Below are 54,800 nucleotides of genomic sequence, written 5' to 3'. Positions count from 1 at the left end.
GCGGGCCCACTCCATGAAGCCCCGGCGCCAGGGCAGCGACACCAGCCAGCGGCCCGCTCTACCGGCGATATTGAAACGACGAACAGTGAGTCGAGGCACGCGACCTTCCGGCTGACGGGAAATGGGGCGGCGACTCTAGGGGCTTCCATGCGCCCCGGTAAGTCATCAGAAACGTGAATGACTGTTACGTAAAAATCCACAATAAATAGCGTTTACAGCCGTGGATGAGTTCATGCCACACTAAAAAACGTCCCACCTGGAGAGCATCGATGGACATCCTGCAGAACATGCGCATCTTCCGCTGCGTTGCCGAAGTCGGCAGTTTTACTGGCGCGGCAGTGCAGTTGAATAGCAACACCACCCATATTTCGCGCTCCATTTCCAACCTTGAAACCCACCTGCGAACCCGCCTGTTCAACCGCACCACACGCCGTACCGCACTGACCGAATCCGGCAAACGCTACCTGTTGCGTTGCGAGCAAATCCTGCGCTCCGTCGAGGAAGCGGAGCTGGAAGCCGGCGACGCCCACACACGCCCTACCGGCCAGTTGAAAGTGCACTCGATGACAGGCATCGGCCAGCACTACGTGGTGGACGCCATCGCACGCTACCGCAAGAACTACCCCGACGTGACGTTCAACCTGAGCATGAGCAACCGCACGCCGAACCTGGTCAACGAAGGGTTCGACGTGTCGATTGTGTTGGCCATTGACCTGCCCGATTCCAGCCACGTTTCACAGAAACTGGGCACGACCTACAGCATCGTCTGCGCCTCACCGTCCTACATAAAAAACCATGGTGCCGCGCAAACGCCGCAAGACCTGCTCAGCCACGCCTGCCTGCGGCTGGTCAGCCCGGTGATCCCGCTGGAAGACTGGACGTTCGACGGCCCCCGTGGCCAGGAGAGCGTCACCATCAGCAGCTCGCCGTTCCTGGTGGACTCGGTCGACGCCATGAAGACCGCCATCAGCAACGACATGGGCGTGGGCATCCTGCCGGTGCATGCGGCAATCAAGGGGCTGCGCAGCGGCACTCTGGTGCGAGTCCTGCCCGAGTACCGCCTGGAAGAACTGAGCCTGTACGCCATCTACCCTTCCCGGCACTACCTGGATGCAAAAATCAAAACCTGGGTGGAGTACCTGCGCAGTTCACTCCCGGAAGTGCTGGCCGACCATAAGGCTGTGCTGAAGATTCGCGACCGGGTCAGCTACGGCTGATCATCGCTGATAGTGCTGATTCAGCCATCCGAGTGCCCACCGGCGGGCACTGGCGTCGGCCTCCATGACGCCATACAGGTCCGTCACCGCCACCACCGGCTCCTTGTCCAGCACATGCCGGATGCACTCGGCGATCTGCATGAAGCCGATGCGTCCGTCCAGAAAGGCCTGCACCGCGACTTCATTGGCCGCATTGAGCGATGCCGGTGCCGTGCCGCCCACATCCGCCACCTCGCGCGCCAGGGCCAGGCAAGGAAAGCGCTTCTCGTCCGGTACTTCGAAATCCAGCCGGGCCACCTTGAACAAATCCAGTGGTTCAACCCCTGAATCGATCCGTTGCGGCCAGGCCAGGGCATGGCTGATGGGCGTGCGCATGTCCGGGTTCCCCAACTGCGCGAGCATTGAGCCGTCGACGTAATCCACCAGCGAATGGACGACGCTTTGCGGATGGATCACTACCTCGACCTGGGACGGCCTGGCGCCGAATAACCAACAGGCCTCGATCAGTTCGAGTCCCTTGTTCATCAGGGTTGCCGAGTCCACCGAAATCTTGCGGCCCATGGACCATTTCGGGTGAGCGCAGGCTTGGTCCGGCGTTACGTTGTGCAGTTGCGCCATCGGCGTTTGGCGAAACGGCCCGCCGGAGCCAGTCAACAGAATGCGCCGCACGCCCGCGTGGGCCAGGCCGTGTTGAGCATGGGACGGCAGGCACTGAAAGATTGCGTTGTGCTCGCTGTCCAGCGGTAACAGCACCGCCCCACTGCTGCGCACCGCCTGCATGAACAACGCACCGGACATCACCAGTGCCTCTTTGTTGGCCAGGAGGATTTTCTTGCCGGCCTCGACGGCGGCCATCGTTGCATTCAAGCCCGCCGCACCGACGATAGCGGCCACCACCGTGTCCACATCCCGGTGACCGGCGACGAATTTCAGACCGCTTTCGCCGCCCACTACCTGAGTCTGAGAGCCCTCCTCCAACAGTTGCTTCTGCAGCGTCGCCACGGCTTGCGGCGTGGGCACCACGGCGTAGTCCGGACGGTGCAACAAGCATTGTTTTTTCAACAGCTCCAGTTGGGTGAACCCGCTGAGGGCGAAGACTTTATAGCGCTCGGGGTGACGCGCGATAACGTCCAATACGTTGACGCCCACCGAACCGGTAGCGCCCAGCACGCTGATGGCTTGCAAGCGTTGACGGGTGGCGATCACCTGGCGAATGACTTTTTTGCGCGGAATAAGCGACATGACGTAATGAGCCTGACGTAGAGAAAACAGCCGCCATTAACCAAGGAAAGTGCCAGCGCCGTCATCGCGATAACGCCAACAACTATCGCAAAAAAGCCAAGCCTTCGATCAGCTCGAAAACGGGCCTTGGTCATAACGACTACAGCACGTCATAAGGACTACATAACACTCGTGTCATATCGACTACAAAAAATATATCCAACTGATTTATAGGAACTTTTCATATGGCATGAATCCTGATCAGTGCTGCGCGCCCCTTTGGCAATCTATAAAGAGAACCCCATGAACAATGACTTCAACCACCGCCTTGCCGTAGTGACCGGTGCCAGTTCAGGTATCGGCCTGGCTGTCACCTGCAAGCTGCTTGAACAAGGTGCGCAAGTGGTCGCCATGTCGCGACAGATTGGCGAATTGGGCGCATTGGCGGAGCGTTTTGGCGAGCAGCTCTACTGGCTGGCGGGGGATGTCACCCAGGCTGCCGACCAGGCACGCCTGGCGCAGTTGACGGCGTCCATCGGAGCGGTGGATTACCTCGTGCCCAATGCCGGGATCGCACAACTGGCCGATGGCCTGGACCTGGCCGCCTTTGACCGGCAATGGGCCGTCAATGGAGCCGCGGCTCTCAACACCCTCGGCAGCCTACGCGAGCAAATGGCCGCCCAGGCGTCGGTGGTATTTATCGGTACATTCCTGGAGCTGGCGACCTTCCCTGGGCTCGCCGCGTATATTGCTTCGAAGGCCGCCTTGCGGGCGCAAATGCGCACCCTGGCGGTGGAGCTGGCGCCCCATGGCATTCGTCTGAACATGGTATCGCCCGGCCCCACCGCCACGCCGATCTGGAGCACCTTGGGGCTCAGTGACGAAGCGTTGGGCGGCGTTGCCACCACAGTCAATCAGCGCCTGCTCAATGGGCAATTCCTAGAGCCGGGCGCTATTGCCGATGTGATCCTGTTCCAGTTGAGCCAGGGCGCACGCAGTGTGTTTGGCCAGGACTGGGTGGTCGACGGCGGCTACACCCTGCGTTGACCATGGCCCCGCAGGCCTAATGCGCAGCGCACAGGTCTGCGGGCAATGCCTTGGCGCCTCCGAACGCCAAGGCCTTCCACCCAATCACAAGCAATGACAGTGCGGCAAATATCAAGCCGCAGCCGATCACTCCGGTGGTGCCGAATGCATTGATAAACAGCCCGCCCACGGACGCCCCGATCACCACGCCGGCATTCGCCGAGGACACATACAGGCTGGTTGCGAACTCATGCGCCTCGGGCGCCGACGAGGTCAGCCAGACTTGCGTGACCACCAGCCCGCAGGTATGCGCAGCGCCCCACAGCAGCACAATCAAGCTCATCGACCACCACGACGGGCTGCCGAACGCGTACAAGACCACGTACGCCGCCGCCAGCACAATGGGGTACAGCACCACCGTCGCCACCATGCTTTTGCCCAATAACCGGCCCACCAACAGGTTGCCCGTGACACCGCCCACGCCGAAGATCACCAGCATGATGCTGATGGCCTGGCCATCCATGCCGGTCTGGGTCCTGAGGTACTCGGCGGCATAGCTGTAGACCGAAAACATCGTGGTGAACACCAGCACCGTCGCGATGATCGCCAGCCACACCGACAGGCTGCGCAGCACCGCCAGTTGCTTGCCGAAACTCAGCGGCATCGGGCGTTCATGATGGGGCAGTTTCAACAGCAGTCCGACACCTGCCAACCCCGTTGCCAAAGCGCAGAAGAAGAACGATGCCTCATAGGAAATACTCGCGCCCACCCATGTGGTCAGCGGCACCCCAAGCACCAGGCCCAAGGTGGTGCCCACCACGGCCAGGGCCGTGGCATGCGCCGCGCGGTCCTTGGGGTACAAGGACACCGCGGTGGAAAACGCAGCGGCAAAAAACACCGGGTGCAGCATCGCCGGAATTACCCGCAACGCCATCAAGGTTTCGAAGTTCGGCGCAAACGCCGACAGCACGCTGCACACGGAAAAACCAAAGAGCGCGCCCACCAGGATTTTCTTGCGCGCCAGGCGCGACGCCATCAGCACCAGGAAAGGCCCCAGCACCGCCACGATCAGCGCAAACAAGCCCATCAATAACCCGGCCTGAGACACGCTGATGCCGAAACGTTCGACGATCATCGGTAAAATACCGACCACACCAAACTCCAGGGTGTACAGGCCGAAAAGACCCAGAATGATGTAGATCACCGGCCGACCTCGATCACGATCTTGCCAAAGGCACCGCGCCCGAGATGAGCGAAGGCTTCGGGCACTTGCTCGAAGCCGTAGGTGTGATCGATTACCGGCTCGATGCCGTGGCGGTCGATCATGGCAATCAGATCTTCCAATGCGCGGCGCGGCCCCACGGAGATGCCGATGATGGAGGCCCGCTTGCCCAGCAAGGCCATGACCGGAGCATTCAATTGGTCACTCTCCAGCAGGCCGATCACCGAGATGCGCCCACCGTTGGCTACCGCGTGCAGGGAACGCGTGAGGTTGTCACCGCCGGCCATTTCCAGGATATGTTCGGCGCCACGCCCATCGGTCAGCGCTTGCACCGCCGTGTGCCATTCCGGTACCCGGCTGCGGTTGATGCCATGGGTGGCACCCAGCTCTATGGCACGCGCGATCTTTTCATCGCTGCTACTGGTGATGATAACGCGGGCACCATTGGCCGCAGCCAGTTGCACCGCAAACAACGAGACGCCACCGGTGCCCTGCACCACCACGGTATGGCCGGCGTGCAGGTGGCCCAGTTCGAACAGCGCCATCCACGCCGTCAAGGCGGCCACTGGCAAGGTGCTGGCCTGCCCTGCGGTGAGGCTGAGGGGCGCATGCACGCACCATTCGGCAGGTGTTGCCACGTACTCGGCGAGCATGCCGGGGAGCGGGCCACCCTGAGGCGGCGCTTCACTCCAGGACAGCGGAGCGCCATCGACCCATCCGGCAAAAAACGTCGACAGCAGCTTGTCGCCCACCTTGAAACGCGTAACGCCCTCGCCCACGGCGACCACCGTGCCCGCCATGTCGGAGGCCGGCGTGAATGGGAATGTGAGGTCGGCACCCATGCTGTTTTCGACCACTTCACCGTCGCGGTAATTGAGCGAGACGGCCTCGACGCGCACCAATACCTCCCCGGCCTTCGCGATGGGGCGTGGCACGTCGGCAAGGCGCAGTGTGTGCAGTCCCAATGCAGGTGTTTCCCAGCGTTTCATGGTGTCGGTCATCTTGGTATTCCTCGTGAATGGGCAATGCCACAAGGATATGGGCCTGTCCTCACGGGATTAAGGGGGCGCCGGCTCCACTGTCTACGGAGCTTTTGTTCCGCAATCGGGATAAGGTAGCCAGGCCTCGCCTCAGCCAAACCGGAGCCTCGATGGACAGCCTCAACACCCTGAATGTTTTTGTGCAGGTCGCCGAAACCCGCAGCTTTGTCGCCGCCGGGCGCGTGCTGGGCGTAACGGCCTCGGCAGTCGGCAAGAGCGTGGTACGCCTGGAGGAACGCCTGGGTGTGCGCCTGTTCAACCGCAGCACCCGCAGCGTCACGCTGACTGCCGAGGGCGAGCTGTTTCTGGAGCGCAGCCGGCGCATCCTGATGGAGATCGACGAAGCCGAAGCCGAGCTTTCGCAAACCGTGTCGGCGCCTCGTGGCCGGCTCAAGGTCAGCCTGCCGCTGGTGGGCCATCCGTTCTTGCAGGTGCTCGCGCAATTCAAGAAAGCCTACCCCGAGGTGCAGCTGGACCTGAGCTTTACCGACCGCCGCGTGGACGTGGTGGAAGAAGGTTACGACGCCGTGCTGCGCAGCGGTGAAGCGCCCGACTCGCGCCTCACATCGCGCCTGATCGGCGGCTACCGGATGCTGCTGGTAGCATCACCGGCTTACCTCGCCGAGCGCGGCACGCCGCAACGGCCGGAAGACCTGGCTCAGCATGCATGCATCAAGTTCCGCTACCCCAACACCGGCAAAATGCAGCGCTGGCCCCTGCGCCAGGACGGGGTGGAAGCTGATTTCCCACTGCCCGCCGCGATGGTCTGCAACAACCTGGAAGCGCGCATCTGCTTTGCCGTGCAAGGTATCGGCATCGCCTACCTGGCGGATTTCGCCATTCGTGAATGGCTCGACAGCGGACAATTGGTGCCGGTGCTGGAGGCGTGTTCGGAAGCAGAGAACTTCCGGATCATGTGGCCTTCGGGCCGCCATCCAACGCCCAAGCTGCGGGTGTTTATCGACTACCTGCATGCGCACCTGTTTCCCGAGGATGGGCCTGCGAGCAAACGTGCAGACTGCCGGCCCACGTCTTGATCACAGCGCCTGATCAGCGTCGAACTGCTCCCGGGATCGCCTGAATCCGTCGGCATTTTCCACCACCCACGTCCACAACGGAATCATGTGCACCAGCAGCTGTTTGCCCAACTCCGATAGCTGGTATTCGACCTTGGGCGGCACCTCCTGGAAGTCATGGCGCAGCACCAGGCCATCGCGCTCCAGCTGGCGCAAGGTCCGCGTGAGCATGCGCTGGGTGACGCCCTCCATGCGTCGGCCGATCTCGGCGTGGCGCAGCCGGCCGTTCACGCCCAACAGGTGCACGATGCCCAACGACCAGCGGTTTCCCGCATGGGTCAGCACCTGCCGTTTGAGCCCGTCTTCATCGGCGCTAAGGGCTTCACAGGCGGCTTGTGAGCGCCTGATGATCTCGTCGTTATCCACCTTCTACTCCCGGTATCACTGGTGTGCCTTCTTATGCGCGGTCGGCAATTCTGCAAGCATGGCATGACTTTCACCTGAACCGAGACCCCTATGACTGCTTCGATCCTTGTACTGGGCGCCGGCGAACTGGGCCTGGCGGTACTGCGCCAACTGTCCCGCCTGGCTGCACCGCAAAATGTGTCTGTGACGGTGTTGCTGCGCCCCGCCACACTGAACTCCCCCGACCCGGCCAAACAGCAGGAAATCATCGAACTGCGCGCCTTGGGCATTGAGCTGCTGGCGGGTGACCTGGCCAATGGCTCCGAGGCCGAGCTGGCAACGGTGTTCGCCGACTATCACACCGTGATCAGTTGCATCGGCTTTGCCGCAGGCCCCGGCACTCAGCGCAAGCTGACCCGCGCGGTCATCGCAGGCGGCGTGAAACGTTATGTACCGTGGCAGTTCGGTGTGGACTACGACGTGATCGGCCGCGGTTCGGCCCAGGACCTCTGGGATGAACAGCTTGACGTGCGCGACTTGCTGCGCGCCCAGCAAGGCACGCAATGGGTGATTGTCTCCACCGGGATGTTCACCAGCTTCCTGTTTGAACCGTCCTTCGGCGTCGTCGACCTGGCGCAGAATACCGTGCATGCATTGGGAGATTGGGACACCGCTGTCACCGTCACCACGCCTGAGGACATCGGCCTGCTGACGGCACGCATCCTGTTCAGCACGCCGCCGATCACCAATCAGGTGGTGTACACCGCCGGCGACACCCTGACCTACGGCGAGCTGGCCGATACCGTGGATGCGCAACTGGGGCTCACCCTCAAACGCGAACGCTGGTCGGTGCGCTACCTGGAAGCGGAACTGGCCGCTGCACCCGAGGACAACCTGATGAAATACCGGGTGGCCTTCGCCCAAGGCAACGGCGTGGCCTGGGACCCTGCCATTACCTTCAATGGGCAACAACAGATCGCCGTGACCAGCGTTGCCCAATGGATTGAGCAGAACCTCAAGGCACCGGCAACCACCCGCTGAACTGCCCCTGGCTGTCCAACGTGCACCAGGCGAAATCCCAGGGCAGCGGCGGCAGCCTTTGCAGCGCCACGCCACTGCCCGGCTTCCAGTCCACCACCTGAAGCGGCGCGCCTTGCCAGGCCACAACCACGCCCCGGACCTGGCTGGTGTCATCGCTGACCCAACGGGCCGCGGCCGCTGTCATGAACGCTTCGATGGGCTCTTCATCGATCTGCGTGCAATACACCGAACCGAGCAACCAACGGCACACGTTTACATGGTAGGTCCAGTCCAGGGAGGGACGGTTGCGGTAAGCCCAGGTCATGAAGCTGCGAAACAGGTTCAAGCCCTCCGGCGGGTCGAGCTTGAGCAAACCGGGGCAGATGTCGAACAAGGTGTGCCAGTACGGCAGCAACCGTGCATCCAGGTGGACGAAACAGCGGGCGTTACTCGGGTATTCGACAGACGGTAGCAACACGTCGCTGCGGGACGGACGGCGCGACGCCTTGCTGACCAGACGGGCAGCGCCGGAAGGCAGGATAGAGCTCATGGAACGCACTCACACTCGTGACGATAGAACGCCTCCTGGTATCAGGAAGCCCGGGGCACACGTCAGAATGCAGGGGAAGCGCGAGGGTTGGCCGAAGGCCAGGAATACCGCGGAGGGGCCTTGTTGCGCCGCTCATGGGCCGGGCGCGGCTTTTGCCCCAGGCCCAACAGCCAGGCCAGGCAAAACAGGAAGACGATGCCCAGGGTCACGGCGGAGCACACCGGGCAGGCGAAGAAGTTCGACCAGCTGCTGGCCGTCGGATTGCCCAGGCCGGCATCCGAGGCCGGCGCCTTGGTACCCAGGCTTGAGCAGAACTGACCGCCCAGGCCATTGAGCTCAAGCCCCATCATCTGCCCATGGCCCAAACCGCAGACGAACACATTGAACAGGACGCAAAAATACAGGGTCCAGGCAATGAGTGAACGGTCCGGGCGGGAGAGTTTCATGGCGGCGACTTTACCATTCCCCCTGTAGGAGCTGTCGAGCTTTAGCGAGGCTGCGATGCAGGCGCCACGGTCTTGCAGGAATACCGAGCCGATCCCTTCGCAGCCTCGCTCAAGCTCGACAGCTCCCACATTTGGTCTTGCCCGGCAGGGCCTGTGACAGAACGTCGCAGATTACGCCCAGAGGCCCGGGTTGTTAGAATGCCACGCTCTCCTCGCCTGATTTAACGCTTCGTGGTACCCAGGCGCTTCACAGGATGCACAGTTGATGAGTACGTTATTCACCCGCCGCAAAGTCCTCTCCGGCATGGGATTGCTGGGCCTGGGCCTGCTGGCCGGCTGTGACAACAGCCCGAAACTGAACTTCAAGTACGGCAAGGATCTGAGCGACAAGATCATGGGCCGTACCTTCAAGCTCAAGAACACCGACGGCGAGACCGTCACCTTGAGCTCTTTCCGTGGCTTGATGCCGGTGGTGTTCTTCGGCTTCACCCAGTGCCCGGCCGTGTGCCCGACCACCCTGGCGCGCATGGCCCAGGCGAAAAAACTGATGGGCCGCGACGGCAAGATCATGCAGGTGGTGTTTATCACCCTGGATCCGGAACGCGACACGCCCAAGATACTGGACGCCTACGTCAAGGCGTTCGACCCCAGCTTCCAGGCGCTGTACGGCACCCCGGAAGAAATCGCCGTGGCCGCCAAGGAATTCGGGATCTTTTATGAAAAGATCCCCGCCGGCGACAGCTACACCCTCTCCCACACCGCCACCAGCTTTGTGTTCGACACCCGGGGCACCCTGCGCCTGGGCTTGTCTGCCTCGCTTAACGCCAAAGAGTGCGCAGAAGACCTGCTCACCGTCATGGAGGTCTGCTAATGACTACCGTTCAACACCTCAAGCGCTTCGCCCTCGGTCTCTCCCTGCTCGGCCTCGCCGCCCACGCCAGTGCACAGGCAGTGGTCACCGACGCCTGGGTACGCGCTTCGGTACCGGGCCAGCCGTCCAGCGGTGCGTTCATGACCGTCACCGCCGACAGCGACAGCAAACTGCTCAGCGTGGCTTCGCCGGTCGCCAAGACCGTGCAGATCCATGAGATGACCATGAAGGACGACGTGATGCGCATGGGCCCGGTGGACTCGGTGCCATTGCCCGCCGGCAAGGCCGTCAAGCTCGACCCGGATGGCTATCACGTGATGCTGATCGACCTCACCGCCCAGATCAAGGAAGGCGACCAGGTGCCGCTGACCGTCACCGTGGAAAATGCCAAGGGTGAAAAGCAGTCGATCGAAGTGAAGGCCCAAGTCCGTGCGTTGAATGCGACGGAAACCATGGATCACAGCAAGATGCACTAAAGCGCAGATCAAAATGTGGGAGCGGGCTTGTGTGGGAGCGGGCTTGCTCGCGAATGCGGTGTGACAGTCACCGGATGTATCGACTGATCCACCGCTTTCGCGAGCAAGCCCGCTCCCACATTGGCCCTTCAGTGTCTGAAAAATCGGGCATCCGCTTCATACTTTTTTCGTCTCGCATCAACACTTTCTATATATTTTCAATCTGCAATACAACTCGTTAGCCTGCGCAAGCCGGACGCGTCTCCCTGTCGCCGTCCGGCCAGATAATTCTAAAAATAAGCAGCAGACAACGGGAATAACAATGAACAAATCCCCCATTACCCTGGGCTTGACTTCGGCCACCCTCGGTTTGACCCTCGCCTTCCCAACCTTTGCCGAAGCTGACTTTTTCAAAGACAGCAAGGCCGACCTCGAATTTCGCAACTTCTACTTCAACAGCGATTACCGCCAGCCCAACGCGAGCCAGTCCAAACGCGATGAGTGGGCCCAAGGGCTGATCCTCAATTACCAGTCGGGTTACACCGAAGGCCTGGTGGGCTTTGGCCTCGATGCCATTGGCCTGCAGGGTTTGAAACTGGACTCAAGCCCCGACCGCCAAAACACCGGCCTGCTTCCCGTGGGCGAGGATGGCGCACCGGACAGCTACAGTCGAATGGGCGCCACCGCCAAGGCGCGGATCTCCAAAAGCGTGCTCAAATTCGGCACGCTGATCCCCAAGCTGCCGACCGTACTGCCCAACGATGGCCGGCTGCTGCCCCAGACCTTTCGCGGCACTCAATTGACCAGCCAGGACATCGCCGGCCTGACCTTCGATGCCGGGCGCCTGACCAGCAACACCCTGCGTAACGACAGCGGCCATGCAGACATCGAAGTCGACGGCAAAGGCATCAAGGGTGCCGTGCCCAGCGATAAATTCGACTTCGCCAGTGCCAGCTACAGTTGGACCAAAACCCTGGTCACCGGCTACCACTACGCCAACCTCGAGAACAACTACAAGCAACACATCTTCAACCTGGTCCATACCCTGCCACTGGGTGACGCGCAGTCGTTCAAGACCGACCTGCGTTACGCCGACTCCAGCAAGGAAGGCAATAGCAACATCGACAACCAGGCCTTCGGTGCCAAGTTCACCTACAGCCTCCACGGCCACTCGTTCGGCGCCGCCTACCAGCGCATGAAAGGCACCACCGGCTTCCCCCACCTGGACGGTACCGACTCCTACCTCGTCAACTACGTGATGATCTCGCCGGACTTCGCCAACCCCGAGGAAAAGTCCTGGCAGGCCCGCTACGACTATGACTTCGCCGCCCTCGGCATCCCCGGCCTGACCTTCATGACCCGCTACCTCAAGGGTGACAACTTCGTGCGTACCCGAACCCTGGAAGGCACCGAGTGGGAGCGCAACACCGATATCGGCTACGTGTTCCAGAGCGGTGCCCTGAAGAACCTTGAAGTGAAATGGCGCAATGGCACGTATCGCAGCAATGGCAGCGGCAGCGATATCGACCAGAACCGCTTTATCGTCAGCTACACCCTGCCCTTGCTGTGATTTTTCCCGGAGCGTTGCACATGAATAGCAGAAAAAGCCTGATCCACCTGGCCGTCGCCTTTGCCCTGTTCAGCAGTTACGGCGCCTACGCCGCCGACACCGGCGCGTTGCCCTGCAAAACCACCGAAGAATGCGCCGCCCAGGCGGCCAAAGTCGGCGCCACGCCGGGCTCCTCGCAAAGCGCCCACAAGGCCAAGGGCGACCCGACCCAAACCCAGTTCGCCTGGTTGAACCGCATCAACAAAGCCTCGATCGTGATGCTCACCGAAGAAGGCATCGTCAAGCCGGACATGGGCCACAAGATCGCCGGCGGCGTGCGCTTTGCCATCGACCAGGCCGACCAGCCCGATGGCAAGCGCCCGGAAGACGTGTTGCAACTGGAAAAAATCATGACCGACAAGATCGGTCCGGAAGCGTCGCTGATCCACTCCGGCCGCAGCCGCCAGGACATGCTCGCCACCTACCGCCTGGCCAAACTGCGCTCCCAGGTGCTGGCCTACAGCGAGGCACTGAACGCCACCCGCCAACGTATCCTGAACATCGCCGACAAGAACATCGACACCCTGGTGCCCGCCTACACCAACGGCGTGCAGGCCATGCCCATCAGCTATGCGCACTACCTGCTGGCGTTCGAAGCCGCATTTGATCGCGACGGCCAACGCATCCGTGAACTCTACACTCGCCTCAACCTGAGCCCGATGGGCACCGCGGTACTGGCGAACTCCGCTTACCCGCTGAACCGCGAACGCCTGGCCGAGTTGCTGGGGTTCGACGGCGTGCGGGAAAACTCCCTGGATTCGAGCCAGGTGTCGACCTACGACATCCCGATCGAGGCGGCCAACCTCGCGGCGTCTTCGGCGATCCGCATCGGCGCGATGATTGGCGATATCCATACCCAGTACCATCAGATCCGCCCCTGGTTGCTGCTGGACGAAGAGTCCACCTACACCAGCAGTGCGATGCCGCAAAAACGCAACCCGGGGTTGTTGATGCGCACTCGGGAATCGGCCTCCGACGTGGTGGGCCTGGCGCAAACCGTGACCTTGCGCGCGCATAACGTCACCACCGGCATGACCGACTACAAGTTTGCGTTCGATTCATTGGGGCTGTTCCAGTCCACCGATGACATGTTCAAAAGCATGGATGCCGTGCTGGATGCGCTGCAGATCAACCCGCAGCGAGCGCTGGATGAGCTGGAGTCGGAATGGACCACGTCCATGGAGTTGGCCGACACCCTGGAGCGTCAGTTCAAGGTGCCGTTCCGCATTGGCCACAGCTTCGCCTCGTTGATCGTCACCGAGGCGCGCAGCAATGGCACCACGCCGAAGACCTTCGCGTATGCGGACGCGCAGAAGCTGTACACCCAGGCCGCGGACAAATACAAATGGACGCCGAATACGTTGCCGCTGGATGAGGCCGGTTTCCGTGCTGCGCTGTCGCCGACCACGATGGTCAAGACTCGCAAGGGTACGGGTGGGCCGCAGCCGGAAGAGGTCAAGCGGATGCTGGTGGAAGCGCGCAAGAATCTCGACGCGGACCAGAGTTGGTTGAAGGAGCGTCGTGAGAAGCTGAAAGGTGCTGAAGGCAACCTGGACAAGGCGTTCGACAAGTTGCTCAACGCCAAGGGCTGAAATGCGATCTGAATGTGGGAGCGGGCTTGCTCGCGAAGGCGGTGTATCAGTTAGCAGATTTATTGGCTGACCCACCGCATTCGCGAGCAAGCCCGCTCCCACATTTGACCGCGTTTGGGTCTGGAAAGCATGTTCGGCTCAGTGACTCAGTTCCCGCTTCAACACCCCATGGTCAATCGACTTCTGCCACCCGCATATCGCCAGGCACGCCACGCAATTGCCCAGCACATTGGTCAACGACCGACACTTCATCAGCCGCTCCACTCCCAACAACAAACCCACCCCTTCCAGTGGCACCAGTTGCAGGATGTTCAAGGTAGCAATCAGGGTAAACAGCGCCGAGCCCGCCACACTGGTAGACCCCAGCGAGGTAAACAGGCAGATCACCAGCACCGCCAGCAACTCGGGTACGGCAATCTCCACTCCGGCGAGGTGCGCCAAGAACATAATGGCAGTAGTCAGGTAAAGATTGGTACCGGCCAAGTTGAACGTATACCCGGTGGTCAACACCAGGCGCACTAATTGGCGATCACAGCCCAGCGCCTCAAGTTTGCTGACGCAACCTGGAAGTGCGGCCACTGAAGAGCCGGTGAACGTCACCAACAACAACTCTTCTTTCAAGTAAGCAATTAGCCGGCTCAATTTAACGCCGAGCAGGCGGGTAATCGTGGCGAACACTAGAATGACGAACACCGCGCAAACCAGGTAAATAACAACAATGAACTTCAAGAGCGGCAGCACCGAACTTAAACCGTACTTTCCCACCACAAATGCCATCGCCCCAAACGCCGCCAGCGGTGCGAACTTCAGGATAAACCGCAGCAACCAGAACAACCCGGCGACCGCCGCTTCCAGCCAACCGAGGCAGCGGTTTGCGACCTGGCCGCCACGCCCCAGCAGCAGGCCGCACAGCACCGCCACCAGCATCACCTGGAGCACCAGGCTTTGGGTGAAAACCTTGTAAAGACTGGACGAAATCGAGGTCATCGACAGCTCGTGCAACAGCGTTTCGGGCGCGGCAGGCGGTGTCAGATGATCAAAATCCAGGTTGGCCACTGCCGTATGATCCAGGCTGAACAACCACCCCGTCGACATTCCCAACACCAATGCAGCAAGGGACATCAGCTGGAAATACACCACGATCCGCCCCACTACATGCCGATGGTGGGGCTCGCGCTTGATACCTGCGACACCGGTCGACACCAGCACAAACAACAGAAATGGCATCAGTAACCCGACCACTTTTATAAAGGCGTCACTGAGCAGCTTCATCTCGACTGCCACGCCCGGATAAAAAAGCCCCAACACCATGCCAAGAGCAATGGCAATCAAAATAGGCAAGGTGGCGTTATTCGAAAATCGGGTCGACATCAATGCTCCATGGTCTTTTTATTTATTGTTATTGTCGGATCAGGCCACTTTCGGCATATTGGTCGCCAAGGCGCATTCAGGCCACAAATAATAAAGTCTTGTCACGGGATATACCACCATGGAACTTCGCCATTTACGTTATTTCATCATGGTGGCCGAAGAGCGACATTTCACCCGCGCTGCCGCTCGCCTGAACATGCAGCAGCCGCCCCTCAGCCAACAGATACGTGCCCTCGAACAAGAGCTGGGATTCGACCTGTTCAAGCGACACCCCAAGGGCGTCGACCTGACTGCCGGCGGGCTGGTGTTTCTCGATGAAGCGCGAGTGATCCTCGCCCGCGTCGAGCAAGGTTCCCTCAAGGCGGCTCGCGCTGCCCAGGGTATCGAAGGCACGTTGGTCATTGCCTTCACCAGTTCCGCCGCCGCCCACCCGCTGATCCCGCGAATCATCCGCGCCTACCGCGAGCAATACCCGGGCGTGGAGCTCTCGATCAACGAAGGCAGCGCCCGGGAAGTCACCGAAGACACCATCGAAAAACGCATCGACATCGGCATCCTCCGCGCACCGGTGGGCGACCACCAGAGCCTCACGTTCCACCGATTGCTCAACGAAGAAATGCTGCTGACCCTGCCCGTCGGGCATGCGCTGCTCAAGGGCGCCGAGCCAAAAATCACCATGGCCGACCTCAAGGACGAACGCTTCATCCTGGTCCGCCGCCCCGGCGCGCCGGGGATGTACGCCAACCTGATCAAGGCCTGCCAGAACGCCGGTTTCGAGCCGAAGATTGCCTTTGAAGTGGAGCGCATGCTGACCAACGTCAGCCTGGTGGCCGCCGGCGAAGGCATCTCGGTGGTGCCGGCGTCGATGCGCGACGTGCATCGCGAAAGCGTGGTGTACTGCCGGATCAGCGATGCACGGCCAAGGTTGCTGGCACCGATCACCCTGGTGCGGCGCGCGTTCAATCCGTCGACGCCGTTGCAGAATTTCATTGGGCTGGCGCGGGAGTTGGCGGGGGTTTATCGCAAGGGTTGAGTCATCGCGTGAAAACTCTCGGTGAGCAGTTCCACTGCCGCGCGGATGCTGTCGCTTTGCCGTGGAACGGCGTACAGGCCGTAGTTGACACTCAAAATAGGCCCATCGCTTTCAGCCAAGGAAATGATGCGCATGGTCTCCGGCCGAATATTCTCCGCCGGCAGCAAGGCCACACCCAATCCGCCCTCCACCGCTGCGGTGATTACGCCAATGTTCGGGCTGGTCACCGTGACCCGAAAATCCCGCCCGGCGTTCAGCAAGGCATCAAACATCAAGCGCCGCCAGGCACAGGGTTCGGCATACACGATGACATCCAGCGGCAGCGCCGCATCGATTTCTTCATCAATCGCGCACACCCAGTACAGCTCGACGTTCCAGGCGTGCACAGGGTCGGCGTTGAACGATGAGCTGACGCCAATGGCCACGTCCAGCTCGCCGTCACTCCAACGTTCGGCGAGTGCGTCGCCGTGATCAACAACGACCTCCAGGTGTACATGCGGGCAGGCGCGCCGCAGCCGGCCGAGCGCTGCCGGCAACGCCGATACCGCCACGTCTTCCGAGAGCCCGACGCGCACATTGCCCATCACCGTGCGCTCTTTCAGGCGCGCTGCTACCGTCTCGCCCAAGGCCAGAATGCGCGTCGCGTAGGTGAGCAGCAGTTCGCCTTCGGTAGTGGGCACCACGCCCCGACCTGTTCTGCGCAACAGCCGCTGGCCTAGCAACTCCTCAAGCCGGCGGATTTGTGCGCTTAGGGCCGATTGCGCCCTGCCCGCCTGCTGGGCTGCGCCACTCAGGCTGCCGTGCTGGCATACCGAGATAAAGGTTCGTAGCAGATAGGGTTCAAACGCGTCAGATATCATATTTGGGTTAACTCTGAATCAACAGCTATCACCCTACCTCGATAGCTTGAGCATGACTACCCTGCTGGAACGTTATCAACCAGGAAGAGCCTCATGACCCAGCTCCAGAACCAACGCATCGTACTGGCCGCCCGCCCCGACGGGCGCCCGCAACCCAGCGATTTTCGCGTGGAGTACAGCGCGATTCCCGAGCCTGCCGAAGGCGAAGTGTTGCTGGAAAACCTCTATCTGTCCCTCGACCCCTACATGCGCTGGCGCATGAGTGCGGCCAAATCCTATGCCGAGCCAGTGGGCATCGGCGAGGTGATGGTGGGCGGCACGGTCGCGCGGATCAAACATTCACGAAACCCGTTGTGGCAAGAGGGCGACATCGTGCTTGCCTATGCCGGCTGGCAGCGATTTGCGCTCTCGGACGGCCTCGACCTGCGGCTTCTGGATCCGGGCATCGCCCACCCCAGCACAGCGCTGGGAGTTCTTGGAATGCCGGGGTTCACCGCGTACTCGGGGTTGCTCACTATCGGCCAACCCAAGCCCGGTGACACCGTGGTAGTGGCGGCGGCGAGTGGCGCAGTGGGCTCGGTTGTCGGCCAGATCGCCCGCATCAAGGGCGCACGCGCGGTGGGTATCGCGGGTGGGCCGGAGAAATGCGCATTCGTGAAAAATGAACTCGGGTTTGATGCCGTCATCGACCATCGCGCGGCGGATTTTGCCCAGCAGTTGGCCGAAGCCTGCCCCAATGGAATTGACGTTTACTTCGAAAATGTCTCGGGGGCGGTTTGGGATGCCGTGAGGCCGCTGCTCAATGACTTTGCGCGGATACCCGTATGTGGGCTGATCGCCCATTACAACGACCGCTCGGTGCCCGGGCAACAGGTCGACCGACTGCCGGCGACTATGCACGACATCCTCGCCAAGAGCCTCACAGTGCGCGGCTTTATCCAGACCGAGTTTGTTGACGAGCAGCAGGACGACTTCTTGCAGGAAGCCGCGCAGTGGATTGATCAGGGCAAGCTGAAGTGGCGCGAAGACATTGTCGAGGGCCTAGAGCAAGCGCCTGAGGCGTTTATCGGGCTGCTGGAGGGGCGCAACTTCGGCAAGTTGATTGTGCGACTGGCTTGACGCCTCAATCCACCACGAACAACTTCGCCCCGACGGTAGTCGATGACCGATGCCCCTCCATGTCATTGCCCACCTGATAACTCATCCCGGCAGTCAGCGTGAACTGCCGGCCATCCTCCAGCTCGGTGTGCAGCTCACCTTCCAGGCACAGCAGGATATGCCCGCGCCAACACCAGTGATCAGCCAGGTAACCGGCGCTGTATTCGACCATGCGCACGCGGGTTGAACCGAACTGGCAAGTGCGCCAATACGCACTGCCGGTTTCGCCGGGATGCATCACCGGCTCGAGGGTCGACCAGTCGGTGGTGCCAAAGGGGATTGCGGTCAGGTCCATGGTTTTCTCGGCATTGAATAGGTATGGATGAACCGTATCTATAAGGTGAATGCCGCGATAGAGACAGATCCGCTGCATTTGCGGGATACAGGGCGATGACTCTTGGTATCCTGCCAAGCCTCTTCGCATGGAAGCCCGTCGATGAAGATCGATCCATCCTTTGTTGTGCATGAGACCGAGCACTGGCTGCTGAATCATCACCTGTCATCCGCACTGCCGGGCTACCTGATGCTGGGTGCCAAGGCGCCGGTTGACTCACTGGCCGAGATGCCCGATGCGGCGCTCGCGGAGCTGGGTGGGTTGCTGGCCAAAACCCAGCGGGTCATGGAGGCTCAGTTGAAGCCCAAGTGGCTTTACATCAGCCGGTTCGGGCATATGCCGGGCTTCCCGCTGCACTTTCATTTCATACCGGTGTATGGATGGGTTGAAGCGCTGTTCTGGCAGGATGAGCGCTATCGGGTGTTGCAGAATTTCGGGACGCAGCAGAAGGCTACCGACGGTGCGGAGCTGACGCTTTTTATCTGGCGGGAGTTTGGTGAGAGCCCGACGCCGCCGGTGGTTCAAGGAGCTTCGGTGAGCGAGGTGATCAGGTGTTTGCGTACGGAGTTCAATACCCAAGACGACACATGACCTGTGGCGAGGGAGCTTGCTCCCGCTGGGCTGCGCAGCAGCCCCAAGAAGGTCAGCGAGTTCTTTCAGTCAGATTGCGATAGCTTTATTGGGGCCGCTTCGCGACCCAGCGGGAGCAAGCTCCCTCGCCACAGCAAGCGCCCTCACCACAGTTTTTCCGTGTCAGCGCAAACGGCGCAGGTGTTTACGCATAGGAATACAGGCCAACTGCAACCCCGATGGCGAGTGGTAGATCGCCTGCTCATCGCCCACATACCCACACCGTCGATAAAAATCCGCCGCGTTCAACGTCGCGTCCAGGATCACTTCCTCGATCCCCAATTCCTGCGCCAACGCTTCCAGATACGCCAGTATCTGCTTGCCAATCCCGCGTCCGGTAAACCCGGGCAGCACAAACAGCGCACCGATTTCGTTGTTCGCCAGATCCAGCATGCCGGTGACCACAGGTTCAGCGTTCACGCAGCCCAGGTAAAAATGCTTGTCCATCAGCGTGTCGTAACCGTCCTTGGCTGCGCCTTGCGTCCACAACATCATCTGCTCGGACGTATAGGCGCCGATGCATTGGCTGCGTATGGCCAACAGGCGAATGTCGAAGGCTGCCTGTGCATCTTCCAGCGTGGCGCGTCGTATCTCGAGCATCTGTCCCTCCATGGACGTCAGGCGTTCTCGTCACCCGGCCGGGTAAACGAATAGCGATCAATATCGGTCCTCAACTGCCAGCCCTGGCCCTGCCAATAACGGGCAGCGCTGTCGTTGGTCTTGAACACATCCAGGTGGCATTTGCGGATGCCCAATTGCGCCAGGCGGGTGAGGCAGCGCTCAACCAACGCGTTCGCAATACCCTGGCGCCGATACGCGGGCAGCACCAGCAGGTGCTGCAAATACCCGCGCCGGCCATCGTGCCCGCACATCACGCACCCAACCAGCCCCCCGTCGACCTCGGCGACGAAACTCATGCCTGGATTGCGCTCCAGGTAACGCTCAGTGGCCTCGCGGGAGTCGGCATCGCGCAGGGAGATGCCAGGCGTTTTCTGCATCAGTTCGAGCACGGCGTCGTAGTCGGCAGTGCTCATTACGCGAATAGTGACCATGGTGTTCAAAGCCCTCTGAGTTCGCACTGATTTTGCCTGTAGTTGTGCCGGTCGCGCACGCATAAATACACGACCGGATAACCGCTTGAGTCAACGCAGCTGAAACCAGGTGGTTTTCAGCTGCGTGTACTTATCAAAAGCGTGCAGCGACAAATCACGCCCGAACCCGGATTGCTTGCCACCACCGAACGGCACCGCCACATCCAGGGCGTCGATGGTGTTGACCGACACCGTCCCGGCATTCAGGGCACGGGCCACACGGTGCGCACGGTTGAGGTCATCACTCCAGACCGAGGCCGCCAGGCCGTAGAGGCTGTCGTTGGCCTGCTGTATCGCCTGCTCTTCCGTGTCGAAAGCGCTGACGGCAAGCACCGGGCCGAACACTTCATCACGGGACAGGGCCATGTCGCGGGTCACGTCGGCAAAAATGGTTGGCTGGATGAAGTTGGAGGAGCCATTGATGGCCAACTGTTCGCCACCGCACAACAGCCTGGCGCCCTCCCCCTGGGCCTGGCTGATGGCGTGCATGATGCGTGCGGTTTGCTGACTGTCGACGATGGCCCCGGCCGCACTGCCGGGGTCCAGCGGATCACCCGGCATCCAGGCGCGCGACTTGGCGATCAGGCGCTCGACGAATTCGTCATGGATGGAGCGTTGCACGTAGAGGCGGGAGTTGGCCGAACACACTTCGCCCTGGTTGAAAAAGATGCCGAAGGCGGCCTTCTCCGCCGCAAGGTCAAGGTCCTGGCAGTCCTCAAACACCAGGTTCGGGCTCTTGCCGCCACACTCCAGCCACACCTGTTTCAGGTTGGACTGGGCGGAATACTGCATGAAGTATTTGCCCACCTGAGTGGAGCCGGTGAACACCAGGCAATCCACGTCGGGGTGCAGCCCCAGGGCCTTGCCGGCACTTTCGCCGAGGCCGGGCACCACATTCAACACACCTTCCGGGACACCGGCTTCCAGGGCAAGCTGGGCCAGGCGCAGGGCAGAAAACGGCGACTGCTCGGCAGGTTTCAAGACCACGCTGTTACCGGCCGCCAACGCCGGCGCGAGTTTCCAGGCGGCCATGTCGAGCGGGAAGTTCCACGGCACCACCGCCGCGATCACCCCCAGTGCTTCACGCGTGATGGTTGCCAACGCGTTGTGAGCGGTGGGCGCGACTTGATCGTAGAGTTTGTCGAGGGCTTCGCCGTACCAGGCAAACACATTGGCGGCGCCGGGCACGTCAACGTTGTAGGCGTCCATCACCGGCTTGCCCATGTTCAGCGAATCGAGCAGCGCCAGTTCCTCGCGGTGGGTCATCAGTAATTCGGAGAGCCTGATCAAAATTTTCTTGCGCTCCACCGGCGGCATCCGTCGCCAGGGGCCGGTCTCGAAGGCCTGGCGTGCGCTGCGCACGGCCAGGTCGACTTCTGCGTCACCGCAGGCTGCAACCCGCGACAGCAACTGCTGGGTCGCAGGATTAATGGCGTCGAAGGTCGCCCCGGATGCCGCGCTCACTGAGCGGCCACCGATCAGGGCGGTGTTGATGAACGTCTGGCGGGCAACACGCTGTTGCCAGTAGTTAAGGTCGAACACGTTGTACTCCCAATGAATGGCGATGGATAAAAGAGGGGTTCACTCGGCGATCTGCAGTTCCGGCATCTTCACGCGCAGCCCCCGCGTGATGCCCAGCAGGCACAGGAGCCCAAGCCCCATCCAGCACAGGCCGATGGTGAACGACAGGCTGGAAAGGCTGCTCCATAGCCAGATCGTGCTGAGGAACCCAAGCGCCGGCACAACGGCGTACAGCAAGTAGTTCCTGGTACCGCGCAACTTCTGGTCGACCAGGTAGTGCTTGATCACCGCCAGGTTCACCGCCGAGAACGCAAACAGCGCACCGAAGCTGATCATGTTGGCGACGGTATCCAGCGTGATGAACAAGGCAATCAGCGAGAACAGGCTGACCAGCACGATGGCCGTGGCGGGCACGCGCTTTTTCGTCACCAGCTTGCCGAGCACGCGGGGCAGCGCGCCGTCACGGCCCATGGCGAACAGCACCCGCGACACGCTGGCCTGGGAGACCATCGCCGAGGCGAAGCAACCGGCGACATAGGTTGCGGTAAAGGCGGTCACCAGCAGTTCGCCGCCCACCCGGCGCATCACATCCACCGAGGCGGCATCCGGGTCGACGAAGCTGTTCCATTGCGGGAACACCATTTGCGCGAAATACGAAACCAGCAGGAACAGCAGGCCGCCGAACAGCGACACCACCATGATCGCCAACGGGATGGTGCGGCGTGGGTTGGGGGTTTCCTCGGCCATGGTCGACACCGCATCGAAGCCAAGAAACGACAGGCACAGCACCGCGGCGCCCGCCATGATCAGCGGCGCGCTGAAGCCTTCATGGTGGAATGGCGCCAGCAGCGACACGGGTGCGGACTGCTCGCTCAGGGTGTGCACCGACAACGCCACGAACACCACGATGAACACCAACTGGGCGACGATGAGTATCCAGTTGACCCGGGTGATGGACTCGATGCCCACCAGGTTCAGCGTGGTCACCAGGGCAATCGAGCCGAGCACCCACACGGCGGTCGGCACCCCGGGAAAATACTCGGACATGTAGATGCCGATCAGCAAATAGCTGAGCAACGGCAGGAAGATGTAGTCCAGCAACAGGGTCCACCCGGCGATGAAGCCGAAGTAGGCGCCAAACGCCTTGCGGGTGTAGGAGTAGACCGAGCCCGAATAGGGATGCGCCTGGACCATGCGCCCATAGCTGTAGGCCGTCAGCAGCATGGCGGCGAGAGTCAGCATGTAGGCGGTCGGCAAGTGGCCCTTGGTCATTTGGGTCACCAGCCCGTAGGTGGTAAACACCGCCAGCGGCACCATGTACGCCAGGCCGAACAACACCAGCCCGATAAGACCCAGCGGCTGACGGAAGCGGCGGGACGAGGCGGCTTTGGGTGAGGATTGATGAGCGGGTGTATCGGTCACGTTTGTTATTGTATTCATGGGTGACTCCTGGAAATGGGGGTGCAGGGCGTCGCGGCATTCGATGGCATCGATGCCGTTCAGCGTTGCCTGATGGAGGTTGCGCACCACCCCTCGCCTGGGGTGGCGCGCTGGTCACTTCAGCGTTTTCCCGCGATCCGTGCGGTGCGATCCACGGCGATGCGGGTCTTTTCAACCAGCTCGTCCAGCTCAGTGCGCGTGGCCACCAGTGCCGGTGCCATGATCATGCGGCCCAGCGTCGAGCGAATGATTACGCCCTCTTCGAAACCAAACGTGCGGCACTGCCAGGCCAGGTCGTTTTCGTTCTCGAAGCGCTTGCGGGTGCTCTTGTCTTCAGCGAACTGCAAGGCCGCGAGCAAGCCCGTGCCCTGGATCTCGCCGATCATCGGGTGATTGCCAAACACTTCATGGAGGATTTTTTGCAGGTACGGTCCGGTGTCGTTCTTCACCTGGCGCACGATACCTTCGTCCCGCAGCGCCTTGAGGTTGGCCAGCGCCACCGCCGCCGCGACCGGGTGCCCGGAATAGGTCAGCCCGTGGGCAAACACGCCGCCGCGCTCCACCAGCGCATCGGCCACGCGCTTGCTCAGCACCAGGCCACCCATCGGCAGGTAACCGGAGGTCAGGCCCTTGGCGATGGACAGTGTGTCGGGCTCGAAACCGAAGTGTTGATGGGCGAACCATTCGCCGGTACGGCCAAAGCCACCAATCACCTCATCGGCACACAGCAGCACATCGTATTGCCGGCAAATGCGCTGGATCTCGGGCCAGTAGCTTTCCGGCGGGAAGATCATGCCGCCCGCGCCCTGGAACGGCTCGGCGATAAACCCGGCGACGTTTTCAGCGCCCAGCTCGAGGATTTTCTCTTCCAGCTGCAAGGCGCAGCGGCGGCCGAACTCGGCAGGCGTCAGCTCGCCGCCATGGGCGTACCAGTAGGGTTCGTCAATGTGTGCCACGTCGGGAATCAGGCCGCCCATCTCGTGCATGAACTTCATGCCGCCCAGGGCAGACGCCGCCAGCGTGGAGCCGTGATAACCATTCCAGCGCCCGATCATGATTTTTTTCTGCGGCTGGCCGACCACTTGCCAGTAACGGCGCACGGTACGGATCAGTACTTCGTTGGCCTCGGAGCCGGAGTTGGTGTAGATCACGTGGCTGTAGTGGCCCGGCAACAGGCTGAAGAGCAACTCCGACAGCTCGATCACCGCCGGGTGGGTGGTGTGGAAGAACATGTTGTAGTACGCCAACTGGTCCATCTGGGCGGCAGCGGCAGCGGTCAAGTCCCTGCGACCGTAACCCAGCTGGGTGCACCACAGGCCCGACATGCCGTCCAGGTAACGCTTGCCTTCGCTGTCCCACAGGTAAAGGCCCTCACCGCGCACCATCACCCGCGGGCCTTCGGCATTCAGCGCTTTTTGATCGACAAATGCATGGATGTGGTGGGCCGCATCCGACTTCTGGTAGTCCTCGGTCAGGCGGTTCAGTTGGGCGGGTACGTTCATGGTATTTCTCTCTTATTAGTAATGACGCAAGGGCGAGCAACGCCGCTCAGCGGTGCTTGCTCATGTAGCTTTCGAGGGGATCTTTGCTCAGCACTCCCTGGGCTTCGGCCAGCGAATCGATAAACAGGGCAAACAGTTCCGATTGCGCGCCGATATCGAGCTTGGTGTAGATGTGCTTGCGGTGGGACTTGATGGTGTCTTCCGAGACGTCGAGGCGTTCGGCCAGCGAACGGGTGGAATGCCCCCGCAGGATCAGTTGGGCGATCCGGCATTCCCGCTCGGTCAATATCGACGAGCCGAAGTTGTTCAGCGCCGAGTGAATGCGCTGCTCCAGCAGGTTTTCAAAACGCGCCCCCTGGGCATCCAGGCCAACGAAATGCTTGCCCAGCACCGCCAGCACCCACGCCGCGATGCGTTTGAATTGGCCGGTGATGGTGGCGTCGAGCTTTTGCGTAAAGGCCAGCGACACCGCCAGGCTCGAGCCGTTGCTCGACTGCAGGATGTAGTTCAGCTCATCCTCCAGATGGGAGTGCCGGTAAAACGACTGGAAGTATTCGCTGAGCTCGAAGTGATCGGGGGCGACCTCGGCCAGCTCGTAACACCCGGAGCTGACGCCCTCCACAAAGGCCCCGTAAAACGGGTCGAGCAGATAAAACCCCGACAGGTACTGGCGCACATTGCCTTGTGGCAACCATGGCCCGTCCAGCTCGAACAGCGCACTGGGCATGCCGCCGCGCGGGTAGAAATACAGCGTGGTGGCCTGGATCGGCTGGAGATAACCGAGAGCCTCGAACAAGGTCGCGGCGAACCCCGATTGCCCGATGCTATCGGTCACCCGGGCCATCTGTTCGAACCATTGCGCAGAAGAAAGCCGGTCGTTTTCCACTTCAAACACTCGCTGAAAGAACTGCAAGGATGGTTGCACACCCGCTCCATCCTCGAAATCACCCGATAGGGTGAGCCTGCATCCGATATTTATGCTCACTTCCCAGCTTAATAATATTTTATTAAAAACCGCCCTCCCCCTAGCCTTGAAGCCATGCCCAAGCTGAATCCAACTGCATTACGCAAGGACAGACACATGACTCAAGCAATAACAAAAACAGACACGCTGGTGGTGGGAGCCGGTCAGGCTGGCGTCGCCATGAGCGAGCACCTGAGCAAGCAAGGCGTGCCGCACCTGGTGCTGGAGCGCAGCCGTATCGCCGAGCGCTGGCGCACCGGCCGCTGGGATTCGCTGGTCGCCAACGGCCCGGCCTGGCATGACCGTTTTCCGGGCCTGGCCTTCGATAACGTCGCCCCCGATGGCTTTGCGCCGAAAGAGCGTGTGGCGGACTACTTCGAAGCCTATGCACGCAAGTTCAATGCACCGATTCGTACCGGCGTCGACGTGACCTCGGTGGTGCGCAATATCGGTCGCCCCGGCTTCACCATCCACACCAGCGAAGGCGTGATCGAAGCCAACCGCGTGGTGGCGGCCACCGGGCCGTTCCAGAAGCCGGTGATTCCGGCGATTGCCCCTCAAGACAGCGCGCTGCACCAGATCCACTCCGCCGACTACCGCAACCCCGCGCAACTGCCGGCCGGCGCGGTGCTGGTGGTGGGGGCGGGTTCCTCCGGGGTGCAGATCGCCGACGAACTGCAACGCTCCGGGCGCCAGGTGTACCTGTCGGTGGGTGCTCACGACCGCCCACCGCGTGCCTATCGCAACCGCGATTTCTGCTGGTGGCTGGGCGTGTTGGGTGAGTGGGACCAGGCCGCGATGAAACCCGGCCGCGAGCACGTGACCATTGCGGTGAGCGGCGCCCACGGCGGCAAGACCATTGACTTCCGCGAGCTGGCCCAGCAAGGCATGACCCTGGTCGGCCTGACCCAATCCTTCAACGGCAGCGTTGCGAGCTTCCAGCCCAACCTAGTGGAAAACCTGGCCCGCGGCGATGAGAACTACCTGGCCCTGCTGGATGCGGCGGATGCCTATATCGAGCGTAACGGCCTCGACCTGCCGCCAGAGCCCGAAGCGCGTCGTGTGTTTCCCGATGCCGAGTGCATCAAGCACCCGATCCTGGAACTGGACCTGGCCAAGGCCGGTATCACTTCAATCATCTGGGCCACCGGCTTTGCCGTGGATTACAGCTGGCTGAAGGTCGACGCATTTGACGCCGCCGGCAAGCCGCAGCACCAGCGCGGCGTAGCCAGCGAGTCGGGCGTCTACTTCCTCGGTTTGCCATGGCAGTCGCGCCGGGGCTCGTCGTTTATCTGGGGTGTGTGGCATGACGCCAAGTATGTGGCCGACCATATCGCCATCCAGCGCCAATACCTTGAATACCGCGAGCCCGCACCGGTTGTTCACACCTCACCTGTCAGCGCCTGATTACTTTTTTCTGGAGTTTTTTTGATGCCTACTCACACTCGCATCCGCATGTTCAACACCAAGGAAACCTACCCTAACCAGAGCCTGGACAATGACCTGTGCCAGGCCGTACGCGCCGGCAACACGGTGTATGTACGGGGCCAGGTGGGCACCGATTTCGACGGCAACCTGATCGGCCTTGGCGACCCGCGCGCGCAAGCCGAACAGGCAATGAAAAACGTCAAGCAACTGCTGGAAGAGGCCGGCAGCGACCTGAGCCACATCGTCAAGACCACCACCTACCTGATCGATCCGCGCTACCGCGAGCCGGTGTACCAGGAAGTCGGCAAGTGGCTCAAGGGCGTGTTCCCGATCTCCACCGGGTTGGTGGTTTCGGCCCTGGGCCAGCCACAGTGGCTGATGGAAATCGACGTGATTGCAGTCATCCCCGAGTAATCCAAGGAGGCACGACATGACCTTTTCAATCGTCGCCCGCTGCGCGGAAACCGGCCAGATGGGCATTGCCATCAGCTCATCGAGCATCGCCGTAGGCGCCCGCTGCCCATGGCTGCGGCCCGGCGTGGGTGCGGTCTCGACCCAGAACATCACCCTGCCCGCCCTCGGCCCGGACGTACTCGATCTATTGGAGCAAGGCCTTGCCCCTGCCGATGCCGTAGACAAGGCCCTGACCCGCAACGGCTACAGCCAATACCGGCAACTGACGGCGATTGATCACCTCGGGCGCACGGTGCATTTCAGCGGCAACGAAACCCTTGGCACCCACAATGCGGTGTCTGGCGAACAGTGCGTGGCCGCCGGCAATATGCTCGCCGACCGCGCGGTGATCGAGGCGATGGTCAAGGCCTTCGAGCAAGGCGAAGGCCAACTGGCAGACCGCCTGCTGGCCGCGATGCATGCAGCCATTGCCGCCGGGGGCGAAGCCGGGCCGGTGCATTCCGCCGCGCTGGTGGTGGTGGGCGAGCTGACCTGGCCGATCATCAACCTGCGGGTGGATTGGGCCGACGAGCAGCCGATCGCCGAGCTGCAAAAGCTCTGGGACGCCTACCGTCCACAGGTGCAGGACTACATCGACCGCGCCCTCGCCCCGGACCGCTCCCCTGGCTACGGCGTGGCCGGAGACGACCGATGAGCACCAGCCGGGAACTGCTGCAGGCGCTGGTGGGGTTTGATACCACCAGCCGCGAATCCAACCTGAAGCTGATCGAGTTCGTGCGCGATTACCTGGCAGGGTTCGGCGTGCCTTGCGAGTTGATCTACAACGATGAGCGCAGCAAGGCCAATCTGTTCGCCACCCTCGGCCCGGCGAATGTGCCCGGGATTGTGCTGTCGGGGCACACCGATGTGGTGCCGGTGGATGGCCAGCCGTGGACGTTGCCGCCGTTTGAGTTGACCGAACGCGACGGCAAGCTGTTTGGCCGGGGCACGGCGGACATGAAGGGCTACATCGCCTGTGTACTGGCGCTGGTGCCGGCCTTGGCAAGCGCAGACTTGCGCATGCCGGTGCACATCGCCCTGTCCTACGACGAGGAAGTCGGCTGCCTTGGGGTGCGTTCGTTGCTCAAGGTGCTGGAACAATGGCCGGTGAAACCGCTGCTGTGCATTATCGGCGAGCCCACCGAGTTGAAGCCGGTGCTGGGCCATAAAGGCAAGCTCGCCATGCGATGTGAAGTGCATGGCGAGGCCTGCCATTCGGCGTATGCGCCCCAGGGCGTGAATGCGATCGAGTATGCGGCGGAGTTGATTGGTGAGCTGGGGCGAATCGGCCAGCGCCTCAAGGTGCATCAGGACGAGCGCTTTGACCCGCCGTTCAGCACCGTGCAAACCGGGGTGATCTCCGGGGGCAAGGCGTTGAATATCGTGCCTGCCGATTGCCGTTTTGACTTTGAAGTGCGCGCCCTGCCCTCGATGGACCCGGGTGAAGTGGCCGAGGAGCTGCAAGCCTATGCGATGCAGCAGGTGTTGCCGCGGATGCAGGCGGTGAGCCGGCAGAGTGCGATTCGCTTCAGTGAGTTGTCGGCGTACCCGGGGCTGGCCACCGACCAGCGCAGCCAGGCGGCGGAGCTGATTGCGGCGTTTTGCGGCTCGCGGGAATTTGGCACCGTGGCGTTCGGGACCGAGGGTGGGTTGTTTGATGCGGCGGGCATTCCGACGGTGGTGTGCGGGCCTGGGAGCATGGACCAGGGGCATAAGCCGGATGAGTTTGTGAGTGTTGCGCAACTGAAGGCTTGCGATGCCATGTTGTTGCGCATGCTCGACTCGATTCGCGCCTGAAACGCGGGCCAAATGTGGGAGCGGGCTTGCTCGCGAATGCGGTGTGACAGTCACCCGATGTATTGACTGATCCACCGCTTTCGCGAGCAAGCCCGCTCCCACATTTTTAGTTCTGTGTCTAACCTAACAACCGCGCCAGCTCTTCCCGGCAATACTCCACAAACAACTGCACCGGCTTGGTCAACGGCGCCCGCCGCAACCACACCGCCGACAACCCCGACCCCGTCACCGTCTCCGCCAACGGCACGCACACCAGCTTCTGCCCGTCATAGGAATACGGCGAAAACGGCTTGGTCACCAGGATCGAAAACCCGAACCCGCGCCCTACCATCCCCCGCACCATCTCGATCGACGGCGAACTGAAGACAATATTCGGCGTCAGCCCACGCTCTTCAAAGATGCTCACGAAGTACGTCCGGCTCGGCAGCACATCCAGCAAAATCATCGGTTCCAGCACCAAGTCCGCCAACGACACCTTGGCCTGCTGCGCAAACCGGTGATCCGCCGGCAGCAACGCATAGGGTTGCTGCGGCGGCATCAGCGGCGTGGTCTCGATGGCGCTGCCCAGGTCATGCTCAAACAGCATCGCCACATCGATACTGCCGGCCGTCAGCGCCTGCACCAGTTCCTGCTGTTCGCCATCGCGCAGACGGATTTCCACCCCCGGCCAACGCTCCCGGAAACCGGCAATCAACCGCGGCAAATACAGCGGTGCCACGGTTTCGAAGCAACCGATATCGATCTGCCCCGCCACCACGTCATTGTCTGCCAGGGCGTTCTGCTCAAACTCATGGGCCACCCGCAGCAGCTCCAGGGCCTTGCGATAGAACCGCGCACCACTCGGCGTCAGTGACACCCCTTGGGCGTGATGGCGGATAAACAGCTGCACACCGAAGCTGTCTTCCAACTGCTTGATGGCCGTCGACACCGACGGTTGCGCGATATAGAGCTTGCGCGAGGCCTCTGCCACGCTGCCGCACTCGGCCGTGGTTACAAAATATCTGAGCTGGCGCAGGTTATAGGCAGCCATCGGGACCTCCATAAACGTGGGATTTCGCCCCAAACAAGTGCGTGAAAATCGGCTTTTTCACACTGATTCAAGTGCATGCAACATACCGGAGCAAAAAACCCCGCGAGATATTATTTTTAAGGTCTATAGCAACAAACTTACTAATTTACCTCCCTGTGACCATTGCACATGATCACTCCAACAACAAAAGCGACGCACACGCGCCGCCCAGCGAAGTACGTCAACGTACTCACCTTGCCTTGGAGCTCGTCATGGTTACCACTGCAACATCCTCCGCCCCGCTTATCGAAAAACACACGATTGGATACGTGCCCCCGGAAGATCGCCACGGAAAGGTAAGAGACCTGTTCACCCTGTGGTTCGGCGGCAACATTGCGCCGTTGCCCATCGTCACCGGCGCGCTGGCCGTGCAACTGTTCGGCCTGAACCTGGTGTGGGGCATCATCGCCATCCTCGTCGGCCACCTCGTCGGCGGCGTGCTGATGGCGCTGCACTCGGCCCAGGGCCCGCAGATGGGCATCCCGCAAATGATCCAGAGCCGCGCCCAGTTCGGCTCCCTTGGCGCACTGCTGGTGGTGGTGATCGCCGGCGTGATGTACATCGGCTTCTTCGCCTCCAACATCGTATTGGCGGGCAAATCCCTGCACGGCGTCGTCGACGTGATCCCGGTACCGGTCGGCATCGTCATCGGCGCCATCGGCTCGGGGATCATCGGCATCATCGGCTACCGCTTCATCCACGTCCTCAACCGCATCGGCACTTGGGTGCTGGGCGCGGGCATCGTGCTGGGGTTCGGCTACATCTTCACCCATGTGCAGACGGCCGACTTCCTGACACGCGGTAACTTCAACATCTCCGGCTGGCTGGCCACCGTGTCGCTGGCCGCGCTGTGGCAGATCGCGTTTGCGCCGTATGTGTCTGACTACTCCCGCTACCTGCCGGCGGATGTGCCGGTGGCGTCGACCTTCTGGACCACCTATCTGGGCACCGTGCTCGGTTCCAGCCTGTCGTTCATCTTTGGTGCGGTTGCGGTACTGGCTACGCCGGTGGGCATGGACACCATGGACGCGGTCAAACTGGCGACCGGCTCCATTGGACCGCTGATGCTGTTGCTGTTCCTGCTTAGTGTGATCAGCCACAACGCGCTTAACCTGTACGGTGCGGTGCTGTCATTGATCACCCTGGTACAGACCTTTGCCTACCGCTGGATCCCCACCGCCAAGGCGCGTGCAGTGATCTCGGTGCTGGTGCTGGCGGCGTGCTCGATTGCGGCGGTGTTTGCGTCGAAGGATTTTATCGGGCACTTCGTGGACATGGTGCTGGTGCTGCTGGTGGTACTGGTGCCGTGGACGGCGATCAACCTGATCGACTTCTATGCAATCCATAAGGGCAAGTACGACATCGGTTCGATCTTTCGCGTGGATGGCGGGATCTACGGGCGCTACAACCCTCAGGCGCTGGTGGCCTATGCGGTGGGGATTGTGGTGCAGATTCCGTTTATGAATACGCCGCTGTATGTCGGGCCGATTTCGGCGCATATCAACGGGGCGGATTTGTCCTGGTTGGTGGGGTTGGTGGTGACGTCGCCGTTGTATTTCTGGTTGGCGAGTCGGGACAGTGCGTATAAGCGGCGGTTGGAGGGGGGGAAGTTGGTGGGTGGGGTTTAATAGAGCCTGGCTCAGTTACGAGAAAACCCGCATTTGCGGGTTTTCCAGTTATCCGGCTTGGCGAATATTGATGGTGCCAGGATGGCCGCCATCGCGGCCTCGCTAAAGCTCGACGGCTCCCATAGGGGGTCGGTGGTGTGAGTGGGTTTTGTGTTCGGCGGTGCTGTCGGGGTGTTCTTTCTTTATCATGGGGGCTGTCGTTCAATTTCTCTGGTAACCCAATGCACGCCCTCACCTTCCGTAACGCCAACCCCGCAGACGCCAACCGTTGCTACGAGATCGAAATCTCGGCCTACGAAGGCGATGAAGCCGCGACCCTGGAAAAGATCGCCACGCGCATTGCGCTGTACCCGCAAGGCTTTCTGATCCTGGAGGCGGATGGTGTTGTGGTCGGTTTCATCAACTGCGGTTGCGCCGATGAAGTGGTGATGTCGGATGAGGCCTTCAAGGAGTTGGTCGGGCATTCAGCCGATGCGCCGAATGTGGTGATCATGTCGGTGGTGGTGGATCCCGCCCAGCAAGGCAAGGGCTACTCCACGCGCTTGATGACGGAGTTCGTGCAGCGCATGCAGGCGATGGGCAAGAAGACCATTCACCTGATGTGCAAGGACCGCCATGTGGAGCTGTATAAGCGCATGGGCTATCGCTATGTGCAGCCGTCGGCGTCGGACCATGGCGGGATGGCGTGGCATGAGATGGTGATGGATATCTAGCCATCACACTTCCCCCTGTGGCGAGGGAGCTTGCTCCCGTTGGGGTGCGAAGCGCCCCTGATTCAGTGGACGCGGTTTTTCAGAGACCTGGTGACTGGTTTTGGGGCTGCTGTGCAGCCCAACGGGAGCAAGCTCCCTCGCCACAGGGAAAGCATTTGCCTTGGGTTACGGGTTTCCCCCGGCCCACACGTGCGGGCGACGTGCAGCCCAAGGCGTTGCCCGTTCCAGTTGCGTCGCCAGGCCAAGCAACATGCCCTCCTGACCAAACGCGCCCATGAACTGCATGCCGATCGGCAGCCCGCTCCGGGAATCATGACCCAGCGGCACCGACATCGCCGGCGCGCCAATGACGTTGGCCAGCGCGGTAAACGGCGAATGCGCAAACACTCGATTCATCCACCCTCGCCCGTCCAGTTGCGCCTGGCCCTGGTTGTAGTCGCCGATCATCGGCGCCAGCCCGGGCAGTGTGGGCGACAGCAGCACGTCATATCGCTGGAACAGGTCACCCATGTGGCGCGCGACGATGTTGCGTTCCCACAGGGCACCCAACAGGTCTGTCGCTTGCAGTGACTTGCCCAGGCGATACAACGCCAGTGTCGCCGGTTCCAGGTATTCAGCGCTGATCGAACGACCCGTCGCGCCGGCAACTGCATCTATCCAGGCTGCCGTGTTCGACGACCAGAAACGCGCATTGAGTTCGACAAACGCTTCCCAACTCACGCCAATGTCCGGCTGGATTTCTTCAACCTGATGACCCAGTGCTTCCAGTTGTTTGGCGGTATTGAACAGCGCCTGTTCCACCGCCGGATGCAGCTTCTGCCCGTTTAAAGGCAGGCTCTGGAGGGCAATGCGCAACGAACCGGGCGCCCGTTGGGCAAGCGCCGAAAAGCTGTTTTCTGGCGGTGCTATGTGAAACGGATCTCCAGGCGCGCCGCCATGGATCGCGTCGAGCATGCCAGCGCTGTCGCGTACCGAACGGGTCAATACCCCGTGCACTGCCAAACCACTCCAGACTTCGTCGACGTCCGGCCCCATGGGCACGCGGCCACGGCTCGGCTTGAGCCCGAACAGGCCGCACATGGACGCGGGTACGCGGATTGAGCCGCCGCCATCGGTCGCATGCGCCACCGGTACCAACCCCGCCGCCACCGCCGCTGCCGAGCCGCCGCTGGAACCACCGGCGCTGCGCTGCACGTCCCACGGGTTGCGGGTGGGGCCTGAAAACCGGCTTTCGGTGGTGGTGCTGGCGGCGAATTCGGGGGTGGTGGTGCGGCCCAACGGCATGAGGCCGGCGCGGCGCAGGCGGGTCATCAGTTCCGAGTCGGCATCGGCGGTGCAGCCCTGCGCGAGCGCGCTGCCGAGTTCATTGCGGCGGCCTGCGGCGCTGACGCCCAGGTCTTTGAGCAGCAGCGGCACGCCATGGAACGGGCCTTGGGCCGCAACCGGTTCATCGTCCCAGGCTTCCACCAGGGCGTTGATCTGCGGGTTGACGGCTAAGATGGCTTGCAGGGCCACCGCGCGCACCTCGTCGACACTGACAGCGTGGGTGTGGATCAGGCGTGCCAGGCCGGTAGCATCCTGATCGGCATATTCAGACAGGTACATGAAACCCTCCAAACGGGTATGATGAATACTCTTCGGTATCGGACGATACCAATAAGTATCATGCGATACTCAATGGTATCGCTGTCAAGTGGAGAATGTGCATGCGTGCGCAACGGACACCTCAACTGCCGCCCCGCGAGCGGATCGTCGATGCGGCGCAAACGCTGTTTGTCGAACAGGGCATCACCCGTGTCAGCGTGGATGCCATTGCGGCACTGGCCGCCTCGACCAAGATGACCGTGTACCGGCATTTCGAGAATAAGGATGCGCTGGTGCTGGAGTGGCTGGAGCGCCTGACGGAAAGCTACAGCGATGTGCTGGATGGCCTGGCGCAGCAACACCCCGACTCCCCCAGGGAACAGCTGCTGGGCTTGGCGGGTTTTATCGTCGACGACCTGGAACGGGCGGGCTATCGCGGTTGCCCGTTTACCAACACCCTCGCGGAAATTCCGGAGGCCGATCACCCTGCGCGAGCGCTGATCCAGGCGCATAAAAAACGCCAGTTTGAGCGGGTGAAGCTGCTGTGCACGCAGCTCAAGGCGAGCAAGCCCGGGGAGCTGGCTGAAGAGCTGACGTTGTTGATGGAAGGTGCCCAGGTGGTTGCGCAAAACAAAGGCGTGGATCAGGTGGGTGAACGGCTGATGCGGATGGTGCGGGAACGGCTTTGACAGGGAGCAGAACCTGATGAAACAGCATTTGATTGAGATAGGTGACCAACCAGACGCCGAAGCCGAGCAGCTTCTCGGCAAGGGACTCGCCGCCTTCAACGAACACATCACCGGCTCCAATGACCGACGTCCGTTGACGGTGCTGATCAAGGATCCCGACACCGGTGAAACCCTCGGCGGCATCACCGGCAAAACCAGCCTCGGGATGGCGTTCCTCGACCTGTTCCATTTGCCCGATGCGCTGCGTGGTTCAGGCCTGGGTACATCGCTGCTGAAGGCGTTCGAAGACGAAGCCCGTCACCGAGGGTGCCGCTCGGCGGTGCTGTACACCATCAGTTTCCAGGCCCCGGAATTTTACGAGAAGAATGGGTGGGTACGTTTTGGTGAAATACCCTGCGACCCGCAAGGCAGCAGCCGGGTTTTCCTCAGCAAAACGCTCTGACGGCTAGACGCCAAGCCTTTTGCCAAACAACCGATTTTCATGGGTTTCATTCTGGAACGTATACGCAGGCGCCCCCAGTAGCTCATAACCACGACGCGGGTAAAAACCCAGCGCCCGCTCGTTGCCGACCCACACCGTCGCCCACAACAAAGAAGCGCCACCCTGCCCTGCACGCTGTTCAGCCGCTTGCAGCAAACGGTAGCCGAGTCCGAGCCCGGTAAACCGTTCCTGGATGTAGAGCCGCTGCAACTCCGCCGGTTTCGGGGTTGAGATCAGCGCATGGCTGGTGTCCATCGCCACCTGGGCAAACCCCACCAGATGCCCGTTGGCTTCAGCGACGATGATGGCCGTGCCCGGCTGGGCGATCAGCGCGGAAATCGTCTGGGGCGAAAACGCTTGCAGCGCCTCGGCGGCGATTGAGTCGCGAATGCCTTCGGTGGCGTAAGTATCGAGAAAAACCTGCATGCCCAGCACACCAACGCATAACGCGTCTTCAGGCCGTGCATCGCGGATAAGCATGTCGGGAAGCATTCGAGGGGTACTCTCAAAATCAGCAAAGGCAACGTTTTAACACAACTGCACATCTCTTCAATTGCCAGCCTGAATTTGCCCCAGTAGGGTTGTCGCTTCCCCCGCCAACAGGAGCCAGCAATGACCTGGTTTTCAGATCCCGACGCTGTCGCCCGCTACGCCGAAGGCCCGGTGAGGCTGGTGCCGGGTTTCGAGTCCTTGCAGCGCATGAGCACGCTGCTGCTGCGCGAAAGCGTCTCGGCCACCGGCAAGGTATTGGTACTCGGCGCAGGCGGTGGGCTGGAGTTGAAGAAGTTTGCCGACAGCCAGCCCGAGTGGCAGTTTGTGGGGGTGGACCCGTCTGCCGAGATGCTGAAGCTGGCCGAGGCCACCTTGGGTCAGCTGATGGCCCGGGTGCAGTTGCATGAAGGCTATATCGATACCGCGCCCGAGGGGCCGTTCGATGCCGCCACGTCCTTGCTGACCTTGCACTTCATCCCGGCCGAAGAGCGTCTGCAAACCTTGAAAGAACTGTGGCGGCGCTTGTTGCCGGGCGCGCCTTTGATTGCGGCGCATCACAGCTTCCCCCAATCCTCGCCAGAGGAAAAAGCGCGCTGGCTGAAGCGTTATGCAGCCTATGCCGTGGATTCCGGCGTACCGGCTGAAGATGCCCAGCGGGCGATTACCGCCATCAGCAGCCACTTGCCGGTGCTGTCACCCAACGACGATGAAGCGCTGCTACGGGAGGCAGGCTTCGAAGGTGTGGAACTGTTCTACGCGGGCTTCAGCTTCAAGGGCTGGATTGCCTACAAGCCCGCCTAGCTTCCGGGGGAGGCTTACCAACTCCCCGACGCCCCACCCCCACCACTGGAACCACCACCACCCGATGAGCTGCTGCTGGAACTGGAACTCGAACCGGAGGAGCTGGAGCCCCCACCAGACCCCGACCCCGACCCGCCGCTGATACCGTGGGCAAAGATGAACAGCGCCGCGAACGAAGCGAAGGGAAACGCCAGCAGCCATCCCGTGGCGCCCTTGTCAATCAATGCCCCCACGATCCCGTACACCACCAGCACCGCCACCAGCCGCGCGATAAAGCCACCCTGGCTCTCTTTCCACATGCTCTTCATCACCAGGAACAGGCCCAGATACAGGCCCAGGACCAGCAACCCTGCGAATGGATAAGCCAGCCAGTGAATAAGGGATATCTCGCGCACGAAGTTATCGGTCAGCAGCACGCCGGCGATGTAGCCCAACAGCACCAGCACGGTATAAAACGCCGCCCTCGCCTGCCACAACGCGCCGAAAGTAGCGCCACCGATCAACATGCACAGGGGCAGCAACAGCAAATAGACCGGCCAGTCCTTGCCGCCCGCCACCGCGACCAGCACCACGGTGACACCGACCACCGCCATCAGGGCCCGGCGCCAAGGGAGTTTTTCGGCCCCCATCAATACCCCGACCACCCCGCCAAACATGAATGCCAGGAGTACCGCATACGCTTCAGGCGGGAAACCGGCCTTGGCCACCTCGGGCAAATTGCCCCCGTCCACCAACAGTGTCAGGTCGTCCACCGCCTGCTGCACGCCGCCTGCGTAATCGCCCTGGCGAAACGCCGGGGTGATGTGTTCCTCGATGATGCGGTGGGCCAGCAGGTCGGTGACCACGCCCTCCAGGCCGTAACCGACTTCGATCCGAACCTTGCGATCGTCTTTCGCCACCAGCAGCAGGATGCCGTCGTTGACGTCCTTGCGCCCCAGTTTCCAGGCACGGAACAGTTGGTTGGCGAAGTCCTCGATGCCAACGCCCTGGGTGCTCGGCAGCAGCATCACTGCCACCTGTGCGCCCTTGCGTTGTTCCAGACCGGCGAGTTGCGTGGTCATACGCGATTGAGTGGCAGCGTCGAGGGTTTGGGTCAGGTCGATCACGCGCTGGTCCAGCGCAACCGTGACCGGCGCCGGGGGAACGGTATCGGCCCACACTTGCGAGCCGGAAACGATCAGCAGCAAGCCCAAGACACATTGCCGTAGGAACACCATCATGTTTTGTTACCTGAAGTTTCATCCTGAATCGGCCGACTTTACCCTATCGACGCTATAAACAGGTGACCCGACGCCACCGACTATCTAGACTTACGCCACCCCCACACACGCCCCACACGAGAACGCCATGGACCTTCAGCAGCGCAACAACGTCAGGGTGTATGGCAGCGGTCCCTCGACCCTGGTTTTCTCCCATGGCTTCGGGTGTGATCAAACCATGTGGAATTATCTGTTTCCTCATTTCACCGGGCGTTTCCGTGTGGTGCTGTATGACCTGGTGGGGGCTGGCCAATCCGACCTGGGCGCGTACGACAGCGAAAAATACAGCTCACTCGCCGGCTACGCCCATGACTTGGGCGAGATTGTTGATGAATACGCCGTGGGCCCGGTGGTGCTGGTGGGGCACTCCGTCAGCGCGATGATCGGCGCCCTGGCCGATCGCCAGGCCCCCGGAAAAATCGCCGCCCATGTGATGATCGGTCCTTCGCCCTGCTATATCGATTCCGGTGACTACACGGGCGGGTTCACCCTCGACGATATCCATTCGTTGCTCGATACCCTCGACAGCAATTACCTCGGCTGGTCCAGCACCATGGCCCCGGTGATCATGGGCGCGCCTGGGCAACCGGCCCTCGGCGAAGAACTGACCAACAGCTTCTGCCGCACCGAGCCCGACATCGCCAAGCGCTTCGCACGGGTGACGTTCCTGTCGGACAACCGCCAGGACATCGCGGGCCTGATGACCCCCACCCTGATTCTGCAATCCACCGATGACTTGATCGCACCGGTGTGCGTCGGTGAGTACCTGCATGCCGCGTTGCCCGCCAGCACGTATTGCCTGGTCGATAACGTGGGGCATTGCCCGCACATGAGTGCACCTGGGGCCTGCTCAGCGGCCATGGACAGTTTCCTGTTGCCATGGGTAGGTGCCGATGCCAGTCGATAACCTGTCGTTGCCGGATCCTCAACGTTTGTTCGACGGCGCGCCCTGCGCCTTGGTGGTTACCCGGGAAGACGGCACCATCGTGCAGGCCAACCAGTGCTTCAGCGACTGGACCGGCTTCAGCGTCGATGAGTTGAAAGAACGACGGTTCCAGGACCTGCTGACGATGGGCGGGCGGATCTTCCATCAGACGCACTTGGCGCCGCTGATGAAAATGCAGGGCTCCATCGCCGAAGTGAAACTCGACCTGCTGCACCGTGACCGGCGCACCGTCACGGTATTGCTCAACGGCGTCAGGCACGAACATGCCGGTATTGCCTACAACGAACTGGCCCTTTTCGGCACCACCGACCGCGACAAGTACGAGCGCGAGCTGCTCAACGCCCGCAAACTGGCTGAAGCCTTGCTGCAGGAAAAGACCGCCGCTGAAGTCGCGCTGCAGCAGGCTCAGGCCGAATTGAGCAGCGCCTATGAAATTGCCCAGCGCCGGGCGCTGTTTGCCGAGCAGATGGTCGCGATTGTCAGCCATGACCTGAAGAACCCGCTGACCGCAATCAAGATGGCCTCGGAGTTCCTCGCCCGTGGCGAGCGCAGCCCCAAGGAGCGCCAACTCTTGGGGCATATCGGCCTGTCCACCGAACGGGCGCAGCGGATGATCGCCGACTTGCTGGACTTCACCCAGGCCAGAGTCGGCCAGGGCATCAGCATCAATTCCGTAGCACTCGACCTGCACGCCGTCACCCGTGACAGTCTCGACGAGTTGCAAGTGGCGTTCCCCACGGCGACCCTCGAACATCACGCCACGGGCAGCGCCCGCACGTTCCTGGATGCCGACCGCATACAACAAATCATCGGCAACCTGGTGGCCAACAGCGTGGCGTACGGCGACCTGCAACAGCCGATTACCGTCACCTCGCACCAGGACGCACAAGAGAGCCGGCTCTCGGTGCATAACCAGGGGCCGGCGATTCCCGAAGCGTTGATGGCTGGCTTGTTTGAGCCCATGACCCGAGGCACGGAGCAGGACAGTGAGGTGCGTAGCGTTGGCCTGGGGCTGTTTATCGTGCGGGAAATTGCCAAGGCCCATGATGGAGGTGTTTCGGTGAGCTCAAGCCCGGACCGGGGCACCACCTTCAGTGTGCACTTTCCATTGCGCCACCCATGAGCGCGGCCGCCACCGTGCCGTGAACAACGGTTTGGACAGCCCCCGTCAACACCACGCCGCCGCGCCCATCCCAATGCACCGTCACGGTACCGCCATCGCATTGCACGTCGACGGTGTCATCCAGCAGCCCACGACGAATCCCGTTGACCACCGCGCCACAACAGCACGAACCCGAGCCTGGCGGGACACCGCCGCCCCGTTCCCAGATGCGCAGGCGGATATGACCCCGGTCGAGTACCTGCACGAAATGCACATTGGTCTTGTTGGGGAACAACGGGTGGGTTTCCAGTGACGGGCCAACCGCCGCAATATCGACCGTCGCCAGATCATCGACAAAGAAGGTGCAATGCGGGTTGCCCATGCTGCACGCCGCCGGGTCACCCTCCAGCGGCAAGCGTTCGGTGTCCATCGCTTGCGCCAGCGGAATAGCTTCCCAGCCCAATGACGGCGGCCCCATGTCCACCGACACCCGCTGCGCCGATTCGCGCACGCAGGTCAGCAGCCCCCGGTTGGTTCGCAGCACGATGGTGGCGGTGCCGGCTTCGCGCATCAGCATGTCCGCCACTCCACGGGTGGCGCTGCCGCAGGTGTCGAGCGGGGTGCCGTTGGGGTTCCAGAATGTGATGCGGGCCGCGGCGTCAGCGCAATCGAGCACCACGGCCAATTGATTGAAGCCGATGCCGCGATGACGGTCACCCAGGCGGCGGGCGATTTCAGCGGTGATCGGGTCATCCTGGCCACGCCGGTCGATCACGATGAAATCATCACCGTGGGCGTGCATCTTCACGAACTGCAAAGTCATGGGGCGTCCTGTTCTCGACCGGGCAAGGCCTGCAAGGATAGAGGGCTGGCGGGTATTTCATCAAATTCCCATCACGGGCATGGTAGCGTGGCTGCGCCCCGATCGGGTCAATCCATCCCTGAGGAACAGCATGCTCCAACGCCCTCTGCACACCGTGGCCCTCGCCGCGCTGCTCGCCGCGTTCGCCAACGCCGCCTTTGCCGCGCCCCAGGTCCTGAGTGCCTGCCAGCCCGCCACCTCGAATCCGACCTCCAAATCGCTGCTGGCTGCCGCCCAGCGCCACCTCGGCGACCAGCCCGACGCCCTGCCCCATCTGCACACCGAAGGTACCCTGCCGAACCACGGCATCCGCGAGCAAAGCATCGCCGCCGAGAAGGATTGGCCAGTCATGCGCCAGGCGGCCCTGGCCTGGCGCCTGAGCCGCGACACGCGCTACCTCAAGCAAGTGGATGACTACCTGAGCGCGTGGGCCAGCACCTACCAGCCGGACTTCAACCCGATCGACGAAACCAACCTCGACATGCTGATCAGCGCCTACGCCCTCACCGCCAGCGACCTTCGCCCCCAGACCCGCGACGCCACCCGCGCGCTGCTGACCAACCTGGGCAATGGCTATATCGAGCGCATCAAGCAGTTCCACGGCGAAAAGAAAGCCACCAACACCAATAACTGGCAGAGCCACCGCGTAAAACTGGTCACGGTGGCCGCCGCCGCACTGGGCGACCGCGAGATGCTCGAACAGGCCTTCCAGCTGTTCCGGCAACAGATCAACGACAACGTACTGCCCGACGGCTCGGTGAGCGACTTCCAGGACCGTGACGCCCTGCACTATGTGGTCTACGACCTGGAGCCGCTGGTGCAGGCCGCGCTGGCGGCCAAGCCCTACGGCATTGGCGGCAACTGGCTGGACGTCACCGCGCCCCACGGTGGCTCGCTGAGCGAAGCACTGGACTGGCTGGCGCCGTATGCCAAAGGCCAGCGCAGCCACGAAGAATTCGTGCATACCCACGTGCAGTTCGACCGGGACCGGGCCCGCGTAGGTGAGCCTGGCTACAGCGGCGAATGGAACCCGAAAAGCAGCAATACGCTGTACTGGCTGGCGGCGCAGTTGGACGCCCGGTATCTGCCAGTGGCCGAACAACTCGCGCCCAAGCCTTCGGACTGGATCAGCGCCTGTTATTTGAAGTGAGTCGCCCGGTAGACTGAGCCGACTCCCCCCTTCGAAGGATCGACCATGCTTATTGTGTTCAGCGGCCTGCCCGGCACCGGGAAGACCACAATTGCCAAGGCCCTTGCCGGCCAATCCGGCGCCGTGTATCTGCGCATCGACACCATCGAGCAGGCCATCCGCGATGCAGGGGTCCTGGAGCAAGGTGTGGGCAGCAGCGGTTACCAGGTGGCCAATGCGTTGGCGTTGAGCAACCTGTTGCTGGGTCACACGGTTGTCGTCGATTGCGTTAACCCGGTGGCTGAAAGTCGTCACGCGTGGCGCGACACTGCGCTAAGCGCCGGTATGCAGCTGGTGAATATCCAGGTGGTTTGCTCCGACATGTCGGAACACCAACGCCGCGTGGAATCACGCACCAGCGATATTCCGGGGCTCACGCCGCCCACCTGGCAGTCCGTCCTGGCCCATGAATATGAGCCATGGGCCGAGTCGCCATTGACCGTCGATACGGCGCGCTTGCCTCCCCATGAGGCGCTGACGATGATCAACGCTCAGCTAAGCGCCTAGAGCGCACTCTCCAACGCTTTCATCAACACCGGGTCGCGCCCGTAAATGTCCGGCGCGTAGAGCAACGCGCCCTTGCCATCGACCTGCACCGTCCAATACCCCAGCAGCACCGGTACCGGCGTCGCGAGCCGGAACTCGTGGGTGGTTTCCGTCGCCAGCAATTCTTCGGTGCGGATCTTCTCCGCCGGGCTCACCAGGAAGTCGCGCAACAGCAGCGGCTGCTCAACCCTCACACATCCCGAACTGAAGGCCCGCGGGCCTTTGGAGAACAGCGGCTGGCTCGGCGTGTCGTGCAAGTACACCGAATACGGGTTGGGAAAGCGCAGCACGATCCGGCCCAGCGGGTTGCGCGGGCCGGCGCCCTGGCGCAGCAGGATGTTGCCGGGGTGCGACCAGTCGACCTGTTCCGGTGCCAGCGGGTTGCCCTGGCTGTCGAGCACTTGCAGGTTCTGCTGGCGCAGGTATTCGGGGTTCAGGCGGATCGCCGGCAGCTTGTCCTCGCGCATGATGGTGGGCGGGATGGTCCAGGTGGGGTTCAGGGTCAGCCGGGTGATGCGCGACTTCAGCAGCGGCGTCTGGCGGTCGGCGCGGCCGACTTGCAGGCGGGTTTGCCACACGGGCACGCCGCCCTGGTAGAAGCTCAGTTGCGCCGCTGCCACGTTCACCAGCACGCCCTCGGGTTCCAGGTCCCGGGACAGCCAGCGAAACCGTTCAAGGTTGATGCGCAATTGTTCGCGGCGAATCGCCGGGCTGATGTTCAGCTCGGTGACCGTGCCGGGGCCGATCACGCCGTCGGCTTGCAGGGAATGGCTTTGCTGGAAGGTCTTGACCGCGTTGACCAACTCGCCACGGTATTGCGTCCCCGCGGAGGTGGCGTTCAGGTAGCCGCCATTGACCATTCGCCGCGCCAGTTGCGGCACCCGCGAATCGTCCATGCCCGGGCGCAGCAACGGGCCGCTGGCCACGGCTTCCCAATGCTGCAACGGTTGCTGGCGCAAGGCGGCGTAGGCACTGCGCAGGCCAAGGTATAGCGGCGCGCTCGGGCGGGCCTGGTCGAAGGCTTGGGCGACGTTCTGCATGCCGGCCTCGGCCATGGCCAGCAATTGGGTGTCGGGGTCCGGGGCCGGTTGCGAATGCCAGACGGGCTCGAAGCGCGACTGCTGCAAGCGGCCGAAATGCAGGTCCTGCAGGGCTTGCAGGTACTGCTGGCTGGTACCGATATCGATGCACAGCACGTTCCCCGTGGCATCCGCCGGGGGCAGTCTATAGTGAGTCGGGTCCAGGCCATCGTCGGCCAGCAACTGCAGTTGGGCTAGCAATGCGGCGCGGCGATCCCCCTCGGACCACAGCACCACGTCGCCCTGCTGCTGATAAAACGCCTGCAGACGCGCCAGGGAAGGCGCATCGACCTGCCCGGCCGGGCCTGGGCAAACGGTCGACAATTGCGAGAGCGCCAATTGCACCGGGGCCGGCGACACCACCAACAGGTCTTCGGCTGTCGCGACCAGCGGTGCAACGAGCAGGCAAATGCTCAAGTAACATGCGTGTTTTTTGAACAATCGCTTAGCTCCCATCCACGGCGGAGATGCTTTATACATGCTGACCTTTTGCTGCCGACTCGGCCTGATCATCTCGACCTTTGCCTCGCTGAGCACCGTTGCGCTCGCAGACACGGGTAAACCTCTTACTCTGTATAGCAGCCTCGCCCACGCCGCTCCAGAACTCAACCCCGATGTACTGAAAAGAGCCTTGAGCGCCATGCAATGCGCGGTGGGCAATGGCATCGAACAGTCCGACCGGCTGGCGGTGATCGACTATTCCCAACCTTCGACCGCTCGTCGCCTATGGATCTTCGACCTGCGCAAGAAGACATTAGTGCTGCGGGATTTGGTGGCCCACGGACAAAAATCCGGGGAAAACTTCGCCACCCAGTTCTCCAACCGTGAAGGCAGTTACCAGTCCAGCATTGGCTTGTTCCGCACCCAGGAGAGCTACGAAGGCGCCCACGGCTACTCGCTGCGCATGGACGGCCTGGAGCCGGGTTTCAATGACCGTGCACGGGACCGCGCCATCGTGATCCATGCCGCCGACTATGTAAGCCCGTTGTGGAGCAAGCGCGAAGGCCGTATCGGCCGCAGCCAGGGCTGCCCCGCCGTACGCCCGCAGGTAGCGCGCCAGGTGGTGGACAAACTCAAGGACGGCCAGTTCATGTTTTCCTGGTACCCCGACCAGCGCTGGCTGAAGTCCTCGGCTTACCTCAACTGCAAGCCGCGCCAGATGGCGAGTGCCGGTACTGTCAAAGGCGGTTGATGCTCTCGCTGTTGCCGTGCACCATGCGGCTCACGCCACCAGGAACTCCACCGTGTTCCTGGGCTTGATGAGAGAGAGAACCTGAGATGCTTTTACATCAATCCACCTGGATCGAGATTGGCCAGTTTCTGGAACGCAGCCGCAGCATCGTGATTCCCATCGGCTCCAACGAACAACACGGCCCCACCGGCCTGTTGGGCACCGACTGGATGTGCCCGGAAATCATTGCCCATGAAGCGCAGAAGAACGCCGACATCCTGATCGGCCCGACCTTCAACATCGGCATGGCCCAGCACCACCTGGGCTTCCCGGGCACCATTTCCCTGCGCCCTTCGACCTTTATCGCGGCGATTGGTGATTGGGTACGCTCGTTGGCAGGCCATGGTTTCGAGAAGATCCTGTTTCTCAATGGCCACGGCGGCAATATTGCCTCGATCGAAGCGGCGTTCTCCGAGCTGTATGCCGAAGCCAGCTTCAGCGGGCGCCCGTCGGGTTATGCGCTGAAACTGTGCAACTGGTGGGACCTGGAAGGCGTGAACGAACTGGCGCACCAGCAGTTCCCGGTGGGCCACGGCAGCCATGCCACGCCGTCGGAGATCGCCGTGACCCAATGGGCCTACCCGGACGCGATCAAGTCGGCAGACTACTCGCCGCAAATCGCCAACACCGGGCCGATCCGCGAAGCCCGCGACTTCCGCGCGCGATTCCCGGATGGGCGCATGGGTTCAGACCCGGCGCTGGCCACCCCGCAAAAAGGCGGTGAGTTGGTGGCGTTGGCGGCCAAGGGGTTGGTGAAAGCGGTCGAGACGTTCAGCAGCGAGCCAAAGCCGAGCTGAATCATTCGCTCAAGACAATGAAGATCAACTGTGGGAGCTGTCGAGCTTTAGCGAGGCTGCGATGGGATCACCTCGGTGTCACTGTCATACCGCAGCGATGCCATCGCAGCCTCGCTTAAGCTCGACAGCTCCCACATTAGATCCTCGCTCGTCGATTACAGGCAATCCTGCGCTGCATGCTCGAACCGCGATGGCTTGAACGCCGACGCCAACGGCTTGCGCTCGTACAGGAACACCTTGCCGCCGTCCTGGGACTTGTAGACTTCGAGGATGTTGTCCGCGGCGATCTTGCTGCTCACCACGATCCGGGCATGCCGCGAATTCTGCGTGACCGTGGAGGTCATGCCGTTTTTCTCGAACTTGGGCACCACGCACTGCACGTAGGCTTCAGGGTCCTTGGCGGTTTGCAGGGTGAGGGTTGGGGCATTGGGGGCGGATGCACAGCCCGTCATCAATAAAGAAGCAGAAGCCATCGCTGGCACTAACAACACGCGCATAAAAATTCCTGAAAAATAAACGAAGTGGGCTAACCGGCAGCGACCAACGCCTTGAGCGAGGCATCGAACTGCTTTAATGCGTTCAACTGAACGTCGCGCTGCTGCCCAATCTGTGCAGCGATCTGGGGCGCCGTTTTGTCATGTACCCACACATTAGGCAAGTGCATTTGCATCGAACCCTCGGCTTTGGCGATGTATTGCAGGTCAAGGTCATAGAACTTGGCAACAAACCGCGCTTCCACCCGATCGTTACGCTGGGTCAGCAATTGGTTGTAGGTATCGAGCATCACCACCACATCCGGGTGCGCCTGCAACAGCGCATCAAGGTTGTCGTAACGGGTGACCGAGGCAAAGGTGTGCCGCAACGAAGCCATCAGCCAGTCAATCGCCAGGTCCGGGTCGGAACTGTCGACGAAGGCCTGGCGAATCTGCTCGTCCAGCTGGCCCTTGGCACCATTGACCGCCATGGCGTGGTAGCGCGCCAGGTACTCAAGGTTGTCGAGGGTGTTGTCGCTGTAGAGCACGCCGACCGATTGCGAATGCTGCAACCCGACCGGGCTGGCGACGATTGGCGCCAGGTGGCTGGCTTGAAGCCCCCCGGCCGACGCAGAGCCGACCATTGTGCTCATCAGCAGCGCCACCAGGGCCAAACCGGTAAAAGTCCTCATCGCAGGGTCCTTGCACATCATGTTCAATGGTGGCAATTGTCCTCCTTTTTCAGAAAAACAGAACTCGCAATACTTGATGGTGACTATTATCTAGAGCAATAGTGTCGTGCAGGCCGCCTCACACAAAATGATAAGGAACGCCTATGAAGCCCCACCAGAAAACCTTCGATCGCATCCGTGAAGCTGTGCTTCCGGAGTTTCGCGAGCGGGTTGCCGATTACCTGGTCGACTATGAGGAAGTGCTGCTGGACAACGCCGCCGAACCGGAAGTGGTCTACGCGATTGCCCAGCAACTGCGTGGCTACTTGCGCGGCTTGAACACCACCCGGGTACTGGGCATGGCCGACTGGGAAGACCTTGACCGCCGGGTGGTGCAAACCTGGCTGGTGCTGCTCAAAGCCGAATAGCACCGCGCCTCAAGCTCAGCGTATATCCACGCGATAACGGAAATGTTCGGCGTGGCCACGGCCGCGTCGCAACTCCAGGGGTTGGCCGGCGTAATCCCGGGCCAGCCGCTCGATCACCATCACCGGGCTGCCCACCGGCACCTGCAACCAGCGGGCCCACACGTCATCGATGGACTCGGCAGTCAGGGCTTCCTCGGCAGAAGCGACTACTTGCCCGCAGACTTCTTCGTAGGTGGGATACAACAGCAATCCCTGCCGGGTCAGATCCACGTCCAGCAGCGCCTGGAACCGCTCGCGCGGCAGCCAGATTTCCTCGGCCAGCACTGGCCCGGTGTCCAGCACGTGTACCCGCACGATGCAGATTACCGGCGCATCCGCTGCCAGCCCCAGCACCTCGCTCACCGACAACGGCGCCTTCACCGGCTTGACCGACAGGATCCGGCTCTGCGGCAGCTGGCATTCACCGCCCGGGCCCTGGAAGCGGAAACACCGGAACAACGACGACTGAAACTTCGGGCGGCGCACAAACGTACCACGGCCCTGCTGGCGCTCCAGAATGCCCTCGCCCACCAATGCCTCGATCGCTTTACGCACGGTGCCGGTAGACAGCTGGTACTGGGTGGACAACACCGCTTCAGGGGGAATAGCCGCACCGGCACGCCAGTGATTATTGGCAATCTGCTCAATCAGATGATCCCGAAAACGCTGGTACAGCGGCAGGCGGGAGTCACTCGACAGTATATTCATGGATCAGGATTCACTTAGTAATTGAGGAGGTGACTACAGCGACGGTCGTGCCTGCTTGACCCATTCCTGGACCGAAGGCCGTTGCCATTGGCGCTGGGCGTACGCCACCAGGTTGGCGGGCACGCTGTCACCGTTGAGGATCAGCCGATTGAGCATCACGGCCAGGTCCACGTCGGCAATCGACCACGCGCCGAACAGGTAGTCGCGACCGTCGGCCAACAGCGCCTGCGCCGCGTTGATCAGCGTGTGGGCCGCTGCTTCAGCAACCGGCGACAGCGGTTCGCCCTTGAGCCCGTAAAACACCACCAGGGTCGAGCGTTCCTGCCGAATCGGCATCAAGTCACTGCGCAACCACGCCTGTACCTGCCGCGCCCTCGCCCGCTGCCGGGGTTCGGCCGGGTACACCGGCACCTGCGGGAACACATCCTCCAGGTACTCGGTAATCGCCGATGACTCGGACAGCGCAAACTCACCCTGCACCAGGGTCGGCACGCGCCCCGTCAGCGACAAGTGCGTGTACGCGTCAGTCTGGTTCTCGGCCGTGTCGAGGTTCAACGTGAGCAGTTCAAATTCAAGGCCCTTTTCCCGCAGGGTCACAAACGCCGACATCGCGTAGGGACTGGTGAAATGGGCGTCAACGTACAGGCTCAGCGGGCGATGGTTCACGGCGACATCTCCTTGGTGGGAGCACCACACTACGAGATCGCGCCACGCAAATGAAATGCGCGGTTTTTATGGGGGCATTCCTGGCTGGAATACCATCGATAATGGCAATACTATGGCCCCTTGAACCCCACCCGTAACGCCCCGAAAAGCGGATCAAGGAACGATCACTAGATGAAACAAGCGGTTATCGTCATCCACGGAATCGGCGAGCAGCGCCCGATGGATACCCTGCGTGGCTTCGTCGAAGCGGCGATCCCGGCGGACACCCCCGAGGCGACGCCTTTCTACTGGAGCAAACCCGACCGGTTTTCGCGCAACTTCGATTTGCGCGTGTTGAAGTCGGCGGGTCGCAACACCACCGATTTCTACGAGTACTACTGGGCCCACAAGATGCAGGGCACCAAGGTCGGGCACCTGCTCAGTTGGCTATGGGACATTTTCAAGCGTCCGCGCCGGGATATCCCGACGGCCATCGTGCCGATCTGGCGCGCTACGCGCTGGGCCTTGCTGGCCCTGCTCGTGCTGCTGGTCAGCGGAACCCTGGCGACGCTGTATGGCCGATTCCCCCACAGCGACAACCCCTTCGCCCTGATCCCGGTGCTGCTGGCGGTGATCGGCCTGGCCCTGAAGTACTCGGCACTGTCATACCTTGGCGATGCCGCCCGCTACCTGAGCCCCAACCCGCAGAACGTGGTGGTGCGCGAACAGATCCGCGCCGATGGCGTCGACCTGCTGCGCGCCCTGCATGACAAGGGTGATTACGACCGCATCATCGTCGTCGGCCACAGTTTGGGCAGCGTGATTGCCTACGACATCGTCGGCTACCTGTGGCACGAGCATCACGATCAGTTACGCCCCGGCGGCCCGGAACTCGCCGCCCGCTACGCCAACCACGAGCGACTGCAACCGGTGGTCCAGGACACGCTGCCAAAGGCTGGAAACGCCCTCGACGGCCGCCTGCAAAGCCTCCTCAGGTTCCGCGAACAGCAAGCCGAAGCCTTTATCGAACAACGCAACCTCGGCAACCCGTGGCGCATCACCGACCTCGTCACCCTCGGCAGCCCGATGGCCCACGCCAGCCTGTTGCTGGGCCGCAGCGTGAGCGACTTCCAGCGCCGCATCGAACGCCGCGAAGCCCCCGCCTGCCCGCCGACGCTCGACGATAAGGGCTACGGCTACAGCGGCCGGCTGCCCGTCACCGTGGGCGGTCGCCCATTTTCACCCCTGTACTTGCACCATGCCGCGGCCTTCGCCGTGACCCGTTGGACCAACCTCTACTTCCCCGCGCCCCTGGGCCTGTTTGGCGACATCGTCGGCGGCCCGGTCAGCCCGGTGATGGGCCCCGGCGTACTGGACCTGCCGGTCAGCGTGGGCAAATGGAAAGGCTGGCTCGCCAGCTCCTGGCTCAGCCACACCCATTACTGGAGCGAACGCGGCGGCGCCAAGGGCTACCTGAATAAACTGACCACCGATGACGCGGCGATTACCCAAGGCGAACGTCCGTCGGCGACTGAAGCGTTGCGCTGGGCGATTGATCTCAAGGGGGTGCGGCGTTTTCGCCAGGCGGGCGTCAGAGACTTAGTGGCTGAACCCGAGGCCTAGCCCGAAAAGCCACCGTCCTCCAGGAACGCCCGCTCCTCCTCTGTCGTGACCCTGGCCAACACCTCATTACGATGAGGAAAGCGCCCGAACCGCTCGATGATGCGGGCGTGCTCCTTGGCCCAGCGGTAGGTATTGGCATCAAGGTCCTTGTTCAGGGCCACCGACAGCTGTTGATCCCCGGGATCTTCAGAATGCTCGAAGGGCAAATAACAAAACGCCCGCAACGGGGTTTCGATCGACTTGTCCATCCCCGCCTCGACCATCTGCCGCGCGTACAAACGCGCCAGCGGGTCGGTGGCGAACATATGCGCCGTGCCACGGAAGGTATTGCGCGGGAACTGGTCCAGCAGTAACAGCAACGCCAGCGCGCCTTCCGGCGTTTGCATCCAGCTCTCCAGTTCGCGCCGGGCCGCCTGCAAATGCGTGGTGTAGAAAGCCTCGCGAAAACGCCGGTCAAACCCTTCATCCTTGGCAAACCAGAGCTTGGGCCCCGCCTGTTTCCAGAACTCAATAACCGCCATTGCTGCATTTTCGATCGTCGTCACAATCCTCTCCTCACTCACTCCACAAATTTCATCATCACTCTAAACAAAATCTATAAAGTTTCGGAACGTGTCTGAATGTTTCCAACGCACACAGGTAGTGTTGATGATCCTACGCCTTGCCCAGATTTTCAGTGACTCCAGCACCCAGGTTCGCGCCAAGCTGTTTGGTATCTACGGGTTGTTGATCGGCATTAACGTGGTCGCCTGGATCTGGGCGCTGGTGGCGTTCCATGAGCACCCGGTGTTGCTCGGCACCGCGCTCCTGGCCTACGGTTTCGGGCTGCGGCATGCGGTGGATGCCGACCATATCGCCGCCATCGACAACGTGACCCGCAAGCTGATGCAGGAAAAGAAACGTCCGGTGGCGGTGGGCTTCTTTTTCTCCCTGGGACATTCTTCGGTGGTGGTCCTGGCATCCATTGGCGTCGCGTTTGCGGCCTCGGTGATGCAGGCGCGGTTTGAAGGGTTCAAGGCCATCGGCGGGGTGATCGGCACGTCGGTTTCGGCCTCGTTTCTGTTGGTCATCGCCTTGATGAACCTGGTGATCCTGCACGCGATCTACAAGGCCTGGCGCCATGTGCGCCAGGGCGGTGCGTATGTGGAGGACGACTTCGACCTGCTGCTGGCGGACCGGGGTTTCATGGCGCGGATTTTCCGCCCGGTGTTTCGCCTGATCAGCCGCAGCTGGCACATGTACCCGTTGGGTTTCCTGTTCGGCCTGGGCTTTGATACGGCCACCGAGATCGGCCTGCTGGGGATTTCTGCGACCCAGGCCTCTCAAGGGCTGTCGCCGTGGGCGATCATGGTGTTCCCGCTGCTGTTCAGCGCCGGCATGTCCCTCGTGGACACGCTGGACGGCCACCTGATGCTGGGGGCATACGGCTGGGCGTACATGAAGCCGATCCGCAAGATCTACTACAACATGACCATCACCCTGGTATCGGTGGTGGTTGCGGTGGTGATCGGCAGTATCGAGGCGTTGGGGTTGATGGGTGACCAGTTGGACCTGAAGGGATCGTTCTGGAGTTTTATCGGCTCGCTGAACGACAGTTTCGGGATGCTGGGCTACATGATCATCGGGATCTTCGTGGCCAGTTGGGCGATCTCGGTGATGCTGTATCGCCTCAAGGGCTTTGACCGGATTGAAGTGAACGCGGGTTGACCGAGGGACATTCAGCCTTGTTGTGGCGAGGGAGCTTGCTCCCGCTGGGTCGCGAAGCGGCCCCAATAAGGCAATCGAGAGCCACCTGAAAGAACACCGTGTCCTTTTTTTGGGGCTGCTTCGCAGCCCAGCGGGAGCAAGCTCCCTCGCCACGGGTTGTTCATCACCTGATAGGTTTTCGCAGGTTCAGAAATCCACCGTCGCCGACAATTTCACTGTCCGCGGCTCACCCTGGGTCAGGTAGTTATTGGCCGTCGACGCCGACGACCAGTACGCCTTGTTCGCTACGTTTTCGACGTTGGCGCGCAGGGTGATGTATTTGTCATCCGCCTTGAAGCCATAACGCGCCCCCAGGTCGACGCGGGTCCAGGCCGGGATGCTCAGGCTGTTGGCGGCGTTGACGTATTCGCCACCGGTGCGCAGCATCCGTGCGCTGACCGCCGCACCCTGGATGCCCGGCACATCCCAATCCGCACCGACGTTGTACTGGAAGCGCGGCACACCCGCGGCGCGGTTGCCGTCGGTGGCACCGTTGGAAGTGCTCTTCTGTTCGGTGTCCATCCAGGTGGCGCCGGCCAGCAGGCGCAGGCCGTCGATGGGCTCGCCGAACACGTTGAGTTCCACGCCTTTGTTGATCTGTTCACCGTCGACAGTGAAGGTGTCGAACTTCTGGCCTGGGAACCGGGTGGTCGCGTTGTTCGGCTGTTCGATGCGGTACACACCCAGCGTGGCGCCATAGTTTTCCCAGTCCAGCTTCACCCCGGCTTCCGTCTGCTTGCTGCGCTTGGGCGGGAAGACTTCGCCGGGGTTGGTCACGTTCGTGAGTGGCGCCGTCGGGCCCTGGGCCAGGCCTTCGATACGGTTGGCGTAGAACGACACGTGCTCCCATGGCTTGATCACCAGGCCATAGACCGGTGTGGTGATGGACTCGGAGTACGGTGTACCCCGTGCCCCCGTGGCCGTGTTCCAACTGTCCACCTCGATGGTCTGGCGCCGTACGCCCAGGGTCAACAGCACCCGATCATCCAAAAAGCCCAGGGTGTCGGACACCGCCGCACTCTTGATGCGGTTCTTGCCGACAACCCGCGGGTCGTGAATATCACTGCCGAAATAGGTGTTGGTAGGTCGCGGCGTTTGCGTCGGGTCGTACAGGTTGCCGGGCTGGCGGTTGGCTTGCAGGATCGCCTCGTAGGACGAGCGCTGCTCGCCCCAGATCCCCGACAGCCCGAAGTTCATCTGATGGGTCACCGGCCCCGTCGCAAAGTGCCCGTTCAAGCCGGCCATGGCGCTTTTGTTGTCTTCGTCATGGGGTGAATAGAGGAAGCCCACCTTGGCGCTGCCATCGTTGGCGACATACAGCGACGAATACTGGCCGTTCTCCCGAGTGTGCTTGGCGCCACCTGCCGCGTAGGCCGTCCAGTTATCGTTCAAGTCATATTCGGCGTTGACCATGCCGTAGGTGTCTTCCAGCTGCGACCAGCTCCAGTCCTGGGCGTAGTTGTCCTTGGCCGACGGCGGGCTGGGCACTTTGGTGCCGGTCAGGTAGACCACCGAGCGGCCGTTATTGATGCGTTCTTTCTGGTAGCCAAAGTCGGTGGAGACCCGCAAGCGCTCGCCGCGATAATCCAAGGCGACGGCGATCAACTGCGAGCTTTTGTTTTCGTCATCCACAGCGGTTTCGCCGCCGTGCCGCGCCAGGTTGACCCGGGCGCCAAAGCGGTTGTCTTCGCCAAAGCGTTGGCCGAGGTCGATGTGGCCGCCGGCCTGGCTGTCGCTGGCGTAATCGAGGGTGACGCTGCGGGTGGGCGTGTCTTCAGCGCGCTTGGGCACCAGGTTGACGCTGCCGCCGATCCCGCTGCCCGAGGGCGACACGCCGTTGACGAAGGCATTCGGGCCCTTGAACAACTCCACCCGTTCCAGGGCTTCGGTAGTGATGATCTGCCGGGGCAGCACACCGTACAGGCCATTGAATGCGATGTCATCGGTGCTCAGCGGCAGCCCGCGAATGGTGAACACCTGGGAGAAGTTGCCAAACCCGGACGACTGGCGCACCGACGCGTCGTTGAGCAATACGTCGCCGACGGTTCGCGCTTGTTGGTCGGCGATGGTTTTCGAGGTGTAGCTGACCACGCTGAATGGCACGTCGTTGATGGACCGATTGCCCAACACGCCCAGGCGTGCAGAACGTGCCACCTGGCCACCGGCATACGTGTCTGCCTGCGCCCCGCTCGCTTCACCGCTGATGGTGGTGGCGCCCAACTCCAACGCACCGCCGTTGGCCTGGGGCACCACGGTATAACCGTTGGTGCCGGTGCCTTGCAGGGTGTAGCCGCTGCCTTGCAGCAACTGGGCAAAACCCGATTGTGCGCTGTAGCTGCCTTGCAGCCCCGGGCTTTGTTGATCGTTGAGCAACGTGGAATCGAACGACAACGGCACCCCGGACAACGCCGCAAACTGCGCCAGCACATTCCCCAGCGGCCCCGCCGCGATGTTATAGCTGCGCGCCGCACTGCTTGGCGCAGCGTCTTCTGCCTGGGCGTTCTGCAACGGTGCGACGGCGGCAAGGGCGACCGCCAGGCTCAGTGCCTTCAACGGACGGGGGCAGTACGGGAGCGGTCTGGCGGTCATGGGCATTCCTGTCGGCGCGGAGCAATGTTGAGGGTTCTCCCCTACACCGGGCGACAACGAAAAAGGTATCAGCGAAAGTTGAAAAAGATCAGCGCGGCTCGACCGTCACCCAATACCCCGTCAGGCTGCTGACCTTGA

Annotated in this window: 58 protein-coding genes and 1 pseudogene (2 of these 59 cut by a window edge); 29 read left to right on the top strand and 30 right to left on the bottom strand. The window is 61.8% G+C overall.

Annotation, left to right across the window (positions count from 1 at the left end; all coding sequences use genetic code 11):
• A protein-coding gene (locus tag ACIOMR_RS00570) for an FUSC family protein (protein ID WP_401191900.1) crosses the window boundary here: on the bottom strand, positions 1–15 show its beginning. It extends 2,118 nt beyond the left edge of the window; the window shows 15 of its 2,133 coding nt (coding positions 1–15); its start codon is at positions 13–15; its stop codon lies beyond the left edge, outside the window.
• Positions 16–269: 254 nt separating this feature from the next.
• On the opposite strand from ACIOMR_RS00570, the gene ACIOMR_RS00565 reads away from it, so the two are divergent.
• On the top strand, positions 270–1,217 hold the full coding sequence (locus tag ACIOMR_RS00565; protein WP_003207376.1) for a LysR family transcriptional regulator: 948 nt from the start codon (positions 270–272) through the stop codon (positions 1,215–1,217).
• On the opposite strand, the gene ispC is transcribed toward ACIOMR_RS00565, so the two are convergent.
• On the bottom strand, positions 1,218–2,459 hold the full coding sequence (gene ispC, locus ACIOMR_RS00560; RefSeq protein ID WP_087692420.1) for a 1-deoxy-D-xylulose-5-phosphate reductoisomerase: 1,242 nt from the start codon (positions 2,457–2,459) through the stop codon (positions 1,218–1,220).
• A 282-nt stretch (positions 2,460–2,741) separates the two neighbouring features.
• Here ispC and ACIOMR_RS00555 point away from each other — a divergent pair, with 282 nt between their 5' ends.
• Positions 2,742–3,485 carry an SDR family NAD(P)-dependent oxidoreductase gene (locus ACIOMR_RS00555; protein WP_401191618.1) on the top strand — a complete coding sequence of 248 codons (744 nt, stop codon included), beginning with the start codon at positions 2,742–2,744 and terminating at the stop codon, positions 3,483–3,485.
• Between the two features lie 16 nt (positions 3,486–3,501).
• Here the strand turns inward: ACIOMR_RS00555 and ACIOMR_RS00550 are convergent, their stop codons facing one another.
• Both ACIOMR_RS00550 and ACIOMR_RS00545 read right to left on the bottom strand, forming a co-directional pair.
• A complete protein-coding gene (locus tag ACIOMR_RS00550; protein WP_003207370.1) occupies positions 3,502–4,668 on the bottom strand; it encodes an MFS transporter in 1,167 nt (388 codons plus the stop codon).
• The gene (locus ACIOMR_RS00545; RefSeq protein WP_003207368.1) at positions 4,665–5,687 is read right to left on the bottom strand and encodes an NAD(P)-dependent alcohol dehydrogenase; all 1,023 of its coding nucleotides are present in this window, start codon (positions 5,685–5,687) and stop codon (positions 4,665–4,667) included. The genes ACIOMR_RS00550 and ACIOMR_RS00545 overlap by 4 nt, the downstream gene beginning before the upstream one ends.
• Positions 5,688–5,836: 149 nt before the next feature.
• Between ACIOMR_RS00545 and ACIOMR_RS00540 the strand changes: the two genes are divergently transcribed.
• A complete protein-coding gene (locus ACIOMR_RS00540; protein WP_003207367.1) occupies positions 5,837–6,763 on the top strand; it encodes a LysR family transcriptional regulator in 927 nt (308 codons plus the stop codon).
• Here the strand turns inward: ACIOMR_RS00540 and ACIOMR_RS00535 are convergent, their stop codons facing one another.
• On the bottom strand, positions 6,764–7,168 hold the full coding sequence (locus ACIOMR_RS00535) for a helix-turn-helix domain-containing protein (RefSeq protein ID WP_003207365.1): 405 nt from the start codon (positions 7,166–7,168) through the stop codon (positions 6,764–6,766). It abuts the gene before it with no gap.
• A 90-nt stretch (positions 7,169–7,258) separates the two neighbouring features.
• Between ACIOMR_RS00535 and ACIOMR_RS00530 the strand changes: the two genes are divergently transcribed.
• Positions 7,259–8,188, top strand: coding sequence for an aromatic alcohol reductase (locus ACIOMR_RS00530; protein ID WP_177068545.1), 930 nt, complete (start codon positions 7,259–7,261; stop codon positions 8,186–8,188).
• On the opposite strand, the gene ACIOMR_RS00525 is transcribed toward ACIOMR_RS00530, so the two are convergent.
• Entirely contained in the window at positions 8,163–8,717 is a 555-nt protein-coding gene (locus ACIOMR_RS00525; RefSeq protein WP_401191612.1) for a putative natural product biosynthesis protein, read from the bottom strand. The two genes, ACIOMR_RS00530 and ACIOMR_RS00525, sit on opposite strands and share 26 nt — an antisense overlap.
• Positions 8,718–8,779: 62 nt before the next feature.
• Complete coding sequence (locus ACIOMR_RS00520; RefSeq protein ID WP_003207359.1) at positions 8,780–9,163, bottom strand: DUF2946 domain-containing protein; 384 nt, start codon at positions 9,161–9,163, stop codon at positions 8,780–8,782.
• 265 nt (positions 9,164–9,428) lie between these two features.
• Between ACIOMR_RS00520 and ACIOMR_RS00515 the strand changes: the two genes are divergently transcribed.
• The 4 genes from ACIOMR_RS00515 to ACIOMR_RS00500 all read left to right on the top strand — a co-directional run bounded on the left by ACIOMR_RS00515 (position 9,429) and on the right by ACIOMR_RS00500 (position 13,690).
• Positions 9,429–10,034, top strand: a complete 606-nt coding sequence (locus tag ACIOMR_RS00515) for an SCO family protein (protein WP_003207358.1) — start codon at positions 9,429–9,431, stop codon at positions 10,032–10,034.
• Entirely contained in the window at positions 10,034–10,510 is a 477-nt protein-coding gene (locus ACIOMR_RS00510) for a copper chaperone PCu(A)C (protein ID WP_401191608.1), read from the top strand. The genes ACIOMR_RS00515 and ACIOMR_RS00510 overlap by 1 nt, the downstream gene beginning before the upstream one ends.
• Before the next feature lie 301 nt (positions 10,511–10,811).
• On the top strand, positions 10,812–12,059 hold the full coding sequence (locus ACIOMR_RS00505; protein ID WP_008435327.1) for an OprD family porin: 1,248 nt from the start codon (positions 10,812–10,814) through the stop codon (positions 12,057–12,059).
• A gap of 20 nt (positions 12,060–12,079) precedes the next feature.
• Positions 12,080–13,690: an argininosuccinate lyase gene (locus ACIOMR_RS00500; RefSeq protein WP_003207353.1), complete on the top strand. Its 1,611-nt coding sequence runs from the start codon at positions 12,080–12,082 to the stop codon at positions 13,688–13,690.
• 138 nt (positions 13,691–13,828) lie between these two features.
• Here the strand turns inward: ACIOMR_RS00500 and ACIOMR_RS00495 are convergent, their stop codons facing one another.
• Positions 13,829–15,061: a cation:dicarboxylate symporter family transporter gene (locus tag ACIOMR_RS00495; protein WP_401191604.1), complete on the bottom strand. Its 1,233-nt coding sequence runs from the start codon at positions 15,059–15,061 to the stop codon at positions 13,829–13,831.
• Between the two features lie 118 nt (positions 15,062–15,179).
• Here ACIOMR_RS00495 and ACIOMR_RS00490 point away from each other — a divergent pair, with 118 nt between their 5' ends.
• Positions 15,180–16,094 carry a LysR family transcriptional regulator gene (locus ACIOMR_RS00490; protein ID WP_003207349.1) on the top strand — a complete coding sequence of 305 codons (915 nt, stop codon included), beginning with the start codon at positions 15,180–15,182 and terminating at the stop codon, positions 16,092–16,094.
• Here ACIOMR_RS00490 and ACIOMR_RS00485 read toward each other — a convergent pair.
• A complete protein-coding gene (locus ACIOMR_RS00485) occupies positions 16,079–16,774 on the bottom strand; it encodes a substrate-binding domain-containing protein (RefSeq protein WP_257903329.1) in 696 nt (231 codons plus the stop codon). The genes ACIOMR_RS00490 and ACIOMR_RS00485 overlap by 16 nt on opposite strands.
• 39 nt (positions 16,775–16,813) lie before the next feature.
• Positions 16,814–16,954, bottom strand: a pseudogene (locus ACIOMR_RS00480) (LysR family transcriptional regulator); the annotation flags it as partial.
• A 93-nt stretch (positions 16,955–17,047) separates the two neighbouring features.
• Between ACIOMR_RS00480 and ACIOMR_RS00475 the strand changes: the two are divergent.
• Entirely contained in the window at positions 17,048–18,073 is a 1,026-nt protein-coding gene (locus ACIOMR_RS00475; RefSeq protein WP_003207345.1) for an NADP-dependent oxidoreductase, read from the top strand.
• A 4-nt stretch (positions 18,074–18,077) separates the two neighbouring features.
• On the opposite strand, the gene ACIOMR_RS00470 is transcribed toward ACIOMR_RS00475, so the two are convergent.
• Positions 18,078–18,407, bottom strand: a complete 330-nt coding sequence (locus ACIOMR_RS00470) for a DHCW motif cupin fold protein (protein WP_003207343.1) — start codon at positions 18,405–18,407, stop codon at positions 18,078–18,080.
• Between the two features lie 141 nt (positions 18,408–18,548).
• Here ACIOMR_RS00470 and ACIOMR_RS00465 point away from each other — a divergent pair, with 141 nt between their 5' ends.
• The gene (locus ACIOMR_RS00465) at positions 18,549–19,037 is read left to right on the top strand and encodes an HIT family protein (protein ID WP_003207341.1); all 489 of its coding nucleotides are present in this window, start codon (positions 18,549–18,551) and stop codon (positions 19,035–19,037) included.
• Positions 19,038–19,199: 162 nt separating this feature from the next.
• On the opposite strand, the gene ACIOMR_RS00460 is transcribed toward ACIOMR_RS00465, so the two are convergent.
• The 6 genes from ACIOMR_RS00460 to ACIOMR_RS00435 form a co-directional block, all read right to left on the bottom strand.
• Entirely contained in the window at positions 19,200–19,676 is a 477-nt protein-coding gene (locus ACIOMR_RS00460) for a GNAT family N-acetyltransferase (RefSeq protein ID WP_177122350.1), read from the bottom strand.
• A 17-nt stretch (positions 19,677–19,693) separates the two neighbouring features.
• On the bottom strand, positions 19,694–20,191 hold the full coding sequence (locus ACIOMR_RS00455; RefSeq protein ID WP_256343956.1) for a GNAT family N-acetyltransferase: 498 nt from the start codon (positions 20,189–20,191) through the stop codon (positions 19,694–19,696).
• Positions 20,192–20,218: 27 nt separating this feature from the next.
• The gene (locus ACIOMR_RS00450; RefSeq protein ID WP_401191598.1) at positions 20,219–21,709 is read right to left on the bottom strand and encodes an aldehyde dehydrogenase; all 1,491 of its coding nucleotides are present in this window, start codon (positions 21,707–21,709) and stop codon (positions 20,219–20,221) included.
• Positions 21,710–21,748: 39 nt separating this feature from the next.
• On the bottom strand, positions 21,749–23,128 hold the full coding sequence (locus tag ACIOMR_RS00445) for an APC family permease (protein WP_023658770.1): 1,380 nt from the start codon (positions 23,126–23,128) through the stop codon (positions 21,749–21,751).
• Between the two features lie 119 nt (positions 23,129–23,247).
• Positions 23,248–24,630, bottom strand: a complete 1,383-nt coding sequence (locus ACIOMR_RS00440) for an aspartate aminotransferase family protein (protein ID WP_134326381.1) — start codon at positions 24,628–24,630, stop codon at positions 23,248–23,250.
• A 46-nt stretch (positions 24,631–24,676) separates the two neighbouring features.
• The gene (locus ACIOMR_RS00435) at positions 24,677–25,516 is read right to left on the bottom strand and encodes a helix-turn-helix transcriptional regulator (RefSeq protein WP_401191896.1); all 840 of its coding nucleotides are present in this window, start codon (positions 25,514–25,516) and stop codon (positions 24,677–24,679) included.
• Between the two features lie 153 nt (positions 25,517–25,669).
• Here ACIOMR_RS00435 and ACIOMR_RS00430 point away from each other — a divergent pair, with 153 nt between their 5' ends.
• From ACIOMR_RS00430 to argE, 4 genes are read left to right on the top strand one after another with little or no spacing between them, the layout of a single operon-like run.
• Positions 25,670–27,001 carry a flavin-containing monooxygenase gene (locus ACIOMR_RS00430; RefSeq protein WP_401191594.1) on the top strand — a complete coding sequence of 444 codons (1,332 nt, stop codon included), beginning with the start codon at positions 25,670–25,672 and terminating at the stop codon, positions 26,999–27,001.
• Between the two features lie 24 nt (positions 27,002–27,025).
• Positions 27,026–27,436, top strand: coding sequence for a RidA family protein (locus tag ACIOMR_RS00425; protein WP_003207327.1), 411 nt, complete (start codon positions 27,026–27,028; stop codon positions 27,434–27,436).
• A 16-nt stretch (positions 27,437–27,452) separates the two neighbouring features.
• Positions 27,453–28,130 carry a DUF1028 domain-containing protein gene (locus tag ACIOMR_RS00420; protein ID WP_003207324.1) on the top strand — a complete coding sequence of 226 codons (678 nt, stop codon included), beginning with the start codon at positions 27,453–27,455 and terminating at the stop codon, positions 28,128–28,130.
• A complete protein-coding gene (gene argE, locus ACIOMR_RS00415; protein WP_102606138.1) occupies positions 28,127–29,272 on the top strand; it encodes an acetylornithine deacetylase in 1,146 nt (381 codons plus the stop codon). Before ACIOMR_RS00420 ends, argE begins: the two co-directional genes overlap by 4 nt.
• 118 nt (positions 29,273–29,390) lie before the next feature.
• Here argE and ACIOMR_RS00410 read toward each other — a convergent pair whose 3' ends face one another.
• On the bottom strand, positions 29,391–30,302 hold the full coding sequence (locus ACIOMR_RS00410) for a LysR substrate-binding domain-containing protein (RefSeq protein WP_003210159.1): 912 nt from the start codon (positions 30,300–30,302) through the stop codon (positions 29,391–29,393).
• A gap of 251 nt (positions 30,303–30,553) precedes the next feature.
• Here ACIOMR_RS00410 and ACIOMR_RS00405 point away from each other — a divergent pair, with 251 nt between their 5' ends.
• Both ACIOMR_RS00405 and ACIOMR_RS00400 read left to right on the top strand, forming a co-directional pair.
• Positions 30,554–31,969 (top strand): cytosine permease, encoded by a 1,416-nt coding sequence (locus ACIOMR_RS00405; protein ID WP_008435358.1) that lies wholly within the window; start codon positions 30,554–30,556, stop codon positions 31,967–31,969.
• Between the two features lie 221 nt (positions 31,970–32,190).
• Positions 32,191–32,682, top strand: coding sequence for a GNAT family N-acetyltransferase (locus tag ACIOMR_RS00400; protein ID WP_008435359.1), 492 nt, complete (start codon positions 32,191–32,193; stop codon positions 32,680–32,682).
• 165 nt (positions 32,683–32,847) lie between these two features.
• Here the strand turns inward: ACIOMR_RS00400 and ACIOMR_RS00395 are convergent, their stop codons facing one another.
• A complete protein-coding gene (locus tag ACIOMR_RS00395) occupies positions 32,848–34,287 on the bottom strand; it encodes an amidase (RefSeq protein ID WP_401191588.1) in 1,440 nt (479 codons plus the stop codon).
• A gap of 101 nt (positions 34,288–34,388) precedes the next feature.
• Between ACIOMR_RS00395 and ACIOMR_RS00390 the strand changes: the two genes are divergently transcribed.
• Complete coding sequence (locus ACIOMR_RS00390; protein WP_177008604.1) at positions 34,389–34,955, top strand: TetR/AcrR family transcriptional regulator; 567 nt, start codon at positions 34,389–34,391, stop codon at positions 34,953–34,955.
• 16 nt (positions 34,956–34,971) lie between these two features.
• Positions 34,972–35,397: an N-acetyltransferase gene (locus ACIOMR_RS00385; RefSeq protein WP_008435362.1), complete on the top strand. Its 426-nt coding sequence runs from the start codon at positions 34,972–34,974 to the stop codon at positions 35,395–35,397.
• A 3-nt stretch (positions 35,398–35,400) separates the two neighbouring features.
• Here ACIOMR_RS00385 and ACIOMR_RS00380 read toward each other — a convergent pair whose 3' ends face one another.
• Positions 35,401–35,916 carry a GNAT family N-acetyltransferase gene (locus ACIOMR_RS00380; RefSeq protein ID WP_256344371.1) on the bottom strand — a complete coding sequence of 172 codons (516 nt, stop codon included), beginning with the start codon at positions 35,914–35,916 and terminating at the stop codon, positions 35,401–35,403.
• A 132-nt stretch (positions 35,917–36,048) separates the two neighbouring features.
• Between ACIOMR_RS00380 and ACIOMR_RS00375 the strand changes: the two genes are divergently transcribed.
• Positions 36,049–36,729: a class I SAM-dependent methyltransferase gene (locus tag ACIOMR_RS00375; RefSeq protein WP_401191584.1), complete on the top strand. Its 681-nt coding sequence runs from the start codon at positions 36,049–36,051 to the stop codon at positions 36,727–36,729.
• A 14-nt stretch (positions 36,730–36,743) separates the two neighbouring features.
• Here ACIOMR_RS00375 and ACIOMR_RS00370 read toward each other — a convergent pair whose 3' ends face one another.
• Positions 36,744–37,949 (bottom strand): YgcG family protein, encoded by a 1,206-nt coding sequence (locus tag ACIOMR_RS00370; protein ID WP_177035440.1) that lies wholly within the window; start codon positions 37,947–37,949, stop codon positions 36,744–36,746.
• A gap of 127 nt (positions 37,950–38,076) precedes the next feature.
• On the opposite strand from ACIOMR_RS00370, the gene ACIOMR_RS00365 reads away from it, so the two are divergent.
• Both ACIOMR_RS00365 and ACIOMR_RS00360 read left to right on the top strand, forming a co-directional pair.
• Positions 38,077–38,895 carry an alpha/beta fold hydrolase gene (locus ACIOMR_RS00365; RefSeq protein ID WP_102368842.1) on the top strand — a complete coding sequence of 273 codons (819 nt, stop codon included), beginning with the start codon at positions 38,077–38,079 and terminating at the stop codon, positions 38,893–38,895.
• A complete protein-coding gene (locus tag ACIOMR_RS00360) occupies positions 38,882–40,057 on the top strand; it encodes an ATP-binding protein (protein ID WP_401191580.1) in 1,176 nt (391 codons plus the stop codon). The genes ACIOMR_RS00365 and ACIOMR_RS00360 overlap by 14 nt, the downstream gene beginning before the upstream one ends.
• On the opposite strand, the gene dapF is transcribed toward ACIOMR_RS00360, so the two are convergent.
• Positions 40,026–40,859, bottom strand: coding sequence for a diaminopimelate epimerase (gene dapF, locus ACIOMR_RS00355; RefSeq protein WP_401191578.1), 834 nt, complete (start codon positions 40,857–40,859; stop codon positions 40,026–40,028). The two genes, ACIOMR_RS00360 and dapF, sit on opposite strands and share 32 nt — an antisense overlap.
• A 130-nt stretch (positions 40,860–40,989) precedes the next feature.
• Between dapF and ACIOMR_RS00350 the strand changes: the two genes are divergently transcribed.
• Complete coding sequence (locus ACIOMR_RS00350; protein WP_008435376.1) at positions 40,990–42,048, top strand: alginate lyase family protein; 1,059 nt, start codon at positions 40,990–40,992, stop codon at positions 42,046–42,048.
• Positions 42,049–42,093: 45 nt separating this feature from the next.
• Positions 42,094–42,594, top strand: coding sequence for an AAA family ATPase (locus tag ACIOMR_RS00345; RefSeq protein ID WP_401191575.1), 501 nt, complete (start codon positions 42,094–42,096; stop codon positions 42,592–42,594).
• Here the strand turns inward: ACIOMR_RS00345 and ACIOMR_RS00340 are convergent.
• Positions 42,591–44,153, bottom strand: coding sequence for a murein L,D-transpeptidase (locus ACIOMR_RS00340; protein WP_401191572.1), 1,563 nt, complete (start codon positions 44,151–44,153; stop codon positions 42,591–42,593). The genes ACIOMR_RS00345 and ACIOMR_RS00340 overlap by 4 nt on opposite strands.
• A gap of 37 nt (positions 44,154–44,190) precedes the next feature.
• Between ACIOMR_RS00340 and ACIOMR_RS00335 the strand changes: the two genes are divergently transcribed.
• Both ACIOMR_RS00335 and ACIOMR_RS00330 read left to right on the top strand, forming a co-directional pair.
• Entirely contained in the window at positions 44,191–44,904 is a 714-nt protein-coding gene (locus ACIOMR_RS00335) for a murein L,D-transpeptidase catalytic domain family protein (RefSeq protein WP_023658766.1), read from the top strand.
• An 86-nt stretch (positions 44,905–44,990) separates the two neighbouring features.
• Entirely contained in the window at positions 44,991–45,740 is a 750-nt protein-coding gene (locus ACIOMR_RS00330) for a creatininase family protein (protein WP_008435386.1), read from the top strand.
• 155 nt (positions 45,741–45,895) lie between these two features.
• On the opposite strand, the gene ACIOMR_RS00325 is transcribed toward ACIOMR_RS00330, so the two are convergent.
• Both ACIOMR_RS00325 and ACIOMR_RS00320 read right to left on the bottom strand, forming a co-directional pair.
• Positions 45,896–46,237 carry a hypothetical protein gene (locus tag ACIOMR_RS00325; RefSeq protein ID WP_219406999.1) on the bottom strand — a complete coding sequence of 114 codons (342 nt, stop codon included), beginning with the start codon at positions 46,235–46,237 and terminating at the stop codon, positions 45,896–45,898.
• 29 nt (positions 46,238–46,266) lie between these two features.
• Complete coding sequence (locus tag ACIOMR_RS00320) at positions 46,267–46,905, bottom strand: hypothetical protein (protein ID WP_023658765.1); 639 nt, start codon at positions 46,903–46,905, stop codon at positions 46,267–46,269.
• A 143-nt stretch (positions 46,906–47,048) separates the two neighbouring features.
• Between ACIOMR_RS00320 and ACIOMR_RS00315 the strand changes: the two genes are divergently transcribed.
• Positions 47,049–47,312: a hypothetical protein gene (locus ACIOMR_RS00315; RefSeq protein ID WP_177049703.1), complete on the top strand. Its 264-nt coding sequence runs from the start codon at positions 47,049–47,051 to the stop codon at positions 47,310–47,312.
• Positions 47,313–47,327: 15 nt separating this feature from the next.
• Here ACIOMR_RS00315 and ACIOMR_RS00310 read toward each other — a convergent pair whose 3' ends face one another.
• Positions 47,328–48,059, bottom strand: coding sequence for a GntR family transcriptional regulator (locus ACIOMR_RS00310; RefSeq protein WP_003210205.1), 732 nt, complete (start codon positions 48,057–48,059; stop codon positions 47,328–47,330).
• Positions 48,060–48,092: 33 nt separating this feature from the next.
• Entirely contained in the window at positions 48,093–48,725 is a 633-nt protein-coding gene (gene yfcF, locus ACIOMR_RS00305) for a glutathione transferase (protein WP_102368834.1), read from the bottom strand.
• 171 nt (positions 48,726–48,896) lie between these two features.
• On the opposite strand from yfcF, the gene ACIOMR_RS00300 reads away from it, so the two are divergent.
• Positions 48,897–50,327 (top strand): hypothetical protein, encoded by a 1,431-nt coding sequence (locus ACIOMR_RS00300; protein ID WP_177068529.1) that lies wholly within the window; start codon positions 48,897–48,899, stop codon positions 50,325–50,327.
• Here ACIOMR_RS00300 and ACIOMR_RS00295 read toward each other — a convergent pair.
• Positions 50,324–50,848 (bottom strand): DUF924 family protein, encoded by a 525-nt coding sequence (locus ACIOMR_RS00295; RefSeq protein ID WP_008435398.1) that lies wholly within the window; start codon positions 50,846–50,848, stop codon positions 50,324–50,326. The two genes, ACIOMR_RS00300 and ACIOMR_RS00295, sit on opposite strands and share 4 nt — an antisense overlap.
• 127 nt (positions 50,849–50,975) lie before the next feature.
• On the opposite strand from ACIOMR_RS00295, the gene ACIOMR_RS00290 reads away from it, so the two are divergent.
• The gene (locus ACIOMR_RS00290; protein ID WP_087692446.1) at positions 50,976–52,034 is read left to right on the top strand and encodes a HoxN/HupN/NixA family nickel/cobalt transporter; all 1,059 of its coding nucleotides are present in this window, start codon (positions 50,976–50,978) and stop codon (positions 52,032–52,034) included.
• A 186-nt stretch (positions 52,035–52,220) separates the two neighbouring features.
• On the opposite strand, the gene ACIOMR_RS00285 is transcribed toward ACIOMR_RS00290, so the two are convergent.
• Together ACIOMR_RS00285 and ACIOMR_RS00280 are read right to left on the bottom strand one after the other, a co-directional pair.
• A complete protein-coding gene (locus ACIOMR_RS00285) occupies positions 52,221–54,662 on the bottom strand; it encodes a TonB-dependent siderophore receptor (protein WP_401191565.1) in 2,442 nt (813 codons plus the stop codon).
• Positions 54,663–54,750: 88 nt separating this feature from the next.
• Positions 54,751–54,800, bottom strand: partial view of a FecR domain-containing protein gene (locus tag ACIOMR_RS00280; RefSeq protein ID WP_003210215.1) — the 3' end only. 898 nt of this gene lie beyond the right edge of the window; only the last 50 of its 948 coding nucleotides appear in the window; the start codon falls outside the window, past its right edge; its stop codon occupies positions 54,751–54,753.

Origin of the sequence: Pseudomonas sp. NPDC087814 (assembly GCF_044742865.1) — a bacterium.
Classification (GTDB): domain Bacteria; phylum Pseudomonadota; class Gammaproteobacteria; order Pseudomonadales; family Pseudomonadaceae; genus Aquipseudomonas.
Note: the sequence above shows the minus strand (reverse complement) of the source record. Positions and strands in the feature narration are given on the sequence as shown.

Bases quoted from the DNA above. Each gene is read 5' to 3' on its own strand.
- ACIOMR_RS00290 (WP_087692446.1), top strand. From the start codon at position 50,976: ATGATCCTACGCCTTGCCCAGATTTTCAGTGACTCCAGCACCCAGGTT.
- ACIOMR_RS00315 (WP_177049703.1), top strand. From the start codon at position 47,049: ATGAAGCCCCACCAGAAAACCTTCGATCGCATCCGTGAAGCTGTGCTT.
- ispC (WP_087692420.1), bottom strand. From the start codon at position 2,459: ATGTCGCTTATTCCGCGCAAAAAAGTCATTCGCCAGGTGATCGCCACC.
- argE (WP_102606138.1), top strand. From the start codon at position 28,127: ATGAGCACCAGCCGGGAACTGCTGCAGGCGCTGGTGGGGTTTGATACC.
- ACIOMR_RS00455 (WP_256343956.1), bottom strand. From the start codon at position 20,191: ATGCGTGCGCGACCGGCACAACTACAGGCAAAATCAGTGCGAACTCAG.
- ACIOMR_RS00500 (WP_003207353.1), top strand. From the start codon at position 12,080: ATGAATAGCAGAAAAAGCCTGATCCACCTGGCCGTCGCCTTTGCCCTG.
- ACIOMR_RS00510 (WP_401191608.1), top strand. From the start codon at position 10,034: ATGACTACCGTTCAACACCTCAAGCGCTTCGCCCTCGGTCTCTCCCTG.
- ACIOMR_RS00465 (WP_003207341.1), top strand. From the start codon at position 18,549: ATGAAGATCGATCCATCCTTTGTTGTGCATGAGACCGAGCACTGGCTG.
- ACIOMR_RS00360 (WP_401191580.1), top strand. From the start codon at position 38,882: ATGCCAGTCGATAACCTGTCGTTGCCGGATCCTCAACGTTTGTTCGAC.
- ACIOMR_RS00295 (WP_008435398.1), bottom strand. From the start codon at position 50,848: ATGGCGGTTATTGAGTTCTGGAAACAGGCGGGGCCCAAGCTCTGGTTT.
- ACIOMR_RS00375 (WP_401191584.1), top strand. From the start codon at position 36,049: ATGACCTGGTTTTCAGATCCCGACGCTGTCGCCCGCTACGCCGAAGGC.
- ACIOMR_RS00335 (WP_023658766.1), top strand. From the start codon at position 44,191: ATGCTGACCTTTTGCTGCCGACTCGGCCTGATCATCTCGACCTTTGCC.
- ACIOMR_RS00520 (WP_003207359.1), bottom strand. From the start codon at position 9,163: ATGAAACTCTCCCGCCCGGACCGTTCACTCATTGCCTGGACCCTGTAT.
- ACIOMR_RS00345 (WP_401191575.1), top strand. From the start codon at position 42,094: ATGCTTATTGTGTTCAGCGGCCTGCCCGGCACCGGGAAGACCACAATT.
- ACIOMR_RS00325 (WP_219406999.1), bottom strand. From the start codon at position 46,237: ATGCGCGTGTTGTTAGTGCCAGCGATGGCTTCTGCTTCTTTATTGATG.
- ACIOMR_RS00545 (WP_003207368.1), bottom strand. From the start codon at position 5,687: ATGACCGACACCATGAAACGCTGGGAAACACCTGCATTGGGACTGCAC.
- ACIOMR_RS00350 (WP_008435376.1), top strand. From the start codon at position 40,990: ATGCTCCAACGCCCTCTGCACACCGTGGCCCTCGCCGCGCTGCTCGCC.
- ACIOMR_RS00385 (WP_008435362.1), top strand. From the start codon at position 34,972: ATGAAACAGCATTTGATTGAGATAGGTGACCAACCAGACGCCGAAGCC.
- ACIOMR_RS00320 (WP_023658765.1), bottom strand. From the start codon at position 46,905: ATGAGGACTTTTACCGGTTTGGCCCTGGTGGCGCTGCTGATGAGCACA.
- ACIOMR_RS00330 (WP_008435386.1), top strand. From the start codon at position 44,991: ATGCTTTTACATCAATCCACCTGGATCGAGATTGGCCAGTTTCTGGAA.
- ACIOMR_RS00395 (WP_401191588.1), bottom strand. From the start codon at position 34,287: ATGTACCTGTCTGAATATGCCGATCAGGATGCTACCGGCCTGGCACGC.
- ACIOMR_RS00370 (WP_177035440.1), bottom strand. From the start codon at position 37,949: ATGATGGTGTTCCTACGGCAATGTGTCTTGGGCTTGCTGCTGATCGTT.
- ACIOMR_RS00400 (WP_008435359.1), top strand. From the start codon at position 32,191: ATGCACGCCCTCACCTTCCGTAACGCCAACCCCGCAGACGCCAACCGT.
- ACIOMR_RS00530 (WP_177068545.1), top strand. From the start codon at position 7,259: ATGACTGCTTCGATCCTTGTACTGGGCGCCGGCGAACTGGGCCTGGCG.
- ACIOMR_RS00565 (WP_003207376.1), top strand. From the start codon at position 270: ATGGACATCCTGCAGAACATGCGCATCTTCCGCTGCGTTGCCGAAGTC.
- ACIOMR_RS00445 (WP_023658770.1), bottom strand. From the start codon at position 23,128: ATGAATACAATAACAAACGTGACCGATACACCCGCTCATCAATCCTCA.
- ACIOMR_RS00515 (WP_003207358.1), top strand. From the start codon at position 9,429: ATGAGTACGTTATTCACCCGCCGCAAAGTCCTCTCCGGCATGGGATTG.
- ACIOMR_RS00430 (WP_401191594.1), top strand. From the start codon at position 25,670: ATGCCCAAGCTGAATCCAACTGCATTACGCAAGGACAGACACATGACT.
- ACIOMR_RS00525 (WP_401191612.1), bottom strand. From the start codon at position 8,717: ATGAGCTCTATCCTGCCTTCCGGCGCTGCCCGTCTGGTCAGCAAGGCG.
- ACIOMR_RS00405 (WP_008435358.1), top strand. From the start codon at position 30,554: ATGGTTACCACTGCAACATCCTCCGCCCCGCTTATCGAAAAACACACG.
- ACIOMR_RS00300 (WP_177068529.1), top strand. From the start codon at position 48,897: ATGAAACAAGCGGTTATCGTCATCCACGGAATCGGCGAGCAGCGCCCG.
- ACIOMR_RS00470 (WP_003207343.1), bottom strand. From the start codon at position 18,407: ATGGACCTGACCGCAATCCCCTTTGGCACCACCGACTGGTCGACCCTC.
- ACIOMR_RS00390 (WP_177008604.1), top strand. From the start codon at position 34,389: ATGCGTGCGCAACGGACACCTCAACTGCCGCCCCGCGAGCGGATCGTC.
- dapF (WP_401191578.1), bottom strand. From the start codon at position 40,859: ATGACTTTGCAGTTCGTGAAGATGCACGCCCACGGTGATGATTTCATC.
- ACIOMR_RS00495 (WP_401191604.1), bottom strand. From the start codon at position 15,061: ATGTCGACCCGATTTTCGAATAACGCCACCTTGCCTATTTTGATTGCC.
- ACIOMR_RS00440 (WP_134326381.1), bottom strand. From the start codon at position 24,630: ATGAACGTACCCGCCCAACTGAACCGCCTGACCGAGGACTACCAGAAG.
- ACIOMR_RS00540 (WP_003207367.1), top strand. From the start codon at position 5,837: ATGGACAGCCTCAACACCCTGAATGTTTTTGTGCAGGTCGCCGAAACC.
- ACIOMR_RS00365 (WP_102368842.1), top strand. From the start codon at position 38,077: ATGGACCTTCAGCAGCGCAACAACGTCAGGGTGTATGGCAGCGGTCCC.
- ACIOMR_RS00425 (WP_003207327.1), top strand. From the start codon at position 27,026: ATGCCTACTCACACTCGCATCCGCATGTTCAACACCAAGGAAACCTAC.
- ACIOMR_RS00460 (WP_177122350.1), bottom strand. From the start codon at position 19,676: ATGCTCGAGATACGACGCGCCACGCTGGAAGATGCACAGGCAGCCTTC.
- ACIOMR_RS00310 (WP_003210205.1), bottom strand. From the start codon at position 48,059: ATGAATATACTGTCGAGTGACTCCCGCCTGCCGCTGTACCAGCGTTTT.
- ACIOMR_RS00285 (WP_401191565.1), bottom strand. From the start codon at position 54,662: ATGACCGCCAGACCGCTCCCGTACTGCCCCCGTCCGTTGAAGGCACTG.
- ACIOMR_RS00420 (WP_003207324.1), top strand. From the start codon at position 27,453: ATGACCTTTTCAATCGTCGCCCGCTGCGCGGAAACCGGCCAGATGGGC.
- ACIOMR_RS00490 (WP_003207349.1), top strand. From the start codon at position 15,180: ATGGAACTTCGCCATTTACGTTATTTCATCATGGTGGCCGAAGAGCGA.
- ACIOMR_RS00475 (WP_003207345.1), top strand. From the start codon at position 17,048: ATGACCCAGCTCCAGAACCAACGCATCGTACTGGCCGCCCGCCCCGAC.
- ACIOMR_RS00505 (WP_008435327.1), top strand. From the start codon at position 10,812: ATGAACAAATCCCCCATTACCCTGGGCTTGACTTCGGCCACCCTCGGT.
- ACIOMR_RS00410 (WP_003210159.1), bottom strand. From the start codon at position 30,302: ATGGCTGCCTATAACCTGCGCCAGCTCAGATATTTTGTAACCACGGCC.
- ACIOMR_RS00555 (WP_401191618.1), top strand. From the start codon at position 2,742: ATGAACAATGACTTCAACCACCGCCTTGCCGTAGTGACCGGTGCCAGT.
- ACIOMR_RS00380 (WP_256344371.1), bottom strand. From the start codon at position 35,916: ATGCTTATCCGCGATGCACGGCCTGAAGACGCGTTATGCGTTGGTGTG.